Below are 40,633 nucleotides of genomic sequence, written 5' to 3'. Positions count from 1 at the left end.
GGTGTTTTTACATCCGGGTGTCCGGCAATACCAAGGCAATCGCCGCGCATCTGGTCTGCCATAAGCAGGATAATATTAGGGCGTTTATCCATACCAACCCCTCATCTATATTTTGGCAGGGAAAGGCGTGCCGCAGCAACGCAGCACGCCTCTTTTGCCTGCATCCTTACTGATAGACTTCCAGCAGCCGCAGAGTTGGTTCCGTGCGAGAAGCGGTGATCTTTATGGTAAGCGTCTGCACATCCACGGGGGTAAAGCGGCAGATACGCTTATGTCCCACTACCGTAAATTCGGCAGCCTTGCTTCCGTCTGCCCAAATCTCGCCGCTTTCTATGCGCTGTCCCGTTGGAAGATGCTCGCCCAGCACAACACAGGAAACCTTCTGCAGCTCCGGGAATTTCAAAGTAATCGTATCGGATTCTTGTCCGTAGGCAGCCTGCCAATAGGTATTTGCCATACCGTCCACAGCCTGTGTGATGGGGTGCTGCGCAATCGCAGAATCTGCCGTAATTTCCGCCTTTTCTGTTACGTTGTCGGCAAAAATCTGCCGGATTTTAGCACCCAGCTCCGCAAGGCTGGCGCAGTCCGCCGCGGCAATACGCCCATGCGTATCAGGCGGAATGTTCAGCAGCAGGCTGGCGTTCGCACCGACGGCATCCAGATAGATGTCCAGCAATTCGCCTGCCGTGCGCACGTCAGTGTCCTCCTCCGGGTGGTAAAACCAACCTGTTCGGATGGAGGTATCCACCTCGGACGGATACCAGACAAGTTCTCTTGCATTGCGGATAACCGCTCTGCTGCCGATGTCCTCGTCCTGAGAGTCAATTTTACGGGAAAATTTTCCGTCATCCGCCTGCTGCGATTTGGATGCCGTGCGCTCTGCATCCCGCAGCTCTGCGGGAACCACGCTCCATTCAGCTTTCCGGCAATGCCCTGCCTCGTTGCCGCACCAGCGCACATCGGGGCCGCAGACATTCAAAACCGCATTCGGTTGCAATTTACGCAGCACTGCATAGTAGCGTTCCCAATCGTAAATTTGCTTTTTGCCGTTTTTGCCCTCGCCGCAGGCCCCGTCAAACCAGAAGCAGAAAATATCACCATAGTTTGTTGCAAGCTCGGTCAGCTGGGAAACGAAATAATCATCATACGGTTTTCCCTGCCCATAGCGTGCATCGTGGCGATCCCACGGGGAGAGATAGACGCCAAACTTGATACCTCCGCGCCGACAGGCATCCGAGACTTCGCGCACAACATCGCCCTTACCGTCTTTCCACGGGCTGTTCTTGACGCTATGCTCCGTGTAGGCGCTCGGCCACAGGCAGAAGCCGTCATGGTGCTTACAGGTCAAAATTAGCGCCTTCATGCCGGCACTTTTGACTGCGGCAACCCACTGGTCGGCATCCAGCGCATCGGGGTTGAACAGCGCCGGGTCTTCGGTGCCGTCGCCCCACTCGCGGTTCGTGAAGGTATTCATGCCGAAATGGGTAAAGGCGTAAAATTCAAGCTGCTGCCATGCCAACTGGCGCAGGCTTGGCGTGATAGAGGCTGCATAGCGGATCTGTTCTTCGGGTGTTCTCATTCTATTACCCCTCAATGCTGTACCACTTGATCTCGTTGGCGTCCAGATGCAGGTCAAAACTGCTGCCGTCGCCGGTGTAAACCGTGGTATCCTGCGGCTCGTAGGTGTTGTTGACCACACAGTACTTGCCGTTCTTGACGTAGGCATGAACTTCCACGTTGTAGTTCGTGCTGAACCACTTGTGCAGGTCAGCTTCATCGTGGGCGGCCCACAGAATGGCGCGGTACAGCACGCGGTTGTTCACGAAGCTGTAGGGCAGACCGCTGATATAGACGCCGCGGCCCTGGCCGTATTCGTGGGCGGCCATCTGGACTTCTTTGTCACGCTGAATGAGGATTTCGGTGCCTTCCAGCGCGAAGATACTCTTTTTGCCCTCGCCAAAGTCCACGTCATGGTCGGGGCAGTCGGCCAGAATAAAGTGGTCGCGGTGCTCGTCCCAGTTGTACTTGTCGTAGTTCAAGGTAAAGCCGGTTTCCTTCTCCACGCCAAGCGGCGCGGCCAGCTGCAAATAACGGCCCTGATACTGATGGCCGCCCGGCTCGCCGACACCGATCAGACCGCCGCCGCGATGGACAAAGCCCTTGACGGTAGCGGAAACATCCGGATCCTCCCAAACCTTGCCGCCGGTGTGGGCGGTGTCGCCGTCACCGACGTTGATGAGGACGTCAATGCCGTCCAGCACCTTCGGGTCAGCCTTGATGTCGTCAAAGCTGATGAACTTCACATCAAACGGCGCACCGGACAGCGCCTCGATAACGCCCGCATAGCTGTAATTCTGCTTCTGGTACAGCGCATGGTGGACCATGTGGCAGCCCCAGGCGCGCTGCTGCCCCCAGCTGTTCAGAACAGCCACGGTCTTGACGCAGTAGGGCGTGGTACCCTTGATGTTCTCGTACAGCTCGCGGAACTCGTTGCAGACGCTCTCGACATAATCGAGAAATTCCGGGAACTCGCAGGCCAGCTTCAGGTAACCGCCGTAGCCGATGCGGTCAATGGGCTTGCGCAGGATGGCGCGGCGCGCGGTGACCCAGTTTTCCTTGGCCTCGCGCACAGGGTCGCCGCCCTCGTGGAAGGTATCGGGGAAGAAGTAGGGCAGGAAGCGGCCCTCGGTGTACTTGACACCGGGGATGTCGGAAATCAGGCGCAGGGTGCTGCCGTTGCCGACACTGCCGACAATGGCATCCACGCCGGACTTCTGGAATTCGGGCATGAACGGCTCGCAGCCAATCCAGTGGTCGCCCAGGAACATCATGGCTTCCTTGCCGTAGGCGTGGACGATGTCGGTCATTTCCTTCATCAGCCCGGCGACCTCGCGGCGCTGGAATGCCTGAAAATCCTTGTATTCCTTGCTGGGCACGCGGTACTGGTTGTTATAGTAGCCCTGGTCGATGATGAACTCGGGGCGAAATTTGTAGCCGACTTCTTTTTCAAACTGTTCCAGAATGTAGGGAGAAACGGAGGCAGAATAGCCGTACCAGTCCACATACTTCTCGCGGCGCAGCTCGTCAAACACCAGCGTGAACAAGTGGAAGAAGGTCGTAAAGCGAACGACATTGACATAGGGGTGGCTTTCGAGATATTCGCGCAGGCGGCGCATCGTGTAGGCGTGGGTCTTGGGCTGGCGCACATCGAACGGGATCTGGTGTTCGACATCCTTCCAGTCATTGATGACCGAGTTGTACATGTGGACGGGGTCCCAGATCAGGTACGCCAAAAAGCTGACCGTGTACTCATGGTAGGCAGCGGGGGCATCGATGGCAACGCTTTCGCTGGCGGCATCATAGTGCCAGTCGGCGGTGGGGACAGGCTCACCCGTCGTGCGATCTATGACCTCCCACCAGCGGGCAATATCATCGTGGTCGTTGACCTTCATCAGCTCGCGGCTGATGCCCGTCATCAGGGGGATGGTCAGCGCACCGTCCGCAGCGGTATAGAACGGGGTCATAATGTAGCACTGCTGCGTTTCATCGGGGTTTGCCTTAGCCCAGGCGTTGTCCTTGCGGGTGGTGTAGTAGGTGGCGTAGATCTTGGCGCCGGTGTCCTTCAGCTCCTGCGGGAATTCGGTGCCGTCGCAGTCGCGGATGGCATCCGCGCCCCAGCGCTTGAGCAAGGCGAGGGTTTCGGGTACTGCGTCCATATCGGTGGGAATCGTTACACGACCTTTGGTATTCATTTCTTGTTTTCCTCCGTCCATTGGTAAGATTGAGTTTGTCCGGCCTGCAAGGTGACCCAGCAATGCGTGTTGCAAAGATACCAGCTTCCGTCCTGTGTTGCTTTTACGGTAAGGCTGTGCTTGCCGTCTGCTGTCTGCTGATAAGAAATCAGCAGACCATTTTCTGCCCGCAAATTCTGAAATGCAACAGGTTCATTTTTCCAGCCCTGCGGGCAGGCCGGTAAAACCTCGATATGATTCTTTTCGGAACGCAACAGCATTTTCTGTACTGCGTGTGCCGCCAGAAAATCCGCTTCCAGCGTAAAGGGGCGATAGTGGAAATCACAAACGCCGCTGTTTTTGTAGTCGCCGTTCAAATGAAATCCGTTCCGGCTCAGGAAATGCTCTGCGAAGCGGTGCAGCTCATACAAAGCACCATTTCCATTGCTGCGGGCAATCTGCAAAAGTGCCATCCAACCGAAAGAAAACCCTACCCACTGCCCACTACCGAGGTGTACAAGGTGATCTACTGTTGCATCTATTACGCTGCGGTCCTGCGGATTTTCATAGCGCAGCATACACAGCGGCTCGATTGCCATAGCGTGGGAAAAATGGCGGTGCGTTTCCTGCAAGGTTTCATTGGGCGAAAGCATCAGCCCGGTTTCTGTATCTACGCTCAACGGAGCAAGTTTAGCCTCCATTGCATGCCAATGGCCGCGTGGCTTGCCAAGCTGGTACTCGATCTGTACCAGAGTGTGGAACAGATAGTGCAGCAGCGCCAAATCATAGTTGCTGTTAGGAGTCAGCCATGAGGCTGCCTCATCATCGTGAATTTCCGGTGAGGACGAGACCGGTAAAACCAGCTTTCCGTCCGGGCCTTCTTGGAGAAGTTCTTCCAGGCAGGCTGCCGTGGCGGTAAAGTAAGGTTCCACACGGGTGCGCAGAAACTCTTTATCCCCCGTCAGGCGGTAGTATTCATAAAACATCTGGCAGAGCCAGATTTGATTGGTCGGTGACAGGGAATACATCGGCCAGCCGCCGAGCGCTCCGCCGTCAATGTCCATGACACTGGGCAGGCACTCCCCTGCTGTGCCGTAAAATGCACGGGCAAACTTTGCCGCCTGCGGGCGAAGTGACCAGAGATAGTCGAGAAAAACCTTTCCCTGCTCCGGGTGGTTGGCAGTCAGGTAGTGACAATAGGTGAATTGGGTGTTGAGGTCGTTGTGGTAATCCCCTTTCCACGGTGGGAGCCGGTCGTCATCCGCGCACCATACCCCTTGCAGCGGCATCGGGGCATTGCCCGGCTCGGAACCCGCTGCCAAAAAGTAATTGGCGCGGTACCAAAGCTGTTCGAGTGTTTCATCCGGCAGCTGCAAACTGCTTTTGCCCCAGTATTGCTGCCACCAGCGTTTATGCTGTTGCAGCAGCTTCTCTGCACCCATATCTTCCGCTGCACATAGTTCAAGCTTCGCCAGTCGGCTTGCTTTTTCTACGTTTTCTGCCTGCACGGCGGTATAATACAGCGTTGTGCCGCATTTTTTGCAGAGCAGCGTATAGGCAGTTCTATCATCGACCTTTTGGGTAAAGCCGGTCATGCCGTTCCCTGTTTCAGGGACAGCCTCCGGCAGGGCGAGCTGCCGCAGGCTGCCGGGGGATACGCTGTTTCCTGCTTCGGCTGCCTGTGTACCATCGCCGAAAGATGGGCGCTCCACCGTAAGGGTCACATCCCGGTATGTTTCCGGCAGCATCAGCACTCCCACAGGCCGCCCCATACAGAGGAAGGCGCGCAGAATGGTTGTACCCTTTTGCGAAAAGAATGCCACCGCCGTGCCCAAATCAAGGCTTGCCTGATAGCTGCCCCGCGGCAGTCCATCCAAAAACAAGTGTCCCGCGGGGATTTTTGTAGGTGTCGGGCGGGCATAGGGCGTATCAAAGATACGGCGTGTTTCTGCCACATCGCCTTTCCGTGCAAGCTCTACCAGTTTTGCATAAGTAAATTCTTTATCGAGTTTTTCCTCCGGGCGGCGGCGCAGCCACAGTCCGGCAATGTCCACGGAAATGCGCAGGTGCTCCATCGGCCCCCAAAAAAGAGAACCGAGTATGCCGTTCCCCAGTGGAATTGCTTCATCCCAGCGGGGTATTGGGCCGGTCAAATTGATGTTGCAATGTTTCGGGGGCAGCATATCGGTTCTCCTAACCTATTCGATTTTATTTAGCCCTTAACGCCGCCGACGCTCAAGCCCTGCACGAGCTGCTTCTGGCCGACGATGAAGAGGATGACAGTGGGAATCAGTGCCAGCACGAGGGCTGCGAACAGCGCGCCCCAGTCGGTAGCGTAGCGCTGGATCTCATACAGGTTGGCAAGGCCGACAGGCAGCGTAGCCTTGGTCGGATCGGTAACCATAACGAGAGCCACCGGGTACTCGTTCCATGCTGCCATAGCGGAGATCATGCAGACCGTCACGATACCGGGTTTGCACATAGGAATGATAATGCTCGTCAAAATACGGAACGGGCCGCAGCCGTCGATCATGGCTGCCTCCTCATAATCACGCGGGATGCTGCGCAGGAAGCCGGTCAGCAGGAAGATTGCGAACGGGAACTGCATCGTTGCATACAGTACACCCAGCGCCGTCAGGCTGTTGAGCAGGTTCAGCTTGTTCATCTGCAAGAACAGCGGAATCATAATATAAGTGGCCTGAATGAAGATGGCCGCCATGTAGATGTTCAAAATCAGCTTCGCGCCGGGGAACTTATACCGCACAAGGCAGTAAGAACACGGCACAACGCAGATCACAATAATGACCAGTGTTTCCAGCACGACATAAATCGAGTTGCCGATGTTGGCAGCAAGGTTAGATTTTTCATAAGCGCGGACGTAGTTATCCCATGCGAAGCCCTGCGGCCATGCAAAGGGGTCCGTCAGAAACTCTGTACTGGTTTTGAACGAAGAAACGACGTTCCACGCCAGAGGGTACAGCATGATAATGGCAACCAAAATCAGGAACAGGCGCGTCACCCACTTGATGACCTTTGCTCTGATTTTGCTTTTTTCATTTTGTGTCATATTACTGACCTCCTTCGGAAGCATCGGTCAATTTGCGGGACAGCATGGACAGCGCCACGGAGATGGCGAGCGTAAAGACCGTGATAGCCATGGCATAGCCAAAGTTGCCGTTGACAAAACCCTGCGTGTACATATATTGCAGCAGAACGCTGGATGCACCGTTAGGACCGCCGCCAGTCATGACCTGCGAAAGCACAAAACTCAGGTTGATGGTGCCGGAAAGTGCCAGAACAAAGGTGATGCCAATAATATCTTTCATCAGAGGCATCGTAATACTGATGAGCTTGCGCCATGCGCTGGCACCGTCCAGCGTTGCGGACTCGTAGATTTCCGGCGAAATGCCGTCCATAGCCGCGATGTGCATGACCATATAGTAACCGGCAGCCTGCCACAGCAGCGTGAACGCGATGCACCAAAGCGCAGTCTTGCTGTCGCCCAGCCAGGAACGCTGCAAGCTCTCCAGCCCGACAGCACCGAGAATCTTATTGACGATGCCCACATTTGGGTGGAACACAAAACTCCATATAATACCTACAACGGTCAGAGAAACGATGTTCGGGAAATAGAAAAGCGTGCGATACAAGACCATTTCTTTCAGCTTGCACTGGTTCAAAACGAATGCCAGCACCAGACTACAGAAAATTGTGATAACGGGAACAACCGCCATCAACTTTGCTGTGTTTATAAGTGCTTGAATGAAAGATTTGTCGTGGAACATATAGATATAGTTATCCAGTGCCACAAATTTGTTGTTAAGCCCCAGAGAGGTCGCATTGGTAAAAGAAAGATATAATGCCTGCGCCGTAGGCCAGATCGTGAACATAAGAGTTAGGATCACGGCAGGCAGAACGCTGATGCAGATAAACAGTATGGGAAGTGGCTGCGCCTTTTTTTGGCGATTTTGGCGGTTTTTCAAACAAGTTTCCCCCTTAAAAAGAACCCTGCCAAGTTCGCATGGCGTTTACTCGGCAGGGCCAATCTTATTTTGGTTAGTGGAAATTCAGCAATTCAGCTTACTTGGAAGCAGCAATCTCCTCGAAAGCAGCCTCGATGCCGTCACGCCACTGCTCGGCAGTCATGTCACCATTCATAACGTCACTGGCAACATTGAAGACGGAATCAGCGATAACGACCTTGCTGGTGTCGGGCATTGCATCCCAACCGAAGACCATGAACGTGCCTTCCTGATAGATGTCGTTCATGTTGTAGACACCATCGGTAACGATGCCCTTGACCATCTCGTTGGCCTTCTTCAGAGCGTAGATGCCGTTGGCTTTTTCTGCGAACAGCTTAACGGAATCCTCAGTGTACAGGAAGCGCAGGAACTCTTTTGCCAGTTCGGGGTTCTTGGCGTTGGCAGGAATCTCAAACTGCTCAACGGAGCTCATAACATAGCGGGTTTCGCCGTCATCCAGAACGGGTGCGCAGGTCAGACCAAACTCAAAGCCGTCAGCACGGGGAGCATCGGCCATTTCGCCTTCCATCCAGTTGCCGTTGGGGATGAACAGAGCCTTGTTCATCATCATGTCAGTCTGGCTCTGGGTATGGTTCAGAGCAACGGTGCCATCCATCAGGTAGCCATCGGTGCCGATCTTTGCCATGTTCTGGAAGACCTTGAGGGCCTCATCAGAGCTGAGGGAGCCGGGCGTGTAGGAGGCGATTGCCTTCATGTTGTCGATGCCGGTGGCAGAAGCCAGCGCAGGCCACAGCATGCTTTCGAGGTAGCCGGGGTAGATGCCCTGATAGGTAAACAGCGCGATACCCTTTTCCTTGGCCTTTTCGCCCAGTTCAAAGAAGTCATCCCAGGTCACAGGCGTTTCCCAGCCATTCTCTTCGAACAGGGTCTTGTTGTAAACCAGACCCATCGGGCTGGCATCAAACGGGGCAATGTAGATCTTGCCGTCGCCGTAAGGAGAGCACTTGGCGGAATCCAGCAGGCCATCGATGACCTGATCCTTCAGCGGGGTGTCATCATCAATGCCGCCCTCCTCAAAGACATCGGACAGATCCATCAGTGCATGTTCCTTAACCATGGAGGAAATCAGGCCGGTGGAGTCGTTGTCGTTCATCGAGATGAAGTCGGGAACATTGCCTGCCACGATCTGCGGGCGGATGATGTCGCCGATCTTCGGGCTGATCTGCATATTGACAGTAACGCCGGGATAAGCGGCCTCAAAGCGTTTGATGATTTCGTCCCAGTACTCGGAACCGTAGCCGCCCTCGAACACCGCGATGTTCAGTTCATTGTTCTCAAAGGTCTTCTCACCGGTAGAGGCTTCGCTGGTAGCGGTGGACGTTGCTTCGGAAGAAGCGGCCTCACTGGATGCTGCTGCGCTGGAAGATGCTGCGCTGCCGCAGCCTGCCAGACAGGTAGCTGCCATTGCAGTGGCAAGCATCATGCTGATTGCTTTTTTCATGGTTTTCCTCCTAAAAATTATTCCTTCTTTGTTTGGGATGCGGCTCATCTGTCGTTCCCTGATTGCACTCTTATTATATCGGGCAAGCCGGATTTGATAAATGTATTCCCTTTACTTAAAGATGGATTTTATTGACTTTTTCTGTCGTTGCCCTTATAATTCAGGTAATGTATGGATAGATTGTAGTCACTTTGCACAAACGGAGGCCTATATATGTCACTAAATGCACAAAAAACGCGTGAGTTTTTCCCAAATGTGTTGCGACGAATCAAACTTCGCACCCGTCTGTTTGTGACATTTTTGATTATTTCTCTTGTTCCCGTCATCACGATTGGTATTTTTTCTTACCATGCATACACCCAATCCATGAACGAAAAGGTCAAACAGGCTGCCTTACAATCTATCGAACTACTCAATAATAATATGTCTACCCAGCTTGGCATTTATAGCGACTACATAGGTTCCATCTCCGTATCTGATACTGTACAGAATGGTGTCGCATCTATCAATAATGGGCACCCCCTTACGAGTGATATTGTGAGCGGTATTGGTGAAATGATCGTCACAATTCCTTTTCAGAGCACACACCTTAAAAACATCCGCGTCGTTTCCAATGACCGCACAGTCATCTACGATTTGGGCTATGACGATATTACACCCCAGCGTTTTAATGAATTGCTGGATAATATTGAAGCCGCTTCTCCACAGGATAGTCTGCAATACATCCACACTTACCGCGCCAACGATAAAATTGTCATTGGCCGTAAAATCTATGACATGCACCACACCAGCACGCCGCTGGGGTATATCATGCTGTACATTGACGAATCCCAGCTGAGTCGCTACATATTTACTGATGTTTCCTTTGGCGAGGGGTCCAACTTCCTGCTGATTGATGCTGCCGGCAATGTGGTTTCTTCTCAGAACGCGGAACTGCTGGGAGAAGATTTGGCCGATGACCCGATTTTCCAGCAGATCACGGCGCTTCGGCAGGCGGGTGAAAACAACTTTTTATGTGAGCTGAACGGCGTAGATACGCTGACGATTTTCAAATACAACACCACCTATAATGTATATCTGGTGGCCACGATTCCGCAGGCCTACATTACCAACGGCACAAGAACCATCAATATGATGCTTATTGCGCTGGCCGCAGTGCTGGTCGTTGTCAGTTTGTTCCTGACACTGCTTGTCTACCGCAGCGTCATGCACCCCATTGATAATATGGTTGCCGCCTGCAATGCGAAAAGCGATGAGGAAATCGGGCTGAAAATCAATGATCCCAGCCCCGACGAGCTCGGATTTCTGGCGCGCACCATCGACAACATGGTCAACGAAATTGGTCTGCTGGCGCAGCGCTGGAGCGATGATCAGCGCAAAATGCGCGAGTTGGAATTGCAGACTCTGCAATATCAAATCAACCCGCACTTCCTGTTCAATACCCTGAACACCTTAAAGTGGATTGCCACACTCAATCACGTCACCCCGGTCAGCCACGGCATTGATGCCCTCTCTTCCCTGCTGCAAAGCACCCTTATTAAAAAGGATGAACTGATTCCGTTTGACGATGAGCTGCGCAACCTGAAGAACTACTGCGACATCCAGCAGCTGCGTTACGCAGGGCGCTTTGAGATGGAATATCAAATTGAAGATGCTGCCGGATACTGGACTGTGCCGCGCTTTATTTTGCAGCCGCTTGTAGAGAACTCCATCCTGCACGGCACGGCGGATGAAGATGATTTTGTCACCATCACCGTCCGTGCCACCGTGAGCGAGAATCTGCTTACCATTCATATCTCCGATACCGGCTGCGGTTTTGACCCCAGTGCCATCAAGGAGAAAAATTCTGAGCGCTTCTCCGGCATCGGATTAAGCAACGTAGATGAACGTATGCGTCTACACTACGGAAATGAATACGGCCTTACGATTGAAAGTGCCCCCGGCACCGGCACACAATGTATTCTCCGTATTCCAAATGAAGCCATTCGTTGAGGTAACACAATGTATAATTTATTGCTTGTAGACGACGAGCCACTGATTAAGGTTGCTTTCCAGTCCGCCGTGGAGTGGGGCAAGAACGGATTCCTGCTGGCGGCAACAGCCAGTAATGGGCAGGAAGCGCTGCACATTGTAGAGACACAGCACATTGATGCGGTTATCACGGACTTGAAAATGCCCGGCATGGATGGGCTTGCGCTCATTCATGAATTGAAAAAGCGCAGCTTTATCGGACCGATTCTGGTATTGAGCAACTATTCCGATTTCGATTCCGTGCGCACAGCCCTAACGGACGGCGCTTATGACTACTTCCTGAAAATCAATATGAACGGGGAAAGCATCGGTGAGCATCTGGAAAAGATGGCCGATTTGCTTCGTGTCCAGCAGCAGCGCCAGACGGAGGAGGACCACCGATCCTTTGCCATTGAAGCGCAGAAAAAGGAGAATGCCCTGATTCACTGCGCCCAATGGGTAACGTCCACTGCTGAACCCTCCCCTGCTTCTAATCCGTTTTCCATGCTGCCGGAACCGCTGTCCTTTCCTATCCGGCTGTTTACCGTCACTTTAATTCCCGCAAAAACTCATCCTATGCCCGCGCTGGATGCTGTGACTGACTTAATTACCGAGGTTTTCGATGAAATCAGCGGCAAAGTATTTCTGCACACCCATGAGGATGAAATCTGTGGGCTGATCAGCAATGAAAGCCTTGTAGCCTCCGGGCGTACTCTGGATAAGAAACTTGCCCGCTTGCAACGGCAGGTCACAACATATTTTCTGGATGCCCCGGTCATCATCTACCACGACAAGCCCATTTCACTGGCTGAACTCCGCCAGGGCTACCAGCTGTGTGAGGATTCTAAGGCGCTCGCCTTTTATGTGGGGTGCAGTGCTCCCATAAAGGCAACGGCACACACAGTTACCGCCCAACCCTTCCATGTCTCTCAGGCAGAACTGTCCAAGGCCACCGCAGCAGCAGTGCAAAATGCCGATGAATTACAGATGCAGATTGCTGTTCATACTTTCTTCCAGAATTGTGCGGCACTCTGTATGCCGCCGCAGCGCGTCCGTGAAGCCTGCCATCTGTTGCTGGAGCGTCCCGGCGAGAATATGATTCCGCAGGAGACACTGGAGCAAACCTTTAAAGAAATAGAAAAAGCCCCCACCGCGGAGGCTCTTGAACAACTGCTCTGCTTGATTTTGCAGGAGCGCATGGGACTTAGCAAAATTGCCTTGAGCAAATTCAAAAAAGAGGTGCAGGCCGTCATCATCTATGTAAACGCGCATTATATGGACAAGCTGACGCTGGACAGCATCGCCGACTATGTAGGGCTGAACCGGGAATATCTGAGCCGCCTGTTCTCCAAAGAGACCGGCATCGGCCTGTTCCAGTACATCAACGAGGTGCGCATGAAACGCGCCGGTGAGATGATCCGCAGTAATAAGCAGGTCTATGTCAAGGAAGTAGCTGCCGCCGTAGGTTTTGATGACCCCTACTTCTTCTCGCGGAAGTTCAAAGAATTTTATGGGAAGACACCAAGCGAATATACGGAGGGGTAAAGGTTAAGATGGAACTCATGGAACGATATTAGGGGAACCCTTTTGTGCCGCTTTCAAAAGTAGCTTCTTGCTTTTTCTTTATAACTTCCTACCTTTTTTGTAGCGTAATATATAGATACTAATTCGGATATGGTATGATTAAGGAATAAGCGTTTTAGACATACTATCCATTCTTCTTTTACACAATATAATTTGATGAGGTAAAAATATGCTTTTTGATGAAAAAGACTTGAGCGTCTTTGATAACCCAGATTCTCGCTCTTATTTCAAAGAAATTCTGCAATCATATTATAGTCAAAATTACCGCGCAACAATTGTTTTGTTATACTCTTTTGTTATCTACGATCTGTTTATGAAATTGCAAACCATGGCAAATGAAGGTGATAGCAAAGCTAATAAAAAGCTTACAGACATTAATGCGATGATAGCGGATGACGAAAAGTACTCAAAGGTTGAAAACGAAATCATTCAATTTTTCAAGGATAATTGTCCTTTATATTTTAATAGGTTTATTGAGGATATAGATTATTTGAAAATTTGTAGAAACAAATGTGCTCATCTTAAAGTTGATGATAATACTTTGTATATTCCCAGTGACTATCATGCCAGAATGTTAATATGTTCAATGTATGATCATATTTTATCTGTTAAAGCCCCGTTTATTATGGATCTGTTTTCTATTGCTCAAGCAGATGTAGAGAACTACACAAATTCTATATCGTATATTTCTGATAGCCAGTTTGATGAGTCTATAAAAGCCAACATAGAGAATAAATACCTAAAACGTATGACGTATGATTCACTAAAGAAATCGTACAAAACATTTATACGGCTCCTATTTGTATCCGAAGATGAAAAGTGTATTGAAAACATCTACGGTTTATATGCGTTTGCCTATGTAATGACTGGTTACATACTAAGACACGGTTTTCAGGCTGTATTTAAAGAAGATTCGATACTAGACACTTTTTTGCGAATCCCGGTTAGTTCACTTGAAAACTCTTCCCCACGGAAAAATGCATTAATTAAAATTATTATGGATTATCCTATTATAATGGATATTGTAAGAGAAAATCAAAACATCTTTGCATACATAGTAGATCAATTTTTTAGTGTGCCACATCATTTAAAATATTATCATACATTTTATCCAAGAAGCGAAAAATCGGTTTATACATTCTTTAAGGAAGCCCCTGCCATACAACAATCTATAGATTCTGAAATTTTATATAATGCCGTTAAGGACTCTCCTGATTTTGATCTTGGCGAATTCTCTCTTTTGATGGTCAAAAAGATTCCAAATTTTTCTGGTTTTGATTCCGCTGATGGATTTATGAATTTCTTCACCGCACATCTGCAGGGCTTAACTATTTCAGAAATCAATTCTATAATGGCAGTATATTATAGAAACAATCAATGTACCCTTCGCGGAAGACATTCGTCTGATAATCGATTTGTCAAAAAGTATATAGAGACTCATGATCACACAGATGATGCTGAAGAGTCTCTGAATCAAGAAAATGTAAATCCAACGCCTACCTTAGATAAATAAGAAGCCTTCAATCATTTTTATTAGTTTGTCAGATAAGCTCATTTTTGCTATTGCAACCGCATGGTTAGTTGAGTTGTCGATTTTTGCTCTATCTGTGGTCAAACATGCAATTGGTGCGTTCTAATGATAGTTTAATCCTTACTTTGTTTCCCTTGTAAGCAAAGACTCTTAAATCAAAGTTTTCTGTCATGAAACCTGTACCTGACTCCGGCATCCAATTCGAGCGGTGCTGCTCTGACGTGGGAAAATGCATCCAATGCAGACAATCAGATTTGGCAGCTTTGCGCGTCCCAGTCCAGCGGTGGCGGCAGTACGGGCGATTATGTGTGGCCGACGAAGTCTACGCGTATCACACAGTCCTATTCCTCTGGACATACCGGTATTGATATCGGTGCAGTGACTGCTGGTGTTGAAGGTGATCCCATTTATGCATTCTGCTCTGGCAAGGTTAAGCGCGTATTTAACTGGAATGCCTCTCAGGGTACCTCCGGTAACGCATCCATGGGTAACTGCGTTTTTATCCAGAGCGCAAACCCGAAACCTAGCAATGGCGGCTCGTATTTGCGAACCATCTATATGCACATGCAGTCTGCACCGCTCGTAAGCGTAGGACAGTATGTCACCAAGGGGCAGATCATTGGCTATATGGGGAATACGGGCAATTCCTCGGCTGCTCATCTGCACTTTGCTATGCAGGCTAACAGTACCGATATGAACCCTGAAACGGGCACTGATCGGTATGTTGATCGTGATTGGATCAACCCGATGGCGTACTTCTAATAGAGAAAAGTACGCCCTAGCATAAGACAAGAGGCATTCTCCTACAAGGGGGATGCCTCTTGTCTTATGCTAGATGGCAGTTAAAAGATAAAGCGGTCTTACAAGATTGATGATGGGAAATTCATTGGGAAGTGATTGACTCTAGTTGATAAACGACATTCCCATCAGAATTATCAGTGTAAGTGAAGTGATAAACTAAGGCGCTTTTTTGTTTTGAGGAATCCTCAAATTGATTATCAGATGTTTCTGTAACAACTCTGATTATCTCCAAAAAGCCCGGAAATACGGGCATTTCACGGGATATAAGAACTGAATTTACTACCGATTTACTACTTTCGGATTGAGCTTTGACACGCTTCTACTTTCCCGTGAAGCCCACCGCCCAAATAGTGACACATCGAAAATCAAATACGACACCGCAGACGGCGGCGTTCTCTTTTCCCCTTTGGGGAGATCAGGACGCCGCTTTTTTTGCGCCCAAAACCAGAAAGGAGGCGACCGCCTATGTACTTTACTTCCGGCAGCGACCGGGCCTTTGAACAGCTCATGCAGACGAGGCCGGGCGCAGATCATTTTGACAACGGCGAGGCCGGATCGCCGGAGGACTGCGGCACCTGCCGTTTCTACCGCCCGCACTGGAAGTACCAGTTTTGTGTGTATGAGGAATGTCCCTACCAGCCGGGCAAGCTCACCGCCCTTGACGGTGCGGTGAAATTTCAAGTGAAAGGAGTGGACGACGAGATGGCAGTTTTTCGAGTGGAGAAAAACCGTGGCTACACGGTGATGTCCAACCACCACCTGCGGAACAAGGACTTGTCCCTGAAAGCCAAGGGCCTGCTGTCGCAAATGCTGTCCTTGCCGGAGGATTGGGACTTTACGCTGAAAGGCTTGTCCCTTATCAACCGGGAGCAGATCGACGCGATCCGGGCGGCTGTCCGGGAGCTGGAAAAGGCGGGCTATATCGTGCGTTCCCGTGAGCGTGACAGCCAAGGCCGCCTGCGCGGGGCGGATTACATCATTTACGAACAGCCCCAGCCTGTGCCGGATTCACCTACATTGGAAAATCCAACATTGGATAATCCAACGCAGGAAACCCCTACGCAGGAAAAACCAACGCAATTAAATAAAGATAGATCAAGTAAAGAGAAATCAATGACAGATGGATCAAATACCGATTCCATTCCTATCCTTTCCCCTCCCTCTCCTTTGGGGGAAGAAGCGGCTGCGCCGCCGGAACGGAAAGGAACGGGAGCGAAATCACAGAGCGCCGTAGAGATTTATCGGGAGATCATCAAGGACAACATCGAGTATGAACACCTTTGCCAGTACGCCAAGGGGATTGACCGGGATATGCTGGACGAGATTGTGGACTTGCTGGTGGAAACCGTATGCAGCGCCCGAAAGACTATCCGCATTGCCGGGGACGATTACCCCGCCGAGCTGGTGAAATCCAAGCTGATGAAACTGGACAGTTCTCACATTGAGTTTGTCTTTGACTGTATCAGCAAAAACACCACGGAAATACGGAACATCAAAAAATACCTGCTGGCGGTTCTGTTCAACGCCCCAAGCACCATCAACGGCTATTACACGGCGCTGGTGGCCCACGACATGAACACAGGCAAAATCTGAAAGGAGGACGACCCTATGAAACAGGGTGCTTTGATTTTTGACGAGCAGACAGACCGCTACGACATCCGCTTTGACCTTGCAGACTATTACGGCGGCCTGCACTGCGGAGAAACTTTTGATGTGATGGTGGGCGGCAGATGGAGGCCGACCCGCATTGAAATGGCCGAGAACTGGTATCTGGTGGGAATCCATGCCGACGACCTCTCTGGCCTGCGGGTGCGGATTTAAGCCATCCGCCTGCCTGCTGACTTTCCAAAGGAGGGATAGCAGTTGCAGGAAGAAGTAGACCAGAAAACCATAGCGTTAGCGGTTAAGACGGGCAAGCTCACCGCCCAAGTGCTGCAAGCGGCCATCCGAAAATATCTGGCCGCCCGGCAGAAAGGGACGGGCAAGGCCCATCACGGCCAGCAGAGCTTACGGCAGCTCAAAAAGGACGGTTCCGCCCTGTCCAACATTGAGATCACCGACGCCAACATCGGCCTGTTTAAGCCCTGCGCCAAGAAATACGACATTGATTTTACTCTGCGGAAAGACCGCACTACCCATCCGCCCCGGTATATCGTGATTTTCAAATCCAAGCAGGTGGACAATCTGGAACAGGCGTTTAAGGAGTTTACAGCCAAGAAGCTCAAACAGCAGGAACGCCCCTCCATCCGAAAGGCCCTTGCCGTCCTGAAAGAAAAGGCAGCTGCCAGAAGCAGCCAGCAGGCCAAGGAGAAAATCAAGGAAAGGGGGCTGTCACGATGAAGCCGGAAATGAAAAAGCTGATAATCGCAAACCTGCCCTACCTGCTGTTTGTTTACCTGTTCGGCAAGCTGGGACAGACCTACCGGCTGGCGGCTGGGGCGGACTTGTCGGAAAAGCTATTGCACCTTGCGGACGGCTTTTCCCTTGCCTTTGAAAGCGCCGCCCCCAGCTTCCACCTGTTCGATCTGGCGGTGGGCGTGGCCGGTGCGGTGGCACTGCGGCTGATGGTGTACTGCAAGAGCAAGAACGCCAAGAAATACCGCCGGGGCGTCGAGTACGGCAGCGCCCGTTGGGGAGGCCCCAAAGATATAGCCCCGTACATCGACCCGGTGTTTGACAACAACATTCTCCTGACCCAGACGGAACGCCTCACCATGAACAACCGGCCCAAAGACCCCAAGACCGCCCGGAACAAAAATGTGCTGGTGATCGGCGGTTCCGGCAGCGGCAAGACCCGGTTCTTTGTGAAGCCTAACCTTATGCAGTGCGTGTCCAAGGACTACCCGACCTCATTCGTGATTACTGACCCGAAAGGAAGTCTGATCGGCGAAGTGGGCCAGCTCCTTGTGCGGTGCGGCTACCGGGTAAAAGTGCTGAATACCATTAACTTTTCCAAGAGTATGCGCTATAACCCGTTTCGCTACATCCATTCGGAAAAGGACATTTTGAAGCTGGTAAACACGCTGATCTGCAACACCAAGGGCGAGGGCGAAAAGAGCGCCGAAGATTTTTGGATCAAATCGGAACGCCTGCTGTATTCGGCCCTCATTGGCTATATCTGGTACGAAGCGCCGGACGATGAAATGAATTTCACTACGCTGCTTGAAATGATAAATGCCAGTGAAGCCCGCGAGGACGACCCAGAATTTCAATCCCCGGTAGACCAGATGTTTGAACGGCTGGAAGAAAAAGACCCGGAACATTTTGCGGTGCGCCAGTACCGTAAATTCCTGCTGTCGGCAGGCAAGACCCGCAGCTCCATCTTGATAAGCTGCGGAGCCAGATTAGCGCCTTTTGACATCAAGGAGGTGCGGGAGCTGATGGAGGACGACGAACTGGAACTTGATACCATCGGGGATAAAAAAACGGCCCTGTTCCTGATTATGTCGGACACGGACACGACCTTTAATTTCATTCTGGCAATGGTGCAAAGCCAGCTTATCAACCTTTTGTGCGACCGGGCCGACGACAAATACGGCGGGCGGCTGCCCGTCCATGTGCGGCTGATTCTGGACGAGTTCGCCAACATCGGCCAGATTCCAAACTTTGACAAGCTGATTGCCACCATACGAAGCCGGGAAATCTCGGCTTCTATTATTTTGCAGAGCCAGTCGCAGCTAAAGGCCATTTACAAGGACGCGGCGGAAATCATTTCCGACAACTGCGACTGTACGCTGTTCCTTAGTGGCCGGGGCAAAAACGCCAAGGAGATTGCGGAGGTGCTGGGCAAGGAAACCATTGACAGCTACAACCAGAGCGAGAACCGGGGCGCGCAGACCTCCCACGGACTGAATTACCAAAAACTCGGAAAGGAGCTGATGAGCCAAGACGAAATTGCAACGATGGACGGAGGCAAGTGTATTTTGCAGGTGCGCGGCGTGAGGCCGTTTTTCAGTGAGAAATACGACATCACCCGCCACCCCCGCTATCAATACCTCTCGGACGCCGACAAAAAGAACACCTTTGATGTGGACAGCTACCTGTCGTCCCTGCGCCGGAAAAAGCGGCGCGTGATAACGGAGGACGAACCCTTTGACCTCTACGACATTGAGCTGTCGGATGAAGATTTTGCCGTAGAATAAAGCGGCCATAGAGAAAGGAGCGTGACCGATGGGACACTCGGACGAATGGACATTTGCGGATTATTTCAGGTATGAGAAAGAAATCTACCGGGCGATCATTTCCGCTGCGGTTCTGTGCCAGTGGATTGCGGAACATGATACCCCGCCCACGGACGGGGAAGCCGAAGAACTTGTAAGGGAAATAGACCGCAGACTGTGTGAAGCATGGGGCGAGATTTTTTCGCTGGCTGTGCTGAAATGGCGGGACGGCCAGTAACTCCGGGCCGTCTGCGGATTGTGAGGCTGCCGCTATGTATGGCGGCTTTTTTGTACCCAAACACCATCACGATCTGAATTTATGGAGGTAAATTTATGGAATTTTTCAATAGTGCAGTTGATACTTTGCAGACCATTGTTGTGGGCCTCGGCGGCGCGCTTTGCGTATGGGGCGGCGTCAATCTTTTGGAGGGATACGGGGCGGACAACCCGGCGAGCAAGAGCCAGGGAATCAAGCAGCTTGTCGCCGGAGGTGGTGTTGCCCTGATCGGCATGACACTTGTTCCTCTGCTGTCCGGGCTGCTGGGATAACCCCATGTGTGTTAGAAAACCCTCCGCGCCCTCTCTGATCTGGGAGGGCGCGGGAAAGGAGGTGTCCCCACATGATCGGTGATTTAATCGGGGAATGGATCAAAGGAATCCTGATCGACGGTATCATGGGCAACCTGTCCGGCCTGTTTAACACAGTCAATACCAAAGTCGGGGAAATCGCGTCGGATGTGGGCAGTACCCCGCAGGACTGGAACGGCGGCATTTTCTCCATGCTGCAAAACCTGTCCGAAACGGTTATCGTCCCCATTGCGGCGGCCATTCTCGCCCTCGTGATGTGCTATGAGCTGATCGACATGATTGTGGAAAAGAACAATATGCACGACTTCGACAGCTCCATGTTCTTCCGCTGGATTTTCAAAAGCGCCTTTGCCATCCTCATTGTGACGAACACATGGAATATCGTCATGGGCGTATTTGACGCCACCCAACAGGTCGTCAACCAGAGCGCCGGGGTGATTATCGGAGATACCAGCATTGATTTTGACACGCTGCTCCCCGATCTGGAAAGCCGCCTTGAAGCAATGGACATCGGGCCGCTGCTGGGCCTGTGGTTCCAGACCCTTGTTGTGGGGCTGACGATGAACATTCTTTCCATCTGCATTTTCCTTGTGACCTATGGAAGAATGATTGAAATTTACGCCGTGACCGCATTGGGGCCGATCCCCCTTGCCACGCTGGGCAATGCAGAGTGGCGCGGCATGGGCCAGAACTACTTGAAATCCCTGCTTGCGCTGGGCTTCCAAGCCTTTTTAATCATGGTGGTTGTCGGGATTTATGCGGTGCTGATCCAGCAGATCGGAACCGCCGACGACATATCCGGCGCGATCTGGGGCTGTATGGGCTATACCGTTTTGCTTTGCTTCTGTCTGTTCAAGACCGGCAGCATATCGAAAGCCGTATTTACCGCACATTAACAGACAGGAGGAATACCAGCTATCGAGGAAACACAAAAGAAAACCTACAACATCCTTTACGCCGACCCGCCGTGGCGATATGAGTGCAAGCGGACAGGGGCGGCGGAACATCACTATCCCACCATGAGCATTGACGAGCTGTGCGCCCTGCCGGTGGAAACGCTGGCGGAAAAAGACTGCCTCTTATTTTTGTGGGCAACTTTCCCCCAGCTCCCGGAGGCGCTGCGTCTGATTAAGGCGTGGGGCTTCACCTTTAAGACCGTGGCCTTTATCTGGCTGAAATTGAACCGCAAAAGCCCCACATGGTTTTACGGGCTGGGCTACTGGACGAGAGGAAACGCGGAAATCTGCCTGCTTGCCAAGCGGGGCCATCCCAAGCGTTACTCCAAAAGCGTCCATCAGTTTATCATTTCCCCGGTGGAGGAACACAGCAAGAAACCAGACATTACCCGCGAGAAAATCATAGAGCTTGCGGGCGACCTGCCCCGCGCAGAACTGTTTGCCAGACAGAAAATCCCCGGCTGGGATGCGTGGGGCAACGAAGTGGACAGCGATTTTTCCCTGTCCGTACCAGAAACGAGGTGACTTTTTATGGCTTATGTAACTGTCCCCAAGGATTTAACCAAGGTCAAATCCAAGGTAGTATTCGGGCTGACGAAACGCCAGCTCATTTGTTTTGGCGGTGCGCTGCTTGTAGGCATCCCGCTTTTCTTTTTGATCCGGGGCCGCGTCCCGACCAGCGCGGCGGCGCTCATTATGGTGTTCGCCATGCTGCCGGGCTTTCTGCTGGCGCTTTACGAAAAACACGGCCAGCCCCTTGAAGTGGTGGCGCGCCAGATCGTCGAGTGCTGCTTCATCCAGCCCAAGGAACGCCCCTACCAGACCAACAACGCTTATACCGCCCTTGTGCGGCAATCCCAAATGGAAAAGGAGGTCAACGCCATTGTCCAAAAAGCAAAAGAACGAAACGAGCGCAAAAGCGCCGGTCAAGCTCACCCGCGCCGAAAAGAAAGAAATTCAGGCTGTCATCCGAAAGTATAAGGGCGACGGCAAGCCCCATTCGGCGCAGACCAGTATTCCCTATGAGGCCATGTATCAGGACGGCGTATGCCGGGTGACGCCCCGCACCTTTTCCAAGTGCATTGAGTTTACGGACATCAGCTACCAACTGGCGCAGGCGGACACCAAGACCGCCATCTTTGAAAACCTGTGCGACCTCTACAACTATCTGGACGCCTCCATTCATGTGCAGTTTTCCTTTATCAACCGCAAGATTGACCCCAAGCAGTACGCCAAGAGCTTTGAAATCCGGGCGCAGGGGGACGACTTCGACGACATCCGCAGCGAGTATTCCGACATTTTGCAAGACCAGCTTGTGAACGGGAACAACGGCCTGATGAAGCGGAAATTTATGACCTACACCATTGAGGCGGACAGCCTGAAAATGGCCCGCGCCAGACTGCGCCGGATCGAAACCGACCTTTTGGGATATTTCAAGAGCATGGGGGCCTCCGCGTGGGGACTGGACGCCAAGGAACGGCTGGAAGTCATGCACAGCATTTTCCACCCGGACGGGGAACCGTTCTCCTTTGACTGGAAGTGGCTTGCCCCGTCGGGGCTTTCTACCAAGGACTTTATCGCCCCGTCCTCGTTCCGCTTCGGCAATGCCCGGATGTTCGGGCTGGGCGGCAAATACGGGGCGGTGAGCTTCCTGCAAATCCTCTCCCCGGAGCTGTCGGATGAAATGCTGGCCGACTTTCTCAACACGGAAAACGGCATTGTGGTGAACCTCCATGTGCAGGCCATCGACCAGAGCGACGCCATTAAGACGGTCAAGCGCAAGATCACCGACCTTGACGCCATGAAGATTCAGGAACAGAAACGGGCGGTAAGAAGCGGTTACGACATGGATATACTTCCCAGCGACCTTGCCACCTACGGGCAGGACGCCAAGGAGCTGCTAAAGACCTTGCAGAGCCGGAATGAACGAATGTTTCAGCTTACCTTTTTGGTGCTGAACACCGCAGACACCCGGCAAAAGCTGGAAAACGATGTGTTCTGGGCTGCCGGGATCGCCCAGAAATACAACTGTTCCCTTGTACGGCTGGACTACCAGCAGGAACAGGGGCTTATGAGCAGCCTGCCGCTGGGGGCCAGCCACATCCAGATTGAACGCTCCCTGACGACTTCCAGCGTGGCCGTGTTCGTCCCCTTTGTAACGCAGGAGCTTTTTCAGGGCGGCGACGCCATGTATTACGGGATCAACGCCAAGACCGGCAACATGATTATGCTCGACCGCAAACGGGCGAGGTGTCCCAACGGGCTAAAGCTGGGGACACCGGGAAGCGGCAAAAGTATGAGCTGTAAATCAGAAATTTTGAGCGTGTTCCTCTGCACCCCGGACGATGTGTATATCTGTGATCCAGAGGCCGAGTATTACCCCCTTGTGAAGCGGCTGCATGGGCAGGTGGTGAAGCTGTCGCCTACCAGCAAAAACTATGTGAACCCGCTGGACATCAACCTGAATTACTCCGAGGACGAAAACCCGCTGGCCTTGAAATCCGACTTTGTGCTGTCGTTCTGTGAGCTTGTCATGGGCGGCAAGAACGGGCTGGAAGCCATTGAAAAGACGGTGATCGACCGGGCGGTACAGGTGATCTACCGGCCTTATCTGGCAGACCCCAAGCCGGAAAATATGCCCATCCTTGCAGACCTGCACAAAGCCCTGTTAGACCAGCATATCCCGGAGGCTGACCGGGTGGCGCAGGCCCTTGACCTGTATGTGTCCGGTAGCTTAAATGTGTTCAACCACAGAACCAACATCGACATCAAAAACCGCATTGTGGCCTTTGACATCAAGGAGCTGGGCAAGCAACTAAAGAAAATCGGTATGCTCATTGTCCAAGACCAGATTTGGGGGCGCGTCACCCAAAACCGCAGTAAGGGCAAGGCGACATGGTATTTCTGTGATGAGTTCCACCTGCTTTTGCGTGAGGAACAGACGGCGGCCTTTTCCTGCGAGATTTGGAAGCGTTTCCGTAAGTGGGGCGGGATTCCCACAGGTGCGACGCAGAATGTGAAAGACCTGCTTTCCTCCCCGGAAATTGAGAACATTTTGGAAAACAGCGACTTTATCTGCCTGCTCAATCAGGCCAGCGGCGACCGCAAAATCCTTGCGGAACGGCTGAACATTTCGCCCCAGCAATTACGGTATGTGGACAATTCCGAACCCGGCGAGGGGCTTCTCATTTACGAAAATGTGATCCTGCCCTTTAAGAACCCCATCCCGAAAAACACCCAGCTCTACCAGATCATGACGACCCGGTTAGGCGAGGGGGCGACGGTATGAGCGCCCTAACACATTTCAGCCTGTTTTCCGGGATCGGAGGGATCGACCTTGCGGCGGAAGCCGCAGGGTTTACCACCGTATGCCAGTGCGAATGGGCGGATTTCCCGATGGAAGTTTTGAAAAAGCACTGGCCGCAGGTACCAAAATTCCGGGACATTACCACAGTGACAAAGGAGGCATTTTTTGAAAAAACAGGACGAGAAACGACCACACTTATTTCCGGGGGATTCCCCTGCCAGCCCTTTTCCAGCGCCGGGAAACAACGGGGATTTGAGGACGAACGGTATTTATGGCCCGAAATGCTCCGCATTATCCGGGAACTGCACCCCTCTTGGGTGCTTGGAGAAAATGTTGCTGGCTTCATCCATCTGGGGCTCGACAAGACGGTTTTTGACTTGGAGCAGGCAGGCTACGCCGTTAGGGTTTTCGTACTTCCTGCTGTCGCCGTCGGCGCATGGCATGAGCGCAAAAGAACTTTCATCATCGGCCATGCTGCTTCCCACGCCCCTTGCCAGCGACACGGGGGATGTGGGGAAAACTGTCGATGTGCGGATGACCCCGACCGGGAGCTTCCGAAAATACAATCCCAGCGGAACCGTATGGACGGCGCGGCTGTCATGGGCGGTTTACAAACTGCTGGGCAGCCCGCCGGGGGATGTGAAACTGAACCCCGACTGGGTGGAATGGCTGATGGGATTCCCCCGGAGATGGACGGACATTCCATGTGGGCCAAAGAACCGGCGCAAATCCCGTACTTAATCAGTGACCCGCCGGCGAATGTGGCAAAGCGGTTAAAGACTTTGGGAAACGCAGTTGTTCCCCCGCAGGTGTACCCCATCCTGCGCTATATTGCAGAGATTGAAACCGGGCGCTGCCGGAACAGACAGCAAGGAGGTGATCGGATATGGAACCCTTAAAACCCCGCGACAAGGTAACGCAGCACATGACCCGCGACGGCCTGACGCTGGATAACCAGACCACCGGCGAAAGCGTCAATGTGTCCAGCCGGGAGGCCGAGCAGGAATACACCGCCCAGCCGGAGGGCGCGGCGGAAAAAATACTGGAACGGGCGGACGAACTGCACGACCGCCACAAGGCAAGGAAAGCGGCCAAGGACGCCGGAAAAACCGTGGCGCAGGCCACCGGCCCCGTTTCCCGGTTGCAGTTTACCGCCGAGGAACGGGCCTCCCCGGAGCTGGCCCCGTATATCAAAAAGGCAGAAAAACGGGCGGATCAGCTGGAAGCGGCCAAAGAAGCCCTGCCGAAAAAGCGCGTCGTCACCAAGGAAACTGTTTATGACGAGGCCAAGGGCAAGGCTAAAAGCAGGCTGTATTTTGACAAGGTGGAGAAATCCCCTCCCCAGCTCAAACCAAACCCGGCCAGCCGCCCCATACAGGAAGCCGGGCTTTATCTCCACGGAAAAATCCACGAGGTAGAACACGAAAATGTGGGCGTGGAGGGCGGCCACAAGGGGGAGGAACTGGCGGAACGGCAGGTGGGCCGCATGATCCGCAGCGGCGTCCACCGCCACAAGCTCAAACCCTACCGGGCCGCAGCCAAGGCCGAGCGAAAGTCCATCGCTGCCAACGCCGAGTTTGCGTATCAAAAATCCCTGCGGGACAACCCGGAGCTGGCGCAGGCGGTCAAGAACCCCGTTTCCCGCTTCTGGCAGAAACAGCACATCAAGCGGGAATATGCCAAGGCAGCAAGGGCGGCGGGTCAGACCGCACAGGGGGCCGCAGGCACCGCCAAGACCACGGGTGCCGCAGCCAAGAAAGCCGCAGAAAAAAGCAGACAGGCCGCATCCTTTGCCGCCCGGCACTGGAAAGGGGCGCTGATCGTCGGCGGCGTGGGCCTCATGCTCCTGCTGGTGATGGGCGGCCTGCAATCCTGCACCGCCATGTTTGGCAGCACCGGGACGGGCCTTGCCGCCACCTCCTATCTCTCCGAGAACAGTGATATGCTGGGAGCCGAAGCCGCCTATGCCGCGCTGGAAGCAGACTTGCAGCACGAACTTGACAACTACGAAAGCCTGCACCCTGGCTATGACGAATACCGTTTCGATCTGGACGAGATCAAACATGACCCCTATGTGCTGACCTCCATCCTCTCCGCGCTGCATAACGGCGTGTTCACTTTGGGGGAGGTACAGGGCGACCTTGCCATGCTCTTTGAAAAGCAGTACATCCTGACCCAGACCATCGAAACGGAAACCCGCTACCGCACCGAAACGAGGACGGACAGCGAGGGAAACACCTATACCGTGGAAGTTCCCTACACCTATTACATCTGCAATGTGAAGCTGGAAAACTTTGACCTGTCCCACCTGCCCATCTACATTCTCACCGAGGAACAGATGGGCTTTTATGCTGCCTATATGCAGACTTTGGGCAACCGGCCAGACCTGTTTCCCAACGGCAGCTATCCCCACGCCTCCACCCCGAAAGAGCCGACCTACTATGAAATCCCCCCGGAGGCGCTAAAGGACGAAGCCTTTGCCGCCATGATCGCGGAGGCGGAAAAGTATGTGGGCTATCCCTATGTGTGGGGCGGCAGCTCCCCAAGCACCAGCTTTGATTGTTCCGGCTTCATTAGCTGGGTTATCAATCATTCCGGCTGGAATGTGGGACGCCAGACGGCGCAGGGGCTTTACAACATCTGCACCCCCGTTTCCCCGGAGCAGGCCAAGCCCGGCGACCTTGTATTTTTCGTCGGCACTTACGACACTGTCGGGATGTCCCATGTGGGGCTGTATGTGGGAAATTCGGTCATGCTGCACTGCGGCGACCCCATTTCCTACACGAACCTCAATTCAAGCTACTGGCAGCAGCATTTTTATTGTTACGGGCGTTTGCCTTAAACGCCAGAAAGGAGTTTTTGACTATGGCAATGAACAAATTGGAACGCATTGAAAAGGATATTGAGAAAACCAAGGGCAAGATCGCGGAGCTGCAAAAGCAGCTTCGGGAGCTGGAAGCGGCCAAGACCGAACAGGAAAACTTGCAGATCGTCCAGCTTGTGCGCGGCCTCAACATGACCCCGCAGGAGTTCGCCGCCTTTGTGCGCGGCGGTGCGTTGCAGGCGGCCCCGGCCCCGATCCCGGACTTTGAACAGGAGGACAGCGCCCATGAAGAAATCTAAACTGTTCCGCACCTTGACGCTGGCCGTGGCCGCTGCGCTCTGCATGGCGACCACGACCGTTACCGCCTACGCCGGGGGCGCTGACCCTGACCCTGTGCCGCTGCCGGAAACCACCGAGGCCCCCGCAGAAGTGCCGGAGGAAACCGAAGAACCCACCACCGGCGGCATGGAGCCGGAGGGCGTACCCGTTACCCCGCAGGGCAACGCTACGCTGGTGGATGATTTTTTCGGGGATAAACAGCTTATCACCGTTACCACCAAGGCCGGGAATTATTTTTACATCCTGATCGACCGGGCTAACGAGGATAAGGAAACGGCGGTGCATTTTCTCAACCAAGTGGACGACGCCGACCTGCAAGCCTTGTTGGAGGGCGGGAAAAAAGAGCCGGAGGTCTGCACCTGTACGGCCAAATGTCAAGCCGGGGCCGTCAATACGGCCTGCCCGGTCTGTAAAAACAACCTGACCGCCTGCAACGGGCCGGAGCCGAAGCCCCCCCAGCCGGAGGAAGAAAAGCCGCAGGAGGAAAAGCCAAGCGGCATGGGCGGCCTTGTGGTGTTCTTTGTGATAGTGCTGCTGGGCGGCGGCGCAGCCCTCTACTTCCTGAAATTCAAAAAGGAAAAAGCTGACACCACAGGAAATGACGATCTGGCCGAGTATGACTTTGGAGAGGACGAGGACGACGAGGACGAAGCCCCGGAGCCGGACGAGGATATGACAGACGAAGATGGAAATAAGGAGGACGAAGTATGAGCTATCAGTTAGTAATTGCAGAGAAACCAAGCGTAGCCCGCAGCATTGCGGGTGTGATCGGCGCGGACAAGAAACAGGACGGTTATATGGAGGGGAACGGCTATCTGGTGAGCTGGTGTATCGGCCACCTTGTTTCCCTTGCCGACGCTGGGACTTATGACGAGCGTTTCAAAAAATGGCGCTATGACGACCTGCCGATTCTGCCGCAGGAATGGCAGTACATCATTCCCGACGATAAGAAAAAGCAGTTTGACACCCTGCGTTCTTTGATGGAGCGCCCCGATGTCACCGGCCTTGTGTGCGCCACCGACGCCGGGCGCGAGGGGGAATTGATTTTCCGTTTCGTCTACCAGATGGCGGGCTGCAAGAAACCGTTTCAGCGCCTTTGGATTTCCAGCATGGAGGATGCGGCCATTAAAGACGGCTTTGCCCACCTGAAACCGGGAGCCGATTATGATAACCTGTATCAGTCGGCCCTTTGCCGGGCGCAGGCGGATTGGCTGGTGGGGATCAACGCGACCCGGCTGTTCTCCATCCTCTACCACAAGACCCTGACCGTGGGCCGTGTCCAGACGCCGACCCTGAAAATGCTGGTTGACCGGGAGGCCAAGATCAGCAGCTTTCAGAAAGAGAAATACCACATCGTCCAGATCGCGGCGGGCGGCATGGAGGCGGCCAGTGAACGCATGGGAAACGCTGCCGACGCCAAGGCCCTGAAAGCCGCCTGTGAAACGGCGCAGGCCGTTTGTGTGTCAGTGACACGGGAGAAAAAGACGGAGCAGCCGCCCCGCCTCTATGACCTCACCACCTTGCAGCGGGAGGCAAACCGCCTGTTTGGATTTACCGCCAAGCAGACCCTTGACTATGCCCAGCAGCTTTACGAAAAGAAGCTGCTGACCTATCCCCGCACCGACAGCCAGTATTTGACCGATGATATGCTGCCAACGGCGGAAAACCTTGTGTCCGGTCTGTGGCCGCTGCTTCCCTTTGTGGCGGGGCTTGACCTGTCCTCGCAGTTTGGCCGGGTGCTGAACAGCAAAAAGGTGAGCGACCACCACGCCATTGTCCCGACAATGGAATTTGTGCAGAAAGGCTTTGACGGGCTGACCGAGGGCGAAAAGAAACTGCTGTCCCTTGTGTGCTGCAAGCTGCTGTGCGCCGTGGCCGCGCCCCATGTGTACGAAGCTGTCACCGCTACATTCACCTGTGCCGGGAACACCTTTACCGCCAAGGGAAAGACCATCCTGACCCCCGGCTGGAAAGAGCTTGACCGCCGCTTTAAGGCGTCGTTCAAAACAGACGCCGACGACACCGCCCCGGAGCCTGCGCAGGAACTTCCCAAAATTACCGAGGGACAGACCTTTGACAAGGTAACTGCCGCCGTCACCGAACATTTCACAACACCGCCAAAATCCTACACGGAAGATACCCTGCTTTCCGCTATGGAGCGCGCCGGTGCGGACGATCTGCCGGAGGACGCCGAGCGGCAGGGATTGGGAACCCCGGCCACCCGCGCCTCCATCTTAGAAAAGCTGGTGCAGATGGGCTTTGTGGAGCGCAGGGGCAAACAGCTACTTCCCACCAAGGACGGCCATAACCTTGCCTGTGTGCTGCCGGAGGCGCTGACCTCTCCCCAGCTTACGGCACAGTGGGAAACGGAGCTGACGGCCATTGCCAAGGGGCAGGCCGACCCGGAGGGCTTCATGGCTGGCATTGCAGAAATGACAAGGGGCCTGATCGCAAACTACTCCCAGATCAGCGAGGACGCGCAGAAGTTGTTTCAGACCGAGCGTGTGGTTATCGGCAAATGTCCGCGCTGCGGGGAAAGCGTCTACGAGGGCAAAAAGAACTACTACTGCGGAAACCGAAGCTGCCAGTTTGTCATGTGGAAGAATGACCGATTTTTTGAGGAACGGGGCAAGGCGTTCACCCCGAAGATCGCCGCCGCGCTCCTTAAAGATGGAAAAGCAAAGGTAAAGGGCCTGCGCTCCATGAAAACCGGCAAGACCTATGACGGGACGGTGCTTTTGGCCGATACCGGCGGCAAGTATGTAAACTACCGCGTGGAACAGAGGGGCAAGAACTAAAAACAGCAAGAACTAAAAACAGCAAGCATAGGGAGTGTAGCCACACTCCCGGCAAAATCCCTGACCCGGCGCACCTGCCGGGCCGGGGATTTTCTCTTTGGGGAAGCCCCAAACCCCTTGTATCAGATCACCACCATAGAAAGGATGTGAACCCCAAATGTCTTACAGCTCCTACGACCATGACGATTTAGAACCGGCCAGCACTATGCGGATCGAGCGCCGGATTTACTTTGAAAGCGGCAAGGCCGATCTTTCCGAAGCGGTAAAGCTGCCCCTTGCAGAGCTTCTTTCCCTGCGGGCGGAAAGCGCCGCCGCAGAACAGGAAGTGTTTGACCGCCTGAAAGAACAGGCCGCCGCATGGGAGGAACAGGCTGGAAGAACCCTGTTTCTGGATAAAGCTCTTGAATATGCCCGGACGCTTCCCGTCACCCACACCGCAAACCAGTGGGAGGCCCCGGACGAATACCGCCATATCCGCAGCAACATGGTTTACCAGATGGATTATTCCATTTCCGAGAACACCCGGTACGACAGCGCCGCCCAAAAATCCGTTCCCTACTCGTGGACGCTCCGCTGGAGCCTCCGCACCAACGCGCCGGGCAGCTACCGGCAGGCCAAGATCGCCGGACAGGATCGGAAAGTCTTTGCCAGCCGGGAAGAACTGGACAAGTACCTGAATGGCCGGATCAAAGCCCACGACCATTACTTTACCGAAATTTCCCCGGCCATCCCCAAGGAATACGCCGACTGTTTTAAGGTCAATGGCTGCCTGCTCCCCGGCTATACCATCGAGGGGGAGGAACCGGCAAAAGCCGCAGCACTTCCCGCGCAGGAAGAAACCGCGCAGCCGCAGCAGACCACAGCCAACCCGGAAAGGAGGGAACCCGTGAACGAAGTATTTTCCATTTTTCTTGATAGCCGCGCCGAGGCGCAGACCGGCGGGCCGCATGGGTACTGGCTTTCCTTGCCGACTACCGCCGAACAGGTGCAGGAAGCCCTAAAGGAAATCCATATCACCGCCGACAACCAGCAGGACTTGTTTATTGACGGCTTTTCTGCCCCGGAGGGAAAACCGCTGGAACTGCCGGAGGATTTGATAAAAGCCGCCAGCGTGGACGAACTGAACTTCCTTGCTGCCCAGCTTCAAAGGCTGGACGCCGTGGAGCTTGCGGAGCTGAACGCCGCCATGCAGTCCCCGGCGAAAATGCAGACCATCGGGCAGCTTTTGGACTACGCCGAAAACACCGATTGTTTTGTCTTAATCAACGCCAAGGACAACCGCAGTCTGGGGGAATATTATCTGAATGATTCCGGGCTGTTTGTCGTTCCCGACCCGTGGAAACCGGCCATTGACACCGACCGGCTGGGGAGCTTTATCGCCAACGAGGAACAGGGAACCTTTACCGATTACGGTTATATCCTGCGAACCAGCGACGAATGGCAGCGCGTCCATGAGGGACAGCCGGTGCCGGAACCATACCGGGTGATGGCCTATCCCGCGCCGGAAATTCTGCGGGAGGAAAGCAAGGTGCAGCCGGAGGCGGCAGCGCCTACAAAGGCCCCGCAGCCTGTCACCCCCATTCTCTTAAACGGCCAGAACAGCGCCGAGCGCATGAAAGAGATCACCGACCGGCTGGAAACCGGCATACAGGAGCTTTTCGAGAGTGAACGCTACAAAGCCTATCTCACCACCATGTCCAAGTTCCACAGTTACAGCTTCAACAACACCCTCCTGATCGCCATGCAGGGCGGACAGCTTGTGGCGGGCTACAACAAGTGGCGGGACGATTTTCACCGCAATGTAAAGAAAGGCGAAAAGGCCATCAAGATACTGGCCCCGGCCCCGTTCAAGGCGAAAAAGGAAGTGCAAAAGCTGGACGCACAGGGCAGGCCGGTGATGGGTAAGGACGGAAAGCCTGTTACCGAAGTACAGGAAATACAGGTTCCGGCCTTTAAGATCGTTTCCGTCTTTGATGTGAGCCAGACCGAGGGGGAACCGCTGCCCTCTATCGGCGTGGAAGAACTGACCGGCAGCGTGGAACGCTACGGGGAATTTTTCAAGGCGCTGGAACAGACCTCCCCGGTTCCCATTGGTTTTGAGGATATTCCGGGCGGTTCCCACGGCTACTACCACCTGACGGAAAAGCGGATCGCCATTCAGGAGGGCATGAGCGAATTACAGACCCTAAAGACGGCCATCCATGAGATCGCCCATTCCAAGCTCCACGCCATCGACCCGGAAGCCCCGGCCATTGAGCAGGCCGACCGCCCCGACAGCCGCACCCGCGAGGTGCAGGCCGAAAGCGTGGCCTATGCCGTCTGCCAGCACTACGGGCTGGACACCTCCGACTATTCCTTTGGCTATGTGGCCGGTTGGAGTTCCGGCAAGGACTTGAAAGAGCTGAAAGCCTCCCTTGAAACCATCCGGGCCACCGCCCATGAACTGATTACCACCATTGACGGCCACCTTGCCCAGCTTCAGAAAGAACGGCAGGCCCAGCAGGAGCAGCCGCAGGCCGCGCCGATGGAACAGGCCGCCGAGCAGCCAGACCCGGACAGCGTATTTTCCAAGCTGCCCCCGGAGCAACAGCAGGAAATGACCGACAGCGTAAAGGCCATGCTGCAAACCCTCATTGACGCGGATTTGAAATCCACCGGCGAAGTGTCGCAGGAAACCAAGGAGGCGGCGCAGGCACAGGGCTTTACCATTGCCGGGGACGGAACGCTGGAACAGGCAGAAGCCCCGCAGGAGGCCGCCTACCGTCTGGAAAGCAGCGATTACCTGTATATCCAGACATCGGAAACCGGCTATGATTACACGCTGTACGGCCCCGACTACAAGGAACTGGACGGAGGCCAGCTTGACAATCCCGACCTGTCCCTTGCGGAAGCCGGAAAAGAAATCCTTGCCATCCATGAGCGACCGGCTGGGACGATGGAACCCCTGACCGGCGACGGGCTGGATGATTTTCTGGAAGCAACCGAACAGGCCAACGCCATTCCCCAGCCGCAGGCGTGGAACGGGATCGACGGCCTTTTGAATGGAAAGCCGTTCATTCCGGAGGCGTCCCCGGCTGACCGAGCCGCCGCCCTGATTGAGCTGGCGGAGAAAAACGCCCCGCGTTTGGGCAGCGAGGAACGGCAGTTGATCGTGGCCTATGCCGAATCCGTGGGCGATACCGACAAGGTGATCGGGCTTATCAACCGCCTGTGCGAACAGGGCTACGAGCTGCAAAAGGGCCAGATGGATTCCTTTGTGAAAAGCGAGATCGAAAGTGAGATTGCCGTTGCCAACGCCCAGCGGCAGATCGCACAGAATCCGGCAGCGGAGCCGGTTGTCACGATCCTTTGGAGTGAAAGCCCCCATTTGAAAGACGGCCAGCAAATGCCGCTGCATGAAGCTGAGGCCGTTTTCAAGGAGCTGGACAGCGCCAGACGCCATGACCGGGAGCAGCCGGGCTATACGGGCCATTGGTACGACAAGACCAAGTTCCGCATTGACTTTACCATGCAGGGCCAGCCGGACAGCTACGAGGGGCGGCAGGACTTTGGCGACGGGGACGGTTCCCTGATCCAGCATATCCGGGGCTATCACGAATACTACGCGCAGGATGAAAGCTGGAAAAACCATGTGCTGCACCATGAGGGGCCGGAGGCATGGGAGGCGGACAAGGCCCAGCGGGATATGCTGCTGCATGAGTTCATCCCGTATATGGAGCTGCATTGCAATCTGGCCGCTATGGAGCAGGAGGCCCGGCGTCCGCTGCGATCCGGGGAAACCCTGACGCCGGAACAGACCGCTTATTTCAATGCGGTTTTGGACTATGTAAAGGAGTGCCGCCCGCTTCTCAATCAAGGCCAGTACCATTTGCCGGAGCCGCCGCAGCTTGCCGACTTCGACCAGAGTTTGCAGGACTACAAAAAACAGATCGAGGCAGAGCTGGAACAGGAGGCCGCCGCTGCCGGGCTGACGGTGGAGGAATATGTTGCCTCTGATTATGAGGCCCCGGCGCAGCCCAACTTTTCCATCTACCAAGTGCCGCCCGGCCCGGAGGGGCGCGACTTCCGCTACCGTTCCTATGAGGACTTGCAGGCAGATGGGCTTTCGGTGGACAGGAAGAATTACCAGCTTGTCTACACCGCGCCGCTGGACAAGGACACCACACTGGACGAGATTTACCGCCGCTTCAATATAGAACATCCCGCCGATTACAAGGGACATTCCCTCTCTACGGGGGATATTGTGGTGTTCCGGCAGGATGGGAAACAGACCGCCTATTATGTGGACGAGGGGGCCGACTACCGGCAGGTGCCGGAGTTCTTCGCCCAGCCGGAAAAGCAGCTCACGCCGGACGAGTGCATGACCGGCGAACAAATCCAGACGCCGAGAGGCCGTTTCTATCTGACCGACAGGAGCCGGGAACAGATGGAGGCCGCCGGGTATGGATTCCACCACCAGTCGGAGGACGGAAGGTATCTCATTATGGCAAACGGCACAAGGGCCTTTGCCATCCCCGCCCAGCCAGAAAGTCATATCAAGACGGCGGAAATGTCCACCGAACAGAACTACAACATGATCGACGGCATGATGAACAACGCCCCGTCTATGGAGGAACTGGAAGCAAGGGCAAAAGCCGGGGAACAGATTTCCCTTTTGGATGTGGCCGAGGCAGCCAAGGCGGAGGCCAAAAAGCCCAAGCAGACCCGAAAGACGACGCAGAAACAAAAGAAACCGTCCATCCGGGCGCAGCTTGCCGCCGCCAAGGAGGAACAGAAAAAGAAGCCCCCGGCGCGGGAAAAATCAAAAGAAATGGAGGTATGAGGAATGTATTTCACCGTGGAAGAAGAAAACCTGATCTGTCTGTATCACAACACCGACCGCCGCAGGACGGCGGCAAATCTCCGGGCAGCTTTGCCGGACATGGACAGGGAAATGGCGGCGCTGGCCTGCCAGACCGCCGATAAGCTGGACGCCATGAGTGACGCCGACTTTGCGGCGCAGCGGTTCCACTTCACAGACGAATAAGCAAAACGCCGGGCGCGGGGGCTGTCAAAGCCTCTGCGTCCGGCATTTCTTTTTTTGCAACAAAGCATAATCAAAACCAGCTTGCCTTTTCATTTCTAAACTGGGGCGTATCACTATGCTCATAGGGATTATAATGATTCAGATTGCACCCAAATTCTTTTAATGACTTAATTTTGTTCTCGTCTGTCCACTCAATCAAAGAGATTCCGTCAAATTCTTCTATGCTCCCATTGTCCATTTCGTTTTTGAAATACCACTCAACGATTGTCTGATTTTCCTTGTGGAAGAATTGTTTAATTTCCCAAGTAACGACTTTGCCACGGGTATTCCATTCCTGAAACCAGTGCTTCACAGTTTTTCGATTGCAATATTGGGGACTCCAACTTTCTGTATATAGAACATCCTCTGTAAAAATTTCATCTATTCCAAAATCCTGTTGCTCCAACCACATATCAAACCAACGCTGGATAATCTTTTCTCTTTCATTCATGGATAATCACCCCGATCTCGTTTATTTACTCGAATTATAGCACTGCACAAAATCAGTGTCCATGCCAAAATTCAGCCGGGACAAAGAACTGAAAAGTTATCTTTGTCCCGGCGCTTCTTTTTTGTCCATTTTCCCGCATTTAGAACCCTGTTTTCGGGAGAACAGGATAACTTTATCCACCTGCCTGCCGACCATGCGGAAAAACCCTTGATTTCCGTGGACTTTTACCGCCCTAAATGCGTAGACAGGAGGTATCTTTTCCGCTGGCGTTCCGCCTCTTTCTTCCGGCGTACCTGCACCGCACAATCCGGGCAGTATTTGGCCCGGTTGGAGTTGGGCGTAAACGCCGCCCCGCAGACGGCGCAGCGTTTGATTTCGCCCCGGCCTTTGGTGATCTCGGCGCACAGGGCAGCGTCCAGCGGCAGGACGGCCACCTTGAACCACCGGCACAGCAGCGAATAGGAAATACTCTGCACACAGACACATTCCTCCCCATCGTCCAGCAGGAGGCAGTTTCCGTTACAGTAGTTGCAGCACTCATGGGTGAGCCTGCGGGCCTTGCGGTATTGGGGGTAACTCATTCTCGTTATGTTCATCGTTCCTGCGTATGCTCCTTTCCCGGCGCTGTCCGCAAAATGCTGTCTACATTCTGTTTGACAATGCCGTATTCTTTCAATTTCTGTTTCGCTTCGCTGTACTGTGCGGACAGCCGTTCCCGTTCTATGTCCAGTTTTTTATACTCGGTTTTGAGGGCGTACAGGTTGGGGAGCTTTGCGATCCCGGCCTCTTTGAGCGCCTTTGCCGACGCCTCATACAAGATCAGTTGGCTTTCATGCTGCCGCCGGAACGCGGCCTTGTCTTTGGCGTTTCGCAGTTCCAGTGCCACAGGCCGGAGCTGCTTGTAGGCGGAGAGGTTTTTTATCAGCAGCGCCATATCCCCAAGGCGGCGTTCCGCGTCTTTCAGGGCGGAGGCCGCCGCGTCGTTTGCAGCGCTGATCTCGGCCAGCCTGCTTTCCAAGCCCTCGTAGCTGTCGATCTGGTGTTCTGTGATGAAGTTTAAGGAATTGGCGGCCTGCTTCAAGTTGTGCAGCTTCGCCCACCGCGCATAGCCCGCCGACTGCTGGGCTTTGATACTGTCCTCCAAGGCGATCCGCAGGGAGATTTCCCCGGTGCTTCTTCTGCGCGGCCCCCGGTCGATGGCAATGCCCTTGATCCGCTGGGCGATCCGTTCCTCGGTGTAATCCTCCCCCAAGGTCTTGCAGCGGGTGAAGCGTTCCTGCCCGGGACGGAGGCCGTCTGCCAGCGCGCGGAATGAAATAAACTTGCCCTGTTTGACTTCATAGCCCTGCGCCTCCATGAGCCGCAGAAAACCGTCAAAGTCTTTGGCCTGCGGAATGGCCGCGTCGATAGCAATTTTCAGTTTTGCTTTCCAGCTCTTGCCCTTTTTCTGTGCGTCCCACTCGGCATAGGTCTTGCCCTTGTCCTTGCCGGGCTTTACCACAGACAGGCCGTGTTCCTTGCACAGCCGGTCGCTGGTGCGCCGGATAAAGGCGTAGCTCTGGCGGTTGGAAATGTACTTGCGCTGGTTCGCCATATCCACGGCGCAGAAAATGATGTGGTTATGCAGGTGGCCCTTGTCGATGTGGGTGGTTATCACATAGGGGTATTTACCTTGCAGCACTTCATCGGCAAGCCGCCGCCCGATCTCATGGGCCTGCTCTGCTGTGGTTTCCCCCGGTTCAAAGGCTTGTATCAGGTGGTGGGCCAGATTGTTGCCCTTTTGGTACGCCTGATCTAACAGCATTTGAAATTCAATATCCGCCGTTTCATAGGAACAGCCATAGGAAGAAACGAACAGCTTTTCATCGGTCTTGTCCGGGTTCTCGATGTAGTCCAGCGCCTTTTTCAGCGTTGACTTGATAGGATGGATCTTTGTAACTGCCATATCTGTGCCAGCGCCCCCTTGATGTCCTCCAAGTCCTGCGCGTACACAGTCCCGGTACTGTTGATACGCCTTGCAATCTGGTTGATGTTGACGCCGATCTTTTGCAGCTCTGCGGTCTGCGCCCGGACGGGGCCGGTGTCGATGTGGACAATATAGCCGTCAATCAGCATTTTCCGGGCGTAGGCAGAAAAGTTCTTTGTGCCAAGCTGGGCCATCTTCTGCTGGATCAGCACCCGTTCCTCCGGCGTCACCGGGACGCGCAGCACAAACTTCCGTTTTCGGTTTGCCACTTTCTCACCTCCATTCATTCAGGGGTTTGGGGACTTCCCCAAGATACAAACGGGAAGCCGTTTGCCGGGAGTGTGGCTACACTCCCTATGCTTGCTGTCTTTGTTCTTCTTCCCTTAAAAAGCGTTCTGACCCCAAGGAAATACCCGCAAAATCCCGGTTTTTCCGAAAACCGTACAAAAAAAGAGAGGGCGCAGATTGCGTCCTCCCAAAAACAAAACAGAGGGTTGTCATGCACCCTCCGTTTCGTCATTCTTCTGTTGAATTTGAATGGCCCCGTCAATCGCGCCCTCGATGATCGGCAGAAATTCTTCCGGGCAGAGTTTCAGCTTGTGGCTGACCCGCTGCCGCTGTGCGCTTTCCTCCCGCATGACCTCCGGGTTAAAATACCGTTCCACGGGAAGCCCGCAGATTTTGATAAGCTGTATGATAACCGGCAGGCTGGGAATCGTGCCGTCATTTTCGATGTTGGCAAGATAGCGCCAGTCGATATTGACCTGTTCCGCCAGCGTCTTACGCGATAACTGCTTGACTTTCCGCGCCTCTTTTACATCCGCACCGAAAGTTTCAAAGCCGGGACAATCTTTGATATTTGCCATATAGCACCACCCATCTACATTGTATATTTCATATTTTCTCAATGGAATGTTGCTATATGCAGGAAGATTAAACTTTATAATTCATATTTTCTGCCTTGTACGGAAAAGCGGGCTATCCTATAATAAAGGAGAAGCACTTTTTTGAAAAAATCTGTCCGCTGTAACATTTCGCGGACATTTGCCTGTTATACTATCTGCAAAAAGCAAAGGAAGTGAGGATATGAAGCAGATTTTAATTGTCGAGGACGACAGTTTTTTGAATAAGATGTTGGCCTATAACCTGACCGCAGACGGCTACGGCGTGACTTCTGCCCTAAATGCCAGAACCGCAGCCGAAGCCATCCGCCAGCGGGAATTTAATTTAGTGCTGCTGGACATCAACCTGCCGGACGGGAACGGTTTTGAACTGTGCAAGCTGATAAAGCCCCAGCACCCGGATACCATCGTGATTTTCCTGACCGCCAACGATCAGGAGAGCGACCAGATACGGGGCTATGAGGTGGGCGCGGTGGATTACATCACAAAGCCCTTTGTGATCGGGGCCTTGCAGCGGAAAATCAAAGCCATGTTCGCCATGCTGGAACACCACAAACCGGCTAAGGACATTTACGACGACGGGCGGCTGTTTCTGGACTTCTCGGAGCAGACGGCTTCCCTAAACGGCAAGCCCCTGACCCTATCCCCGATGGAGTACAAAATGCTGAACCTGTTCCGCAAAAATCCCCGGCAAGTGCTGACCCGTGGGCATCTTTTGGAAAGGCTGTGGGATATAGACGAGCGGTTTGTAGACGAACACACCCTGACAACCTCCATCAGCCGGATTCGCAGCAAGATTGAATCCGACGGCGGCGCACCCTACATCAAGACCGTTTACGGCATGGGCTATCAATGGACGGGAGGTGAGGCAAAATGAAGTTTCAAAATCTCTCGGTAAAGCGGCTGTTTAGCCGGGTGGCAATGGGGCTTGCCCTCTCCATGTCCGGGATCACCATAGCCCTGTTTCTTGTGACAAAACAGATTGCGGTGCTGCTGACAGGCGGGACGCTGCTGCTGTGCGCCCTTGTGGGGATTTTTGTACTGACGCAGGCGTTTGGAAAGCGGCTGTCGCAGTTTACCGCTGACCTGTGCCAGACCTTAGACCACATGATCGCCGGGAATGAAGCGCCCCAGCGGCCAGAGGACAGCGAAACCCAGCTTGCCAGAATCGGACACCGGCTGGCAAGGCTTTACCAGATCATGCAGGAGAACCGCCGCCGGGTGGACGAGGAACGGCAGGAGTTACAGACCCTTGTATCGGATATTTCCCATCAGGTGAAAACGCCGGTAAGCAATCTGAAAATGGCGACGGACACCCTGCTGGAAAAGCCCATGACCGAGGCGGAGCGCACCGACTTTATCCGGGGAATCCGCAGCCAGACGGATAAGCTGGACTTTCTCTTTCAGGCCCTTGTGAAAACCTCACGGCTGGAAACGGGCGTGATCCAGTTGGATAAGAAACCGGGTCGCCTCTTTGATACCGTGGCGCAGGCCATGAGTGGGATTGTGTATGCGGCGGAGAAAAAGGAAATCGCTGTGTCCGTGGACTGCCCGGAGGATTTGACCGTTTTCCATGACAGCAAGTGGACATCCGAGGCCCTCTTTAATCTGCTGGACAATGCGGTGAAGTACACCCCGGCAGGCGGAAAAATCGCTGTGTCGGTGGTGCTGTGGGAAATGTATGTGGAGATCAAAGTAACCGACACCGGCAAGGGCATTTCCGAAAGCAATCAGGCCACTATCTTCCGGCGCTTCTATCGTGAGGAAGAAGTACACGAACAGCAGGGCGTGGGGATTGGCCTGTATCTGGCCCGCGAGATCGTAACGCGGCAGGGCGGCTATATCAAAGTGGTTTCGGAACCGGGCAAGGGGTCGGAATTTTCCATTATGCTACCGACAAAATAGAACGCGGCGGACGGCCATTTCCGGCTGCCCGCCGTAAATTTTTTTGAAATGTCCGAGCGTTGTAACATTTCACCTCGATTTTCAATGAAATTTTTTGGCCGCTGTAACATTTCGCGGACATTTAGGTTTTACAATACCCTTATCAAATATGGAGACTAACTATTAAAAGTCAAGCCCCAAAATGAAAAAATCCGCCAACCGACCGCGGCCCCTGACAAACAGCATTCAAAT

At 53.7% G+C, this 40,633-nt stretch carries 35 protein-coding genes; 23 read left to right on the top strand and 12 right to left on the bottom strand.

Translation table 11 applies throughout. The annotated features are described in order from the left end of the window. From GPK89_RS16655 to GPK89_RS12675, 7 genes are all read right to left on the bottom strand, one after another. Positions 1 to 92, bottom strand: a 92-nt coding sequence (locus GPK89_RS16655; protein ID WP_346344860.1) for a hypothetical protein, incomplete at its 3' end; no start/stop codon positions are given. Positions 93 to 166: 74 nt separating this feature from the next. Further along, positions 167 to 1,579: an alpha-L-fucosidase gene (locus GPK89_RS12700; protein ID WP_215693622.1), complete on the bottom strand. Its 1,413-nt coding sequence runs from the start codon at positions 1,577 to 1,579 to the stop codon at positions 167 to 169. Between the two features lie 4 nt (positions 1,580 to 1,583). Then, positions 1,584 to 3,752, bottom strand: a complete 2,169-nt coding sequence (gnpA, locus tag GPK89_RS12695; RefSeq protein WP_215693620.1) for a 1,3-beta-galactosyl-N-acetylhexosamine phosphorylase — start codon at positions 3,750 to 3,752, stop codon at positions 1,584 to 1,586. Further along, positions 3,749 to 5,914 (bottom strand): glycosyl hydrolase family 95 catalytic domain-containing protein, encoded by a 2,166-nt coding sequence (locus GPK89_RS12690; RefSeq protein WP_215693618.1) that lies wholly within the window; start codon positions 5,912 to 5,914, stop codon positions 3,749 to 3,751. Before GPK89_RS12690 ends, gnpA begins: the two co-directional genes overlap by 4 nt. Before the next feature lie 29 nt (positions 5,915 to 5,943). Beyond that, positions 5,944 to 6,798, bottom strand: coding sequence for a carbohydrate ABC transporter permease (locus tag GPK89_RS12685; RefSeq protein WP_215693616.1), 855 nt, complete (start codon positions 6,796 to 6,798; stop codon positions 5,944 to 5,946). 1 nt (position 6,799) lies between these two features. After that, entirely contained in the window at positions 6,800 to 7,714 is a 915-nt protein-coding gene (locus GPK89_RS12680; protein ID WP_252261664.1) for a carbohydrate ABC transporter permease, read from the bottom strand. Between the two features lie 97 nt (positions 7,715 to 7,811). Further along, positions 7,812 to 9,215 (bottom strand): carbohydrate ABC transporter substrate-binding protein, encoded by a 1,404-nt coding sequence (locus GPK89_RS12675; RefSeq protein WP_215693613.1) that lies wholly within the window; start codon positions 9,213 to 9,215, stop codon positions 7,812 to 7,814. 537 nt (positions 9,216 to 9,752) lie between these two features. Here GPK89_RS12675 and GPK89_RS16650 point away from each other — a divergent pair. The 21 genes from GPK89_RS16650 (at position 9,753) to GPK89_RS12570 (ending at position 35,139) form a co-directional block, all read left to right on the top strand. Then, the gene (locus GPK89_RS16650; protein WP_337614932.1) at positions 9,753 to 11,207 is read left to right on the top strand and encodes a sensor histidine kinase; all 1,455 of its coding nucleotides are present in this window, start codon (positions 9,753 to 9,755) and stop codon (positions 11,205 to 11,207) included. A gap of 9 nt (positions 11,208 to 11,216) precedes the next feature. After that, positions 11,217 to 12,770, top strand: a complete 1,554-nt coding sequence (locus GPK89_RS12665) for a response regulator transcription factor (RefSeq protein WP_215693610.1) — start codon at positions 11,217 to 11,219, stop codon at positions 12,768 to 12,770. 208 nt (positions 12,771 to 12,978) lie between these two features. Next, positions 12,979 to 14,322, top strand: coding sequence for a hypothetical protein (locus GPK89_RS12660; protein WP_078785187.1), 1,344 nt, complete (start codon positions 12,979 to 12,981; stop codon positions 14,320 to 14,322). 324 nt (positions 14,323 to 14,646) lie between these two features. Then, the gene (locus tag GPK89_RS12655) at positions 14,647 to 15,102 is read left to right on the top strand and encodes a M23 family metallopeptidase (RefSeq protein ID WP_159447035.1); all 456 of its coding nucleotides are present in this window, start codon (positions 14,647 to 14,649) and stop codon (positions 15,100 to 15,102) included. Between the two features lie 504 nt (positions 15,103 to 15,606). Next, positions 15,607 to 16,734 carry a DUF6017 domain-containing protein gene (locus GPK89_RS12650; RefSeq protein WP_195488165.1) on the top strand — a complete coding sequence of 376 codons (1,128 nt, stop codon included), beginning with the start codon at positions 15,607 to 15,609 and terminating at the stop codon, positions 16,732 to 16,734. A gap of 15 nt (positions 16,735 to 16,749) precedes the next feature. Continuing rightward, the gene (locus tag GPK89_RS12645) at positions 16,750 to 16,962 is read left to right on the top strand and encodes a DUF5348 domain-containing protein (protein WP_003819042.1); all 213 of its coding nucleotides are present in this window, start codon (positions 16,750 to 16,752) and stop codon (positions 16,960 to 16,962) included. 42 nt (positions 16,963 to 17,004) lie between these two features. Then, a complete protein-coding gene (locus GPK89_RS12640; protein WP_215693608.1) occupies positions 17,005 to 17,481 on the top strand; it encodes a PcfB family protein in 477 nt (158 codons plus the stop codon). Beyond that, complete coding sequence (locus tag GPK89_RS12635) at positions 17,478 to 19,283, top strand: VirD4-like conjugal transfer protein, CD1115 family (protein WP_215693606.1); 1,806 nt, start codon at positions 17,478 to 17,480, stop codon at positions 19,281 to 19,283. Before GPK89_RS12640 ends, GPK89_RS12635 begins: the two co-directional genes overlap by 4 nt. A 28-nt stretch (positions 19,284 to 19,311) precedes the next feature. Next, positions 19,312 to 19,539 carry a hypothetical protein gene (locus GPK89_RS12630; protein WP_022381109.1) on the top strand — a complete coding sequence of 76 codons (228 nt, stop codon included), beginning with the start codon at positions 19,312 to 19,314 and terminating at the stop codon, positions 19,537 to 19,539. Positions 19,540 to 19,634: 95 nt separating this feature from the next. Beyond that, the gene (locus GPK89_RS12625) at positions 19,635 to 19,850 is read left to right on the top strand and encodes a Maff2 family mobile element protein (protein ID WP_002566673.1); all 216 of its coding nucleotides are present in this window, start codon (positions 19,635 to 19,637) and stop codon (positions 19,848 to 19,850) included. Between the two features lie 71 nt (positions 19,851 to 19,921). Further along, entirely contained in the window at positions 19,922 to 20,785 is an 864-nt protein-coding gene (locus GPK89_RS12620) for a VirB6/TrbL-like conjugal transfer protein, CD1112 family (RefSeq protein WP_005946756.1), read from the top strand. 51 nt (positions 20,786 to 20,836) lie between these two features. Continuing rightward, positions 20,837 to 21,370, top strand: coding sequence for an MT-A70 family methyltransferase (locus GPK89_RS12615; RefSeq protein ID WP_430750607.1), 534 nt, complete (start codon positions 20,837 to 20,839; stop codon positions 21,368 to 21,370). 6 nt (positions 21,371 to 21,376) lie between these two features. After that, on the top strand, positions 21,377 to 21,826 hold the full coding sequence (locus GPK89_RS12610) for a PrgI family protein (protein WP_097777316.1): 450 nt from the start codon (positions 21,377 to 21,379) through the stop codon (positions 21,824 to 21,826). Continuing rightward, positions 21,729 to 24,134 carry a VirB4-like conjugal transfer ATPase, CD1110 family gene (locus tag GPK89_RS12605; RefSeq protein ID WP_215693604.1) on the top strand — a complete coding sequence of 802 codons (2,406 nt, stop codon included), beginning with the start codon at positions 21,729 to 21,731 and terminating at the stop codon, positions 24,132 to 24,134. The genes GPK89_RS12610 and GPK89_RS12605 overlap by 98 nt, the downstream gene beginning before the upstream one ends. Beyond that, positions 24,131 to 25,051 carry a DNA cytosine methyltransferase gene (locus tag GPK89_RS12600; protein WP_215693602.1) on the top strand — a complete coding sequence of 307 codons (921 nt, stop codon included), beginning with the start codon at positions 24,131 to 24,133 and terminating at the stop codon, positions 25,049 to 25,051. Before GPK89_RS12605 ends, GPK89_RS12600 begins: the two co-directional genes overlap by 4 nt. After that, positions 25,039 to 26,994 carry a C40 family peptidase gene (locus GPK89_RS12595; RefSeq protein WP_215693600.1) on the top strand — a complete coding sequence of 652 codons (1,956 nt, stop codon included), beginning with the start codon at positions 25,039 to 25,041 and terminating at the stop codon, positions 26,992 to 26,994. The genes GPK89_RS12600 and GPK89_RS12595 overlap by 13 nt, the downstream gene beginning before the upstream one ends. 23 nt (positions 26,995 to 27,017) lie before the next feature. Then, positions 27,018 to 27,275: a DUF4315 family protein gene (locus GPK89_RS12590; protein ID WP_003509287.1), complete on the top strand. Its 258-nt coding sequence runs from the start codon at positions 27,018 to 27,020 to the stop codon at positions 27,273 to 27,275. Further along, positions 27,262 to 28,026 carry a DUF4366 domain-containing protein gene (locus tag GPK89_RS12585; protein WP_215693598.1) on the top strand — a complete coding sequence of 255 codons (765 nt, stop codon included), beginning with the start codon at positions 27,262 to 27,264 and terminating at the stop codon, positions 28,024 to 28,026. The genes GPK89_RS12590 and GPK89_RS12585 overlap by 14 nt, the downstream gene beginning before the upstream one ends. Continuing rightward, positions 28,023 to 30,113 (top strand): DNA topoisomerase 3, encoded by a 2,091-nt coding sequence (locus tag GPK89_RS12580; RefSeq protein ID WP_215693596.1) that lies wholly within the window; start codon positions 28,023 to 28,025, stop codon positions 30,111 to 30,113. Before GPK89_RS12585 ends, GPK89_RS12580 begins: the two co-directional genes overlap by 4 nt. A gap of 157 nt (positions 30,114 to 30,270) precedes the next feature. Continuing rightward, positions 30,271 to 34,935: an LPD25 domain-containing protein gene (locus GPK89_RS12575; protein WP_215693594.1), complete on the top strand. Its 4,665-nt coding sequence runs from the start codon at positions 30,271 to 30,273 to the stop codon at positions 34,933 to 34,935. A gap of 3 nt (positions 34,936 to 34,938) precedes the next feature. Beyond that, on the top strand, positions 34,939 to 35,139 hold the full coding sequence (locus GPK89_RS12570; protein WP_215693593.1) for a transposon-transfer assisting family protein: 201 nt from the start codon (positions 34,939 to 34,941) through the stop codon (positions 35,137 to 35,139). Between the two features lie 70 nt (positions 35,140 to 35,209). Here the strand turns inward: GPK89_RS12570 and GPK89_RS12565 are convergent, their stop codons facing one another. From GPK89_RS12565 to GPK89_RS12545, 5 genes are all read right to left on the bottom strand, one after another. Next, the gene (locus GPK89_RS12565) at positions 35,210 to 35,629 is read right to left on the bottom strand and encodes a nuclear transport factor 2 family protein (RefSeq protein WP_215693591.1); all 420 of its coding nucleotides are present in this window, start codon (positions 35,627 to 35,629) and stop codon (positions 35,210 to 35,212) included. A gap of 224 nt (positions 35,630 to 35,853) precedes the next feature. Continuing rightward, positions 35,854 to 36,225, bottom strand: a complete 372-nt coding sequence (locus GPK89_RS12560; protein ID WP_215693589.1) for a cysteine-rich VLP domain-containing protein — start codon at positions 36,223 to 36,225, stop codon at positions 35,854 to 35,856. Further along, positions 36,222 to 37,574, bottom strand: coding sequence for a relaxase/mobilization nuclease domain-containing protein (locus tag GPK89_RS12555; RefSeq protein WP_215693587.1), 1,353 nt, complete (start codon positions 37,572 to 37,574; stop codon positions 36,222 to 36,224). The genes GPK89_RS12560 and GPK89_RS12555 overlap by 4 nt, the downstream gene beginning before the upstream one ends. Continuing rightward, a complete protein-coding gene (locus GPK89_RS12550) occupies positions 37,535 to 37,864 on the bottom strand; it encodes a plasmid mobilization protein (RefSeq protein ID WP_215693585.1) in 330 nt (109 codons plus the stop codon). The genes GPK89_RS12555 and GPK89_RS12550 overlap by 40 nt, the downstream gene beginning before the upstream one ends. A gap of 228 nt (positions 37,865 to 38,092) precedes the next feature. Next, a complete protein-coding gene (locus GPK89_RS12545; protein WP_215693583.1) occupies positions 38,093 to 38,461 on the bottom strand; it encodes a helix-turn-helix domain-containing protein in 369 nt (122 codons plus the stop codon). Between the two features lie 220 nt (positions 38,462 to 38,681). Here GPK89_RS12545 and GPK89_RS12540 point away from each other — a divergent pair, with 220 nt between their 5' ends. Then, positions 38,682 to 39,374, top strand: coding sequence for a response regulator transcription factor (locus tag GPK89_RS12540; protein ID WP_215693581.1), 693 nt, complete (start codon positions 38,682 to 38,684; stop codon positions 39,372 to 39,374). Further along, positions 39,371 to 40,402 (top strand): sensor histidine kinase, encoded by a 1,032-nt coding sequence (locus tag GPK89_RS12535; protein ID WP_215693579.1) that lies wholly within the window; start codon positions 39,371 to 39,373, stop codon positions 40,400 to 40,402. Before GPK89_RS12540 ends, GPK89_RS12535 begins: the two co-directional genes overlap by 4 nt. The last annotated feature ends 231 nt before the right edge of the window (positions 40,403 to 40,633 follow it).

This window comes from Gemmiger formicilis, from assembly GCF_018784445.1.
GTDB lineage: Bacteria > Bacillota > Clostridia > Oscillospirales > Ruminococcaceae > Gemmiger.
The sequence above is the reverse complement of the archived record's forward strand: the minus strand, read 5'-3'. Positions and strand labels throughout refer to the sequence as shown.

Excerpts from the sequence above, each read along its gene's own strand:
- GPK89_RS12700 (WP_215693622.1), bottom strand. The coding sequence starts at position 1,579 with ATGAGAACACCCGAAGAACAGATCCGCTATGCAGCCTCTATCACGCCA.
- gnpA (WP_215693620.1), bottom strand. The coding sequence starts at position 3,752 with ATGAATACCAAAGGTCGTGTAACGATTCCCACCGATATGGACGCAGTA.
- GPK89_RS12690 (WP_215693618.1), bottom strand. The coding sequence starts at position 5,914 with ATGCTGCCCCCGAAACATTGCAACATCAATTTGACCGGCCCAATACCC.
- GPK89_RS12685 (WP_215693616.1), bottom strand. The coding sequence starts at position 6,798 with ATGACACAAAATGAAAAAAGCAAAATCAGAGCAAAGGTCATCAAGTGG.
- GPK89_RS12675 (WP_215693613.1), bottom strand. The coding sequence starts at position 9,215 with ATGAAAAAAGCAATCAGCATGATGCTTGCCACTGCAATGGCAGCTACC.
- GPK89_RS12665 (WP_215693610.1), top strand. The coding sequence starts at position 11,217 with ATGTATAATTTATTGCTTGTAGACGACGAGCCACTGATTAAGGTTGCT.
- GPK89_RS12660 (WP_078785187.1), top strand. The coding sequence starts at position 12,979 with ATGCTTTTTGATGAAAAAGACTTGAGCGTCTTTGATAACCCAGATTCT.
- GPK89_RS12650 (WP_195488165.1), top strand. The coding sequence starts at position 15,607 with ATGTACTTTACTTCCGGCAGCGACCGGGCCTTTGAACAGCTCATGCAG.
- GPK89_RS12645 (WP_003819042.1), top strand. The coding sequence starts at position 16,750 with ATGAAACAGGGTGCTTTGATTTTTGACGAGCAGACAGACCGCTACGAC.
- GPK89_RS12635 (WP_215693606.1), top strand. The coding sequence starts at position 17,478 with ATGAAGCCGGAAATGAAAAAGCTGATAATCGCAAACCTGCCCTACCTG.
- GPK89_RS12630 (WP_022381109.1), top strand. The coding sequence starts at position 19,312 with ATGGGACACTCGGACGAATGGACATTTGCGGATTATTTCAGGTATGAG.
- GPK89_RS12625 (WP_002566673.1), top strand. The coding sequence starts at position 19,635 with ATGGAATTTTTCAATAGTGCAGTTGATACTTTGCAGACCATTGTTGTG.
- GPK89_RS12620 (WP_005946756.1), top strand. The coding sequence starts at position 19,922 with ATGATCGGTGATTTAATCGGGGAATGGATCAAAGGAATCCTGATCGAC.
- GPK89_RS12610 (WP_097777316.1), top strand. The coding sequence starts at position 21,377 with ATGGCTTATGTAACTGTCCCCAAGGATTTAACCAAGGTCAAATCCAAG.
- GPK89_RS12600 (WP_215693602.1), top strand. The coding sequence starts at position 24,131 with ATGAGCGCCCTAACACATTTCAGCCTGTTTTCCGGGATCGGAGGGATC.
- GPK89_RS12595 (WP_215693600.1), top strand. The coding sequence starts at position 25,039 with ATGGAACCCTTAAAACCCCGCGACAAGGTAACGCAGCACATGACCCGC.
- GPK89_RS12590 (WP_003509287.1), top strand. The coding sequence starts at position 27,018 with ATGGCAATGAACAAATTGGAACGCATTGAAAAGGATATTGAGAAAACC.
- GPK89_RS12585 (WP_215693598.1), top strand. The coding sequence starts at position 27,262 with ATGAAGAAATCTAAACTGTTCCGCACCTTGACGCTGGCCGTGGCCGCT.
- GPK89_RS12580 (WP_215693596.1), top strand. The coding sequence starts at position 28,023 with ATGAGCTATCAGTTAGTAATTGCAGAGAAACCAAGCGTAGCCCGCAGC.
- GPK89_RS12575 (WP_215693594.1), top strand. The coding sequence starts at position 30,271 with ATGTCTTACAGCTCCTACGACCATGACGATTTAGAACCGGCCAGCACT.
- GPK89_RS12570 (WP_215693593.1), top strand. The coding sequence starts at position 34,939 with ATGTATTTCACCGTGGAAGAAGAAAACCTGATCTGTCTGTATCACAAC.
- GPK89_RS12565 (WP_215693591.1), bottom strand. The coding sequence starts at position 35,629 with ATGAATGAAAGAGAAAAGATTATCCAGCGTTGGTTTGATATGTGGTTG.
- GPK89_RS12560 (WP_215693589.1), bottom strand. The coding sequence starts at position 36,225 with ATGAACATAACGAGAATGAGTTACCCCCAATACCGCAAGGCCCGCAGG.
- GPK89_RS12555 (WP_215693587.1), bottom strand. The coding sequence starts at position 37,574 with ATGGCAGTTACAAAGATCCATCCTATCAAGTCAACGCTGAAAAAGGCG.
- GPK89_RS12545 (WP_215693583.1), bottom strand. The coding sequence starts at position 38,461 with ATGGCAAATATCAAAGATTGTCCCGGCTTTGAAACTTTCGGTGCGGAT.
- GPK89_RS12540 (WP_215693581.1), top strand. The coding sequence starts at position 38,682 with ATGAAGCAGATTTTAATTGTCGAGGACGACAGTTTTTTGAATAAGATG.
- GPK89_RS12535 (WP_215693579.1), top strand. The coding sequence starts at position 39,371 with ATGAAGTTTCAAAATCTCTCGGTAAAGCGGCTGTTTAGCCGGGTGGCA.